This window comes from Bacillus sp. EKM202B, from assembly GCF_011066025.1.
GTDB classification, from domain to species: domain Bacteria; phylum Bacillota; class Bacilli; order Bacillales; family Bacillaceae_G; genus Bacillus_A; species Bacillus_A toyonensis.
In genome coordinates, this window is record NZ_JAAMNK010000019.1 from 57672 (window position 1) to 108867 (window position 51196).

Consider the following 51196-nt stretch of genomic DNA (forward strand, 5'->3'; position numbering starts at 1 on the left):
TAGTTGTGCGGATTTCGCTTAATAAGTCAGCTGCATTTGAATCTAACCAAGCATGGAATTCTTCTTCGAAACGAGTGATATCGACTACTGGGATATCATCTAGGAATCCACGTGTTAAAGCGTAAAGAATGATAACTTGTTTCTCTACACGTAACGGTTTGTGTAATCCTTGTTTTAATACCTCAACTGTACGAGCACCACGGTTTAGTTTCGCTTGTGTTGCTTTATCAAGGTCAGAACCGAACTGAGCGAACGCTTCTAACTCACGGTAAGATGCAAGGTCAAGACGAAGTGTACCTGATACTTTACTCATTGCTTTAATCTGAGCAGATCCACCTACACGTGATACAGAAGTACCCGCATCGATCGCTGGACGTACGCCAGAGAAGAATAGGTCAGATTGTAAGAAGATTTGTCCATCCGTAATCGAGATTACGTTTGTTGGGATGTAAGCTGATACGTCCCCTGCTTGTGTTTCGATGAAAGGTAGTGCAGTTAAAGAACCGCCGCCTCTTGCATCACTTAATTTTGCTGCACGCTCTAATAAGCGAGAATGTAAGTAGAATACATCCCCTGGATATGCTTCACGACCTGGAGGACGACGTAATAGTAATGAAAGCTCACGGTAAGCCGCTGCTTGTTTTGATAAGTCATCATATACTACTAATACGTGTTTACCATTGTACATGAACTCTTCACCCATTGTTACACCAGCGTAAGGAGCTAAGTATAATAATGGAGCTGGTTGAGAAGCTGATGCAGTTACAACGATTGTGTAATCTAATGCACCGTGCTTACGTAGTGTTTCTACTACGTTACGTACAGTTGATTCTTTTTGTCCGATAGCTACATAGATACAAATCATATCTTCATCTTTTTGATTAATGATTGTATCAAGTGCAACTGCTGTTTTACCTGTTTGACGGTCACCGATGATTAACTCACGTTGACCACGGCCAATTGGTACAAGAGCATCGATCGCTTTAATACCTGTTTGAAGTGGCTCATGAACAGATTTACGATCCATTACACCTGGTGCTGGACTTTCGATTGGACGAGTGTTTGTTGTATTGATTGGGCCTAAACCATCAACTGGTTGACCTAATGGGTTTACAACACGACCGATTAGTTCTTTCCCTACTGGTACTTGCATGATGCGACCAGTACGACGAACTTCGTCACCTTCACGGATTTCTGTGTAAGGTCCTAAAATAATGATACCTACATTGTTTTCTTCTAAGTTTTGTGCTAGCCCCATAACGCCGTTAGAGAACTCTACAAGTTCACCAGCCATAACGTTATCAAGACCATGAGCACGCGCGATACCGTCACCAACTTGGATAACTGTACCAACATCACTAACTTCGATTTCAGACTGATAGTTCTCGATTTGTTGCTTTATCAGTGCGCTAATTTCTTCAGCTCTGATGCTCATGTGCTTCACCCCTATCTATTCTTCATTAATTCACGTTGAATACGTGCTAATTTTCCTTGTAAACTTCCATCATAAATGCGATTTCCAATACGTACTTTAATGCCGCCTAGTAAATCTTCATCTACAACATTTTTTACGCGAATTGCATCTTTTCCCGTTCTCTTTGCAAATGCTTCTGCAACGTTAAGCTTCTCTTCTTCAGATAGAAGACGAGTAGAATACACAGTTGCATCTGCTACGTTACGTTCTTCATTAGCAAGAACAACATATTCATCTGCAATTTCAGGTAAGATTTCAATGCGCTTGTTATCAATTAAAATATATAACGTATTTAAAATAGATTCAGAAACAGATCCGAATACGTTTGCAAGAAACGTTTTCTTCTGCTCTTTTGAAATGTTCGGTTGCGTTAAAAAGCTATGTAGTTCTCCGTTCTTTACATAAACGTTTTGTACAAGGCGTAATTCCTCTTCAAACATTTCTAATACGTGTTTTTCTTTTGCAATTTTAAAAAGAGCGACAGCATAACGTTTTGCTACAATCCCATTGCTCATCGCGCTTCTCCTACTTCTTTAATATAATCGCGAATTAACTTCACTTGATCTTCTTCTTTTAACTCTTTTTCAATTACTTTAGAAGCAATTTGAACAGATAAAGAAGCGACTTGTTCTTGTAAAGCAGCAATCGCTTGCTCTTTTTCGCGTTGAATTTCTTGTACAGCAGATGCTTTAATTGATTCTGCTTCTTCTTTCGCAGCAGCAACAATCACATCTTTTTGATCTACAGCTTGTTTTTTCGCTCTTTCGATTAACTCTTGTGCTTCAACACGCGATTGTTTTAACATTTCACGTTGTTCTTCTACTAATTTCTTCGCTTCAGCGTTACTTCTTTCTGCAGCGTCGATTTCACTAGTAACATGCTCTTCACGTTCTTTCATAATTCCCATTAAAGGACCCCACGCAAATTTGCGTAGCATTACTAATAGAAGTAAGAAAATGAACAATGTATAAGCAATCGTTCCAAATGGAATGGCAGCCCCTAATAATAAAGTTGGCACAAGGATTCACTCCCTTCAAAATATCTAAATTGATCATATGAAAAAAAAAGACATACGTTTCGTTCATAAAGCAATGGCGAAGAAAGTTCAAAAAACACTCTTCGCCATCTATGTAAGGGGAGTCTCCCTTATTTGTTCATTACGATGAAAGCAATAACTACACCGATGATTGGAAGTGCCTCAACTAAAGCAACCCCGATGAACATAATTGTTTGAAGTGCGCCTTTTAATTCTGGTTGACGAGCAACACCTTCGATTGTACGTGATACGATAAGACCGTTACCAATACCTGCACCTAATGCTGATAAACCAATTGCAATTGCAGCTGCGATTACACCTAAACTCATTTAATTTGTCCTCCTTTGTATTATAAAAAAATAAATTTTTTCTTACTTAAATTATATTAATGGTCATGGCTTACTTTATGAGCCATATAAACCATCGTTAACATAACGAAAATAAATGACTGGATTGATCCAACGAATACACTGAATCCCATCCATGCTAACATCGGTACAAGCGCACCTAATGCTCCAAGAACTGATGCTCCGCCTAACTTAGCAAGTAATCCTAACAGGATTTCACCTGCATAAATGTTACCGAACAAACGAAGACCTAACGTTAATGTGTTAGCAAACTCCTCAATAACCTTTAATGGGAATAAGAATTTCATAGGTTGGAAATAACCTTTAACGTATTCTTTCGTACCCTTCATCTTAATTCCATAATAATGGGTGAGGGTAACTACCATCACGGCTAATGTTAATGTAACTGCTGGATCAGACGTTGGTGATCTCCACCATGCAATATGTTCGCCAGCCTCAACTGTTGAATACATGAATGGTAAACCAAGGAAGTTCGATACGATGATAAACATGATAAGCGTAACGCCAAGCGTTAAGAAACGTCCACCTGTTTTCCAGTCCATCGTACTATTGATAATCCCTTTCACGAAGTCAAACACCCATTCCATGAAATTTTGCATTCCTGTTGGGCGAAGAGCTAAGCTGCGAGTTCCTATAACTGCGATTAAGAAAACAATAACTGCTGCTACAGTAACCATCATAACTGATGACAAATCGAACGTTAAACCTAGAAATTCAACTAATTTACCGTGTTCCACTAGTAATTCACCTCTCTTCCCTGCTCTTATACTCTAAATAAAGAAAATCTATGATCATGACAAGATATCCTGTCAGCAATCCTACACCTAAGCCCCACATCGCAATTAACTCTTGATATTTGGCTGCAAATAAAATTAATAACCCAATTGTCGCGAATCTCGAATATGTACTTACCGCTGTTGCCTTAAACTTCACGTTTTCTCCATTCGTTACGCGATCTAACAGCTTGTCTGTTCTACGTGCAATGATGCGCAAACTAAGAAAACTGAAAATCGTTCCGATAATCAGCCCAAGAAATACATCCTTGTAAGAGGTGAATCCCCATCCTAGCACTAGAAGCGCAAGCAAGTAGTACATATATTTCTTTTGTCTTTGGACAAGTCCATGTACGTCTATCATCATTGCTCTCCCGAATAGTAATGTCGAATGAGTCGAATCATTGCGTATACCCCTGTTCCTAATCCTAGTAATAAACCTATAATAAGAAACAATGGAAACGTTCCAACCTTATTATCAATCCACTGCCCACCAAAGATTCCAATAAGAATAGAACCGACTAATTGAGCAAGAATTCCTGACATTAAAGCATAAGCTTTTATATGGCTGCGGTCGTTTTTTTGCAAGGATTCATCCCTCCAATATGTAACCCTCATTCACGATGTGTTAATAATAACTCATTTTTTTGCATAAATCCTATACAAAATAAAAAGTTTACATTTTCGTCACGGAATAGATGTATTTTTGTCACTGAAAGCCCTACCATCTATCCCCGTTGTTAGCATACAATAGGGTATTAACAGTGTCAACGAGAAATCGTAAAAAATCAAAAAATTTGAGTATTAGGCATTTCCTCCCAAAAATGAAAACGTTCCCCTTCTAAATACTGGTTAGAGATATGCAATTTCTAACAGTTTTCTCTTTATAATAGAAGGAAATGTTCACAAGTTTGTCACTATTATATTTTTAAGATATAACGCTTCCCTTCCATAATATAGTGCTCCTTAGACGTAAGACTTCTATATTATATGTGTTGTGTATGCAACTTATGTTGTATACACGTTGCATATTTATCCCCCTCCCCTGCCTGCATACCCGGGACAAAAAAAGACGAGTAGGGAATTCCCTCTCGTCAGTTGTCTTACTTCGTTCCGAATAAACGGTCACCAGCATCACCAAGACCTGGCACTACATAACCGTGGTCATTTAACTTTTCATCTAATGCTGCTACATAAATATCAACATCAGGATGCTCTTCTTGTACTACTTTTACTCCTTCTGGAGCAGCTACGATACACATTAATTTAATTTGTTTCGCACCGCGTTTTTTTAGAGAGTTAATTGCTTCAGCTGCAGAACCACCTGTTGCTAGCATCGGATCTAGTACGATAAAGTCACGCTCTTCTACATCCGTTGGAAGTTTCACATAGTATTCTACCGGTTGCAATGTTTCAGGGTCACGGTATAAACCAACGTGTCCTACTTTTGCTGCTGGAATTAATTTCAGAATTCCATCAACCATTCCTAAACCTGCACGTAAAATCGGAATTAAACCAAGTTTTTTACCAGCGATCACTTTTGTTGTCGCTTTACTTACAGGCGTTTCAATTTCAATGTCTTTAAGTGGAAGGTCGCGAGTAATTTCGAAAGCCATTAAGCTTGCTACTTCGTCCACTAATTCACGAAAATCTTTCGTACCTGTATTCTTATCGCGAATATATGTAATCTTATGTTGAATTAACGGGTGATCAAATACATACAGTTTTCCCATGTGAATCTCTCCTTTAGATGATATTCATGCGTTTGCACGCTTTTTTACACTATTTACGATTGTAAAGAAAACGCTACTAATATTCAAGGGCAAATTTGGCAAAATCATGATTTTACGATGAATCTATCTAGTATCTTTACCAATAATGGAAGCTGTATCCTTCATTATATCGCCAAAATTTATTCATCATTTGTATACATACTTTAAAAACAATATATGTCCTCAAAAAAGACTGCTAAAACAAGTACGTTTCAGCAGTCTTTTTCAATCTATTATAGATCTGTATACATTGGGAATTTGCTCGTTAACGCTTCTACACGCTTACGTGCTTCTTCTAATGCAGCTTCATTTTCATGATTTTTTAATGTATAAGCAATAAGTGCAGCAATTTCATCCATGTCTTCTAAACCGAAACCACGAGATGTTACAGCTGCCGTACCGATACGTACGCCACTTGTTACAAATGGGCTTGCTGTTTCAAATGGGATTGTATTTTTGTTCACTGTAATACCAACTTCATCTAATACGTGCTCTGCTACTTTACCTGTGATTTCTAAGTTACGAACATCAATCAAGATTAAGTGATTGTCTGTTCCACCAGAAACAAGTGTAAGTCCTTCTTTTTGAAGACCTTCAGCTAAGCGGTTCGCATTATTAATGATATTTTGTGCATATGTTTTAAAGTCATCTTGAAGCACCTCACCAAATGCAACAGCTTTTGCAGCGATTACATGCATAAGTGGGCCACCTTGAATACCAGGGAAAATTGATTTATCAATTTGTTTTGCAAATTGCTCTTCACATAAAATCATACCACCACGCGGGCCACGTAATGTTTTATGTGTTGTTGTTGTAACGAAATGTGCATGTGGTACTGGGTTTGGATGTAAACCAGCAGCTACTAAACCAGCGATATGTGCCATATCAACCATTAAGTATGCGCCCACTTCATCCGCAATCTCACGGAATCGTTTGAAATCGATAACACGAGGGTATGCACTTGCACCTGCTACGATTAATTTTGGTTTATGTTCTTTCGCTTTTGCTAATACATCATCGTAATTAATACGGTGAGAGTCAGCATCCACGCCATATTCTACGAAATTATATTGTACTCCACTGAAGTTAACAGGGCTTCCGTGTGTTAAGTGACCACCATGAGATAAATTCATACCAAGTACTGTATCGCCTTGCTCTAGAATTGTGAAATATACTGCCATGTTCGCTTGTGCACCAGAATGTGGTTGAACATTTACGTGCTCTGCACCGAAAATTTCTTTTACGCGATCACGTGCGATATCTTCTACTACGTCTACGTGTTCACAACCACCGTAGTAACGTTTTCCAGGATATCCTTCAGCATACTTATTCGTTAAAACAGAACCTTGCGCCTCCATTACTGCTTCACTTACGAAGTTCTCCGAAGCGATTAACTCAATCTTTGAACGCTGTCTTCCTAGTTCTGCCTCAATTGCAGCAAATACCTTTTCATCTTGACGTTTTAAATGATCCACCAAAATCCCCCTTTTCTGAACGAATTACATCAATTCCCAACAGTTTTTTCTTATTTATTCAGAAAAAACGAAAATTCAGGTTGTAATTCTTTCGAACCTTCATGTTTTCAACTACATTCTAACATGACTTTCTATATCATAAAAGAAAAAAAAGACCGAAAATCGGTCTTTTCTTTCTTCTATTATAAAGTCAGACAACATACCTTTTATCCTATGATAAAAAGCTGCTATATGACTTCCTCATTTTTCGCATTTAACGGCAAGTAATCGTTTCTTCCTCCGCTGCATAAACAGCACGTGCTCCACCTATTAGTTTTCCACGTGTTTTCGCCATCGTTACATGTGCATTTCCAATTTCCTTCACACTTGTACGAACTGGAACAGCTACATGCTTTAAATGCATACCAATAAATGTATCACCAATATCCATTCCAGCATCCGCTTTAATAAATTCAACTACTACCGGATCTTTCAAATTGTGATACGCATATGTCCCCAATGCACCACCTGCTGATCTAACAGGCGTAACTGTTACAATTTCAAATTGATATTTTATCGCTACTTCTCTCTCAACTACTAAAGCACGGTTTAAATGCTCGCAACATTGGAACGCTAACGCAATACCTGTTTGCTCTTGAAATTGTTTTAACTCAGAAAAAATCGCCTCTGCTACTTCCATCGTTCCTGATGTTCCAATTCTTTCTCCTAGCACTTCGCTCGTGCTACACCCCACTACAAAAATTTGACCACTTTGCAATGAAGCTTGTTCTTGGAAATCAGAAAGCGATATTTGTAGCTGTTCTCTTACCTTTACGATTTCTGTCATTACGCCTCTTCCTTTCACAGGTTGGTTCACCAAATTATATTTCACACTACTGATAGTTAGAATCTATTACTTTGTTTCGTATGTTTTAATTTTTCCTACGCGGTTTTCGTGACGGCCACCTTCATAGTCAGTTGTTAACCAAATTTTTGCGATATCACGCGCTAGACCAGCACCAATTACACGCTCGCCCATTGCTAGCATGTTAGTGTCATTATGCTCTCTCGTTGCTTTCGCACTGAAAGTATCATGAACTAACGCACAACGAATACCGTTTACTTTGTTTGCCGCGATTGACATACCGATGCCTGTCCCACAAACTAAAATACCACGATCAACTTCACCATTTGCTACCATTTCCGCTGCTGGAAATGCAAAATCAGGGTAATCAACTGAACCAGCTTCACATTCACAACCTAAATCAATATATTCAATATTTAATTCTTCTAATAAACTTACAAGTTCTTTACGGATATTCATACCGCCGTGATCAGATGCTATTACTACTTTCATTTTTACCCCTCCAAAGTTTCAATCAATTATCTTCATTTCACATTCGCTACCTCAATAGGACGAAGTGATCTCCAATATCGTATTATACACGAAACATCAACCCTCTGAATGTTTTTTCAGTAAAGTTTGTACAAGTTTTTCCATCTCATCTAACGTTTCTTTATAAATAGAAAGCGATCCTCCAAAAGGATCTGAAATGTCTTTACCTATACCTTCAGTTAGTCCATATAATGTATTCAACTTCTTTTCAACACTCGGATAGTGACCAAGTACAATTTGCTTATGATTTTCCGTCATCGTTACGACAATATCAGCCCAATCAAGCAAAGCTTCATTTACCTGCTGCGCGGCATGATCGATTGAAATTCCTTTTTCAGCTAAAGCTTCCTTCGCATATATCGATGCATCGCTTCCAGGATAGGCGAAAACACCAGCAGATTGCACTTCAAACTTATCTCCTCCATGATGACGAAGTAACGCCTCAGCCATCGGACTACGACATGTATTGCCAGTGCAAACAAATAACACTCGTTTCATCCAAACCCACCCCTTATATTGTATCTTTTCCCTTTAATAATAGCTTACATTAGGATGGAACAAAAGAAATGTGAATATACAAAAGGCGCATTTTTCTAAGAAAAATGCGCCTATCCACATATATGTGAAACCCTATTTCCAAGTGCCTAGAGTATTTTAACATACCTACTAAACATACAACAAAAAATAAGGAATCCATTTCATATGAAACGGATTCCTTTTATACAACAATTATTTCATTGTAACTTTCATTACTTCTGTTGAACCTTTTGTAGCTGTTACACCTACAGTTGTCTTAATAGACTCAGCTGCATCTGTGTTTGTAATAACGATTGGAGTAATCGTGCTTTTCGCTTTTTCACGGATTAATTCTAAGTCGAATGAGATTAATTTATCTCCAGCTTTTACAGCTTGTCCTTCAGAAACGTGAGCTTCGAAACCTTCACCTTCCATTTTTACAGTTTCTAATCCAACGTGGATTAAAATTTCTGTACCGTTTTTCGCTTTAATTCCGATAGCATGTTTCGTGTGGAATAATTGTACGATTTCACCATCAACTGGAGATACAACTACACCTTCAGTAGGATCGATTGCAACACCGTCACCCATCATACGACCAGCGAATACTGGATCTGGTACTTCTTCAATATTTTTCACTGCTCCAGTTAATGGAGCTACAATTGTTTCTTCATTTGTTTTTGAACCAAGACCGAATAATTTTTTAAACATAGGATAGTCCTCCTTATAATTTACCTAAAAGTTTATAGGGCAATCCCTAGTAAAGCTCGGGATACATGTAAGACTTCATACTTCGAATATTATACTGTAAAAACGCTTTCGAAATAAATTACGTCATTACTAATAGACTCTTATTGTAGCGCTTCACAAAATTCCAGTCAATTCTGATTGTCTGAATAACAATAAGAAGTTAACTTCTACTTATATTTTCTCTTTTTTCGCCCAACTTGTCTAGAGGTCTTTACTACATTTTATTTTTTGTCGTTAATTTGTAAAATTTAATTCAAACTTTTTTCGAAATTAACTTGACTAAAGTAAGTAACTATTTTATTATTACTTACATAAGGTAAGTTAATAAACTTTCAGGAGGTTTTCAAAAATGATGGATTTCGGTCTTCTTATTATTCGTCTTATTATAGGAATTACATTCATGGGTCATGGTGCTCAAAAATTATTCGGTTGGTTCGGTGGTTATGGCTTAAAAGGAACAGGCGGTTGGATGGAATCAATCGGTTTACGCCCTGGTGTATTTATGGCATTTATGGCTGGTGCAACTGAATTACTAGGTGGTTTCTTATTCGCATCAGGTATTTTCACTGTAATTGGTTCATTATTTATCGTTGGAACAATGTTAATGGCAATCTTCACTGTTCACGGAAAAAATGGTTACTGGGTAACACAAGACGGATTTGAATATAATTTAATGTTAATCGCTGTCGCTGTTGGTGTCGCTTTAATCGGGCCTGGCGCATACGTTTTACTTTAATATTTATCTCAATTTCAAGATGTTTACTTAAAAAGAGATTACTTCAGTATAATTGAGGTAATCTCTTTTTTACATCATTAAAAAAATATTATTTCCAGCAGGAGTTTCCCACTAACATCTTGTAAACAAACAATAAGTCGTCATATTCAGAAGGGAGATTTTAAACATGTTATCAATTAATCCAAATGAACAAACGGAAAAAGAGAATTACAAATTATTAACGGGCAGCATTATTCCACGTCCCGTCGCATTCGTTACTTCTATAACAAAAGACGGTGTATTAAATGGAGCGCCTTATAGTTATTTCAATATTGTTGCTGCTAATCCACCACTTATTTCAGTTTCTGTACAACGAAAAGCAGGAACACCGAAAGATACTTCCCGAAACGCAATGGAACAAGGAGAGTTTGTTGTACATATTTCTGACGAATCTTACATAGAAGCGATTAATGAAACAGCAGCTAACCTTCCGCCAAACAAGAGTGAAATCGAACTAGCAAAACTAACACCAATTAAAAGTGACGTCATCTCTGTTCCAGGTGTGAAAGAAGCGAACATTCGAATGGAATGCGTATTAGAACGCGCAATTCCTCTTGGCGGAACGGAAGACTCACCAGCTTGCGATCTACTAATCGGACGCATCGTTCGTTTCCACGTCGCAGAACACCTATACGAAAAAGGCCGCATTCACGCAGAAGGACTAAAACCAGTAAGCCGTCTAGCAGGACACAACTACGCAAAACTAGGAGAACAATTTGAATTAGTGAGGCCAGTTTAAAAGCAGAAGCGGCTCGCTCAGAATGGGAGGGGGATGGAGCTTCTGACGTAGAGGCGCTTTTTGCCTCGTAGGAAGACGCGAAGCCACCGACCATTCTAGCCGCTGGAGCTGGATATATTTTAAAGCGGAAGCGGCTCGTTCAGAATCGCAGAGCATTGGGGCTCTCGACCTTGAAGCGCTTTTTGCTTCATGCCGAGAGCGAAATGACCGGAGATTCTAGTCGCTGGAGCTGGATATATTTTAAAGCGAAGGTAACTTAATTACTTCCATCACTCAATGATAAAATCCCCCGCTAAGAAGCGGGGGATTTTATTTTTATAATTCTTCCTTCTTTTCCTCTAAAGTAGGCAATTTCTCTTTTTTCGGTTTCCCAAGCTTAATTACTAAGAAATATAGGGAAAGTAATGTAATAAGAAAAACAATTAAAAACGGGTATGGAGAATAAAAAGTACGCGCTGCCTCAGTCTTCCCCGCAACAAACTTCAATGACTCGATATCTAAAAACTCAGCAAACATTTGTACACCGAGCATACTAAACCAAAAAACAAAAAAACTAATAATAATACCAAAAACTTGCTTCAATCTCGTCATTCATCTCATCCTTTCTATATCTGTAATTTTTAGTGCAATAAATATAGTACAAACAAAATATGCACAGAAAGGAACCATCTCACCATTCACGAATTGACTTAATCCAACCTAACATCGAAATTTGCAAAATAATACCCCAAATTATAAGTCTTCTTAGCCATCGAGGAAAGAAGGTTAAAAACTTAACATACCATTCCAATAGCGTGTTCATAATTCCCTCCTACATAAAATTATATAGGAAAAAGGATATATAATCCAAATCCAACCAGAATGATACCACCTACTATCTCACCATATGTACCGAGTATACCTTTCGCATGTCTACCAATTAATAAACCAAACCACGCTAATAACATGCTAATAAATCCAAAAAGTAATATTGTAATGATCGTCTGTGCTCCGTAAATACCAAGACTAAGGCCTACCGAAAAACTATCTATACTGACGCCAAATGCAAATAAAAATAAACTAATTCCAATAGGAGCTGTTCTAGTCTCTTCATTTTCTAAAATAGACGAATATATGATATAAAACCCTAGCCCAATTAATAAAATAGCACCTGCAAAATGTGCAATATCCCCATACTTCTCTGATAAAAAACGACCTAATACCATTCCTATAAATGGCATGATAATATGAAAAATCCCTATCGTCATACCGATATACAGGATTTGTCTTAACTTTAAGGTCATCATCCCCATACCAAGACTCACCGAGAACGCATCCATCCCTAAGGCGAATGCCATAATTATTAAAGGTATTAGCTGTTCAAACGTCATTCATGTCCCTCCTCGGACGTGCTACTTCAAAATATGCTTATCCGAGGAGAAATATTCTGTTTGCTAATCGTACCTTATCATTCAGTAATAATATGATGTCCTGCTGCTTTTGTTAAGCGATTCATAATTGCATTCCCTATTCCGTCATTCGGGAACGACTCACTAAAAATAACATCCACTTCACTTGCATCAAACGTTCTAAGTACATCATATAATTTGGTCGCAACGCTAGCTAAATCACTTCGCATACCACAAGATAATACGACATCTGCACTATATACATGCTGATACTCTTCTGTCGTTAATACACCTACTTTAAATCCTTCTTCCTTCTTCTTATCCACAAGACGCTGAATAAACTCACGTGATCCTTCAACAATACTAAGTGGCGCTTTCGGTGCATAATGTGTATATTTCATTCCAGGTGATTTCGGTTTTTCCTTCTCATCCTTTAAAGCTGGATCTAAAGAAACAGTACCTATTACTGCTTCCAATTGTTCTTTCGTAATCCCGCCTGGACGTAAAATTGTTGGAATCTCACTTGTACAATCGATTACAGTTGATTCAACGCCTACTCCCGTTGCCCCACCATCAACAATACCTGCAATCTTTCCATTCAAATCTTCATATACGTGAGAAGCTAATGTCGGGCTTGGACGCCCTGAACGATTCGCACTCGGTGCTGCAACCGGTACATTCGCCTCCTCAATAAGAGCGAGCGCTACTGGATGATCCGGCATTCTTACTCCAACCGTATTAAGACCTGCCGTCACCTTCTCAGAAATACCTTCTTTTCTTGGCAAAATAATCGTTAATGGTCCTGGCCAAAAGTGTTCCATTAACTTCTCCGCAACCGGTGGAATTTCATTTACAATCCCATCTAACTGAGATTTTGTACCTATGTGAACAATAAGTGGATTATCACTTGGTCTCCCTTTTGCTTCAAAAATTTTCGCAATTGCTTCATCATTCATCGCGTTTGCACCTAGCCCATATACCGTTTCCGTAGGGAAGGCAACCGCTTCGTTTTCTCTTAATAGTCTTGCTGCTTCTTGTAACTGTGGATAATATTTTTTTCTTTCCACAACATTATCCACAACCCACATATTTGTGTGCATTTTTTTCCACGTCCTTTTCTACCCTGAAATACTTGTCTATTTTTAGTTTACTATGAGATTTATCCAAAAGACAAACAAGGTTTATCCACAAAATGTGGATAAACCTAATTAATCCGTGGATAACTTTGTGAATAGCTGACAATTTAGTATTATTGCATTCGGCTCTTTTATATTTTTACAAAAGTGTTCTAGCTGTCGAATTCCCTCTGGCACTTTCTCTCTCTCTATAGTGACAAAGTCAAAAAACTGAAAGATTGTTATAGATTGTGGATGATTTGTTAGTAAGTACAATTGTCGAATATTTTTTTCTTTCATATACTGCAAAAACATTTCAAAAAAATATAAGAAAGTCTGTTTATCCACATGAGGTGTGAATAAACAAGAACGAATAAGTGCATTTTCTTCACTTTGTTCATATCCAATTACAGCTCGTATTTCTTCCGCCTCTTCCAAAATCATAAATTGTGCGTATAACTCATTTATTTTATCATCTTTTTTATTAGCTTGTCCGAAAAAAGAATGTAATCTTTCTACATCCTCTTTCGTAGCAAAATACACTTTCTTCATAATAAATCCCTCCTCATCTTTATATATGAGAAGAGACTTGTTAATAGTACTATTTAGAAAATAAAGATGTAAAAGCTTCTACAATAAATAATTTAACTTCTGGCTTTTTTTCTTCCTCTTCTACATGTACATACTCATTTTGTTTTTCTTGCTTTTTCTCCACAGGATTCTCCACTTTTTCCACTGTTTTTGTTTCTTCTTTACTTACAGGCTGTTCTTCTACTTTTATTTCACTTTTTACTACTTTCTTTTCAGAAGCTGTTACCTTTTTTGCTACTTCCTGTTTTACAACTTTCTTTTCCTTCACCTTATCCTCTTCTATCTTTGGTGAATCAACTATATCCCCTTCAGCTTGTTCCACTTGATCTTCTTCAGGAGATTCAGCCTTCACAACATGCTCTTCTTTTCTTACAGCTGTACCACTTGAAAAATCTAAGAAACACATTGGAGGAAATAACACACACCACCAATTCGCCCCTTCACCTTTTCCAATTGTAATGAGTACCGCTTCATATTCTCCTGCTGGATAAATAAAATTCCCATATACCTTTGTAGGAAACTTTACATTCTTACCAAATTTCACTTGGAATGACTCTGTACTGCCTTCCTTTTTTAGCGTGTTTTTCACTGTTTTTTCGATTTCTGGAATATGACTTTGAATTACCTTTCGCGCCTCTTCAAATGACGTTAAATCTGCTACCCATCCATCAATTTGCGCTTTTACTTCATCGCGTACTTTACGCTTTAACGCCTGATCTTTATCTGAATCACTATTTGCTAAAATTCTTAATCGAACGGCCTCTTTCGGAATAACAGAAGGCCCTTTCGCATCAGCTTTCATATATCCAAACTGCACAAGTAACTGTGCACCGATTAATAATAGAAGAAGATAAGCAATAACTTGTTTTTTCATTTCCTCCACCGTCCCCTCTACAAACAGTGTGGACAGACTTTCATCTTTCTAAACTATTAAATTCAAAATCTATATGAATTTTCCCCACAAAAAATAGAGTAAGGCGTGAACCTTACTCCATCTCTGCAAATACCATACGATCTTTTCCGTTAATATCAAAAACAACTTCAACATGAGCATGCGGAAAGGCTTGTTGTAACAATTCCTTTACATCCTCACCTTGCCCTACTCCAATTTCAAATGCCACAATTGCTTTCTTCTGCAACACGTTCGGCAATTCTTCCATAAAACGGCGATAGAAATCTAATCCATCTTCACCGCCAACAAGTGCTCTCTTTGGTTCATGCTCTTTCACAACAGGAGAAAGACCACGCCAATCCTCTTCTGGTATATATGGAGGGTTTGAAACGACAACATCTAACTTTTGATCTATTTTATAAAATGGTGACAATAAATCACCGTGATAGAACGTTATTTCTGCACCCAAAGATTTTGCATTTTCTTTTGCAACTTCAATCGATTCTCTTGCAATATCTACCGTATACACATGAAGATTTTTATTTTCTAAAGCGAGCGTAATAGAAATTGCTCCACTACCTGTACCAATATCCGCTACATGAAGTTTCTCATTACCAAAGTGACGCTCAATTCGCTCTAGCACTCCTACTATAAGCTCTTCCGTTTCAGGCCTTGGTATTAATACCTCTTCATTCACAAAAAACGAGCGTCCATAAAACATTTCATAACCGAGCATATATTGGATCGGAATACCTTTCACATGCTTGTGGATAAATTCTGCAAAACTTTTCTCTTGTTCCGCGGTTATCTCTTCACGCATATTCATGAGCATTCCTGTTCTGTTCGTCTTTAATACATGACAAAGGACAAGTTCTCCCGCATTTTCATCTCGTCCATTTTCCTGTAAAAAAGAAGAAGCCCATTTCAGGGCTTCATAGACACGCATTACTCAGCTGCCTCCATCTTTTGCGCCTGATCTTCCATCACTAAGGCATTGATGAAATCATCTAACTTACCTTGTAGGATTTGATCTAGCTTTTGAATCGTTAAGCCGATTCGATGGTCAGTAACACGGTTTTGCGGGAAGTTATACGTACGAATACGCTCTGAACGGTCTCCCGTACCAACAGCTTGTTTACGGTTTTGATCGTACTCAGCTTGCGCTTCTTGTCTGAATTTATCATAAACACGTGCACGTAATACTTTCATTGCTTTTTCTTTATTCTTAATCTGTGATTTCTCATCCTGACAAGATACAACTACACCAGTCGGTAAATGCGTTAAACGTACCGCTGACATCGTTGTATTAACGCTCTGTCCACCAGGACCACTAGAAGCAAATGTATCAACACGAACATCTTTTTCATGAATAGTAATTTCTACTTCTTCTGCCTCTGGTAATACAGCTACAGTTGCTGTAGATGTATGAATACGTCCACCAGATTCCGTTTCAGGAACACGTTGTACACGGTGAGCACCATTCTCGAATTTCAGCTTCGCGAAAGCACCTTTACCGTTAATCATAAAGATAATCTCTTTATATCCACCTAACTCTGTATAGCTCGCCTCGATAATTTCAGTTTTCCAACCTTGCACCTCAGCATAACGGCTATACATACGATATAAATCACCAGCAAATAAAGCTGCCTCATCACCACCAGCAGCACCACGAACCTCCACAATAACGTTTTTATCATCATTAGGGTCTTTTGGAACAAGTAAAATTTTCAGACGTTCTGATAATGTTTTCTCTTGTCCTTCTAATTCAGAGACTTCTTCCTTAACCATTTCACGCATATCAGCGTCTAACTTATCTTCTAACATTGCTTTTGCATCTCGTAATTGCTCACGAACATCTTTATACTCACGGTACACCTCTACCGTTTCTTGCATATCAGATTGTTCTTTTGAATACTCACGAAGCTTATTTGTATCGCTAATAACCTCTGGGTCACTTAACAATTCATTTAACTTCTCATAACGATCTTCTACAGCTTGCAAACGATCTAACACATCATTCACCTCTACATCCTAGTATCTAATACAAATAGTATATGGTACTTACTCAAAAAAACGCAAATTATATTTAAAAGCGCAAGCGGCTCGCTCAGAATCGCAGGCCATTGGAGCTCTCGACCTTGAAGCGCTTTTTGCTTCGAGCGAGAGAGCGAAATGGCCGGAGATTCTAGCCGCTGGAGCTAGATAATATATTTAAAAGCGGAGCCGACTGCTTAGGTCCAGTGGCTAAGGTTCTCTCGCACAGAAGACGCTTTTTGTCTTCTCGTGTGGGAGGTTCTTAGACGTAAGGACCTAGGAGGCGGAGCTAGATAATATATTTAAAAGCGCAAGCGGCTTGCACCACTCATTCTCTCTATTTTGAAAAAAACCCGCCCTACAAAGCGAGTTTTACTTATTTTTGTTTGCAGGAACTGCATGACAATGACGACAACGTGGTTCGTACGATTCTGAAGCTCCAACTAAAATAATCGGATCATTAAATGCCGCCGGCTCTCCATCAATTAATCGTTGTGTACGACTTGCCGGAGATCCACATGTAGAACATACTGCTTGCAGTTTTGTTACGTGTTCAGCAATCGCCATCAGCTGAGGAACTTGTCCAAATGGTAGACCACGGAAATCTTGGTCTAAACCAGCTACAATGACACGATAGCCACGATTTGCCAATACTTGCACCACTTCCACAATGTCCCCATCAAAAAATTGCACCTCATCGATTGCAATAACATCCAACTCTTCTGTAATATGTTCAAATATATCCTTTGAAGCTGAAACAGGAACTGCTTTTACCTTTAATCCGTTATGTGATACAACATCTTCTTCACTATAACGATTATCAATACATGGTTTAAATACAATTGCATGTTGTTTCGCAAATTGCGTGCGGCGCACACGGCGGATTAGCTCTTCTGATTTACCAGAAAACATACTACCACAAATCACTTCAATCCAGCCATTTTGATTTATTAAGTACATGAAGCTCTCCTTTCATCTACTTTTTAGTTAAAAGTAGGGTAAAGGTATAATATTTTCGCAAAAAAAACAGACAAGCGAATACATACACTTGCCTGTTTTATGTTTTTATTACTTGATACCGTATTTCTTATTGAAGCGATCAACGCGTCCGTCTGCAGTAGCAAACTTCTGACGTCCAGTGTAGAATGGGTGAGAATCAGAACTGATCTCAACTTTTAGTAATGGATAAGTGTTACCATCTTCCCACTCAACAGTTTCGCTAGAGCCTTTAGTAGACCCGCTTAAGAATTTGAAGCCTGTGTTTGTGTCCATGAATACAACTTTCTTGTAATCTGGGTGAATTCCTGCTTTCATTCTTTTCATCTCCTTCCGCCCTGAATCATTTTCGAAACAGAGTTTTTCATCTTCAGCTGCATACACAACTATATTGATGAAACACATATGATGAAATTATAACAAGGCTAACTTCATTTTGCAACTACCTGTTTTTGTCTTTTTAAATTAAAAGTGGAGACGGCTCGTTCAGCTCTGACTGGCTAAGGTTCTCTCGCACAAAAGGTGCTCTTTACCTTTAGTGCGGGAGGTTCTTAGACACGAAGAGCTAGCCGTCGGAACTAGATACAATTTAAAAGCAGAAGCGGCTCGTTCAGAATCGAGGACACTTCAAACTCTCGACCTTGAAGCGCCTTTTGCTTCGAGCGAGAGAGTGAAATGACCGGAGATTCTAGCCGCTGGAGCTGGATATTATCTTAAAGTGGAGGTGGCTTGCTTAGCTCTGGTTAAGGTTCTTTCGCCCTAAAGGTGCTTTTTACCTTTCGGGCGGAAGGTTCTTAGATGCGAAGAGCTAGCCGCCAGAACTGGATACAATTTAAAAGCGCAAGCGGCTCGTTCAGCTCTGACTGGCTAAGGTTCTCCCACTTACTTCTCCCTTTAACATCACCTAAAAAACATAAAAAAACTCGCTTACTACGAAATAAGCGAGTCCCAATCTTTTCCCTTTACTTAGTTGTTACATACCTTTTTGAGTCTGCAACAATGTTTTGTAAAAATTCTTCATTTGTCTTTGTTTGACGAAGTTTACGTAAGAAACCTTCAACGAAGTCTGGTGTATCACGCATTGTTTTACGAATACCCCACAACTTGTCTAAATGCTCTTTCGGAATTAATAGATCTTCTTTACGCGTACCAGAACGACGAATATCAATCGCTGGGAAGATACGACGCTCAGCTAATGAGCGATCTAAGTGAAGTTCCATATTTCCAGTTCCTTTAAATTCCTCGTAAATTACATCGTCCATACGAGACCCTGTATCAACAAGCGCTGTTGCTAAAATCGTTAAGCTACCGCCCTCTTCAATATTACGCGCAGCCCCAAAGAAACGCTTCGGTCTATGGAAAGCCGCTGGGTCGATACCACCCGATAATGTTCTACCACTTGGGGGAATAACGAGGTTGTAAGCTCGCGCTAAACGGGTAATACTATCCATTAAAATGATAACGTCTTTTTTGTGCTCTACAAGACGCATTGCACGTTCTAACACAAGTTCAGCTACTTTAATATGATTTTCTGGTACTTCATCAAAAGTAGAACTTACAACATCGCCCTTAACAGAACGTTCAATGTCTGTTACTTCCTCTGGACGCTCATCAATTAGAAGCACAATTAATTCTGCTTCTGGATGATTTGTTGTAACACTGTGTGCAATTTCTTTTAATAGACTTGTTTTACCCGCCTTTGGAGGCGCAACAATTAAACCACGTTGTCCAAATCCAACTGGTGCGATTAAATCCATGATGCGTGTCGGTAACTTTTTCGGTTCCGTTTCCAATTTCATTTGGCGATCTGGGTATAATGGTGTTAATGCAGGGAAATGCACACGCTCTTTTGCTGACTCTGGATCATCTCCGTTTACAGCTTCAACTTGTAATAATCCAAAATAGCGTTCATTTTCTTTCGGAGGTCGTACTTTACCAGAAACCTTATCTCCATTACGTAAGTCGAAACGACGAATTTGCGAAGCTGAGATATAAATATCTTCTGAGCTTGGAGAATAGTTGATAGGACGTAGGAATCCAAATCCTTCTGATTGAATAATTTCTAATACGCCTTCCATGAAAAAGAAACCTTCTTTTTCTGCTCGAGCTTTTAAAATGGCGAAGATTAATTCTTTTTTCGTTAATTTGCTATAATACGAAATCTTAAATTCTTTCGCAAGCTCGTATAACTCTTTTAATTTCATGTTTTCTAATGCTGCAATTGACAAATTCATTCAGACACCACACTTTAACGTTATTCTCTTTTCACATGGGTAAAGGGAAAAAATACGGAAGGCAAATAATTAATAATGAAAGGCAATAAGTTCAAGTAGGGTAATATTCACTATTGTAACCCTTTTATCTAGTTTTAATCAATACGTTGGGACACAAATACAATAAGCGAAGACAAGAAAATTTGTCTTCGCTTATTATTTAATCTAGTTTTAACAACTAGAATGGTCGGTAGCTTTGCTTCTTCCATTCTGAACGAGCCGCTTGCACTTTTTATTTAATAACCAAGTTCGGTTTTTTATTTAAACTATGGCGTCCGTCTACGAAACGTACTGTACCTGATTTTGCACGCATAACAAGAGATTGTGTTGTTCCAACGCTACCTTTAAATTGAACGCCTCGTAGCAATTCTCCGTCTGTTACACCTGTTGCTGCAAAGATTGCATCGTCACCCTTTACTAAGTCTTCCATACGAAGGATACGATTTATATCTTCAATACCCATTTTTTTACAACGAGCTAATTCAGCTTCATTTTGAGGAAGAAGCTTTCCGTGGATTTCTCCACCTAAACATTTTAATGCGACAGCTGCTAATACTCCTTCAGGAGCCCCACCAGAACCGAATAAAATATCTACACCTGTACGGTCAAATGCTGTATTGATTGCTCCAGCTACATCTCCATCGTTAATCAATTTAATACGAGCACCAGCTTTACGAATTTCTTCGATAATTGCTTGATGACGTGGACGGTTTAAAACTGTTGCTACAACATCTTCAATATCCTTGTTTTTTGCTTTCGCAACTGCACGTAAGTTATCAATAATAGGTGCATCAATATCAACGGCTCCAACTGCTTCTGGACCAACCGCGATTTTATCCATGTACATGTCAGGAGCATGTAACAAATTACCATGATCTGCAATTGCAATAACGGCAAGTGCATTCCATCCGCCAGCTGCTACAATGTTTGTCCCTTCTAAAGGATCAACTGCAACGTCTACGCGCGGGCCATACCCTGTACCTAATTTCTCTCCGATATACAGCATTGGCGCTTCATCCATCTCACCTTCACCAATTACAACTGTACCTTTCATCGGAATTGTATCAAATACATCACGCATAGCAGACGTTGCTGCACCGTCTGCTTCATCCTTTTTCCCGCGTCCCATCCAACGCGCTGATGATAATGCTGCAGCCTCTGTTACACGTACTAACTCCATAGATAAACTTCTTTCCACGATAATCCCTCTCCTTTAAGCCTTTATACTTCTGCCGTATTTTGTGAACTTTATTTTTCTATAAAGTGTACTTCCGCAAATAGTGATACTTCGCTCCCCACTTGCGGAAGTATCACTTATGCGTTCTTCATCTCTTCAATTTCTTGCTCTGTCATTTGTTCTCGCCAAATGTTTGCACCAAGCCCTTTAAGCTTGTCTACTATATTTTCATAACCTCGATCAATATGCTCAAGTCCGGTTACTTCTGTAATTCCATCCGCCATTAATCCTGCAATAACAAGCGAAGCCCCAGCTCGTAAGTCACTCGCCTTTACTTTTGCACCTTGTAATAAAACAGGACCAGTTACAATTGCCGAACGACCTTCTACTTTAATTTGTGCATTCATACGACGTAATTCATCAATATGTTTGAAACGAGCACCGTAAATTGTATCCGTTACAACTCCCGTCCCGTGCGCCTTTGTTAAAAGCGTCGTAAACGGCTGTTGTAAATCTGTTGCGAAACCTGGATATACAAGCGTTTTTATATCAACTACTTTTAACCTTCTATTACCGTTCACTGTAATTTGATCATCGTTCGTTTCAACTTGAACACCAGCTTCTCTTAGCTTTGCAGTAACTGACTCTAAATGCTGAGGAATAACATTATCAACTGTTACTTCTCCTCCTGATGCCGCTCCTAAAATCATATACGTACCAGCCTCAATACGATCTGGAATGATAGTATGGTGACAACCATGCAGTGAGTCCACACCATCAATTCGGATTACATCTGTACCAGCACCTTTAATGCGTGCTCCCATGCTTGTTAACAATGTAGCTACATCAATAATCTCGGGTTCTTTCGCTGCATTTTCAATAATAGTTCTACCTTTCGCTCGGACAGCTGCTAGCATAATATTAATCGTAGCCCCTACACTAACAACGTCTAAATAAATACGTGCCCCGCGCAATTCATCTGCTCTTAAATAGATAGCACCTTGTTCATTCGTAACATGTGCACCTAACGCTTCAAACCCTTTAATATGCTGATCAATCGGCCTCGGTCCTAAATGACATCCACCTGGAAGCCCAATAACAGCTTTTTTAAAACGACCAAGCATCGCACCCATTAAATAATAAGAAGCACGCAACTTTTTCACTTTTCCATTTGGTAAAGGCATCGCAACCATGTTAGAAGGATCGACTACCATCTCTTCCTCCTGCCCATATGTTACTTTCCCTCCAATTTCCTCTAGTAAGTCTCCTAACATTTTCACGTCCGAAATATTAGGAACTCCACCAATGGTTACTGGAGTATCTGCTAAAATTGTCGCTGGAATTAGTGCAACAGCGCTGTTTTTCGCACCACTCACTCGAATTGTTCCATTTAAAGCTCTTCCGCCTTCAATTAGCAATTTTTCCATATTGAGCTCCCTTCTTGTGAATGTATTTACCTTCTAAATTCTTTATAAAAAGAATTAGAAGATTCCCCTTAAGAATCTCAATCACTCTTTCCATCCCAAAACTCAATAAATAGGAAACCATTATCTCCATTTCTCCTATATTCCGAATAGATAAAGATTAACTATTCATCGAGCAAAATTTATCAATTTAGATACGTTATCACATTTATTAATAGGACTATGCACATTATTTTCTATTTCAAAAACGAAATGATAAAAATCTTTAGACTTGTTCACGCTTTCATTATACAACGAAAGGAAACCGTCTAAAAGACTAGACGGTTTCCAAAACGGAATTTTATTCTTACGCTTTACCGTTAGAACCGAATTCGCGAATTTTACCAGCAACAGTTGCTTTGATAGCTTCGCGGCCAGGTCCAATATATTTACGAGGATCGTAAACTTCTTGATCTTTGTTTAATGCTTCACGAACAGCTTTTGTAAACTCAATTTGGTTCTCAGTGTTTACGTTAATTTTTGAAGTACCTAAAGAAATAGCTTTTACGATATCAGCAGTTGGGATACCAGTACCACCGTGTAATACTAAAGGTACGCCAGTGAAGTCGCGAACTTGCTCCATTTCTGCGAATCCTAAGTTAGGCTCACCTTTGTAAGGACCGTGTACAGAACCTAAAGCTGGAGCTAGGCAGTCGATGCCAGTTGCTTCAACAAGGTGCTTACACTCTGCAGGATCAGCGTAAATTACGCCTTCAGCGATGATATCATCTTCTTGTCCGCCAACTGTTCCAAGCTCAGCTTCAACAGATACGTTACGAGCGTGTGCGTATTCTACCACTTTTTTAGTAGTTTCAACGTTTTCTTCGAATGGGTGGTGAGAAGCGTCAATCATTACAGATGTGAAACCTGCATCGATTGCTTCTTTACATTTTTCGAAGCTTGAACCATGGTCAAGGTGAATCGCTACAGGAACAGTAATGTTCATTTCTTCGATTAAAGCTTTAACCATAGCTACAACTGTTTTGAAACCAGTCATATGACGAGCTGCACCCTCAGATACACCTAGGATTACAGGAGATTTTTCTTCTTCCGCAGCAGCTAAGATAGCTTGAGTCCACTCTAAGTTGTTCATGTTGAATTGACCAACTGCGTATTTTCCTTCTAGTGCTTTGTTTAGCATTTCTTTCATAGAAACTAAAGGCATGGTGAATCCTCCTAAAAAACGTTTTTTGTATCCGATAAATTCTTATCGCTGGTAGTATGACCAGAATAAGGTAAAATATGTATATTTACATACCGGACTTTTTTCTACACTCAATAGGATAACAACTTGTACTCAAAAACTCAACTGTATTCACCTGCTCAATAGTCCATGTAAACGCTTTTTTCCATATTTTTTATAAAAAATTCATTTTTTACGCCTCTACAGCAAGCTCATTTCTCACCGCTTGACGAATTTCATCAATATCAAATGGTTTAGCAAAGTGCATTAAAGCTCCTAAATCTTTTGCCTCTTGGATCATATCAAGCTCTCCATAAGCAGTCATTAAAATTACTTTAATACTCTCATCAATTTCTTTTACATGCTTTAAAATCTCTATACCATCCATACCTGGAATTTTCATATCTAACACAACTAAATCTGGATTATCTTTTTTCACGATATCTAAAGCTTGAAATCCATTCGCTGCTTGGAACGTCTGATAACCTTCTTTTTGGAACACTTCATGTAATAACACACGAATGCCATATTGATCATCAACGATTAAAATTTTCCCTTCCATAACTCCCAACCTTTCTGTATAAATACAAGATTTAAAGCTTCTTATATCTTAACGATTTATTTTCGCTATTCTTTGGCAAATTCCTTCCTATTCTTTCTTATTTTACCGTTTCCTTTTTTGTTATGCTACCCTACGATTTCACCTTTCTAAAAAAATACACTATAATGAAAGCCGGCGAACACGTACGAAGGGAGTAACATTATGTTAAAAATTTTTTCGACTCAATTAAGTGGTTATTTCTCCAGAGTTTCTCAAAAAGAGGAAATGAATATAGAAGATAGCGCTCGTCTACTTGCTCAAGCATTAGTTGGCGATGGCTTCATTTATTTACATGGTACAAATGAAATGGATGGCGTTGTTGCTGAAGCACTATTCGGTGCTGAACCAATGCAGCAAGCGAAACGTTTATTTGAAAATGATAAAGAAGCAGAAGTAACTTCTGCAGACCGTGTACTTCTTATTAGCCGTTTTTCAACAGATGAAGAAGCGGTAAGTATTGCAAAAAAACTTCAAGAAGAAGGTCACTCTATCGTTGGAATCTCTGCTATTGAAGAAGGTATTGAATCACTGGAACAATATACAGATGTACATATTGATACAAAACTGTTAAAAGGTCTTATTCCAGACGATGAAGGTAATCGCTACGGATTCCCAAGTTTAATGATAGCCTTATTTGCTTATCACGGATTGAAATTTACAATTGATGAAATGTTAAACGAATATTAAAAAAAGCGCCCTATTTCAGGCGCTTTTTTATTACTTGCTCTCTTTATTCGTAATAGAAGCACTTACGAAATCATGGAACAATGGTTGTGGACGGTTTGGACGAGATACAAGTTCTGGGTGGAACTGTGCTGCCACGAACCAAGGATGATCTTTTAATTCAATGATTTCAACTAGGCGACCGTCTGGGCTTGTACCAGAGAATACAAATCCTGCTTTTTCCATATCCGGACGGAATTGATTGTTGAACTCATAACGATGACGATGACGCTCATATACAACTGGCTCACTGTAAGCTCTATAAGCATTCGTTTCTTCAGAAAGCTTACATGGATATAGACCAAGACGAAGTGTACCACCTAAGTCTTCTACATCTTTTTGCTCTGGTAATAAGTCGATGATTGCATAAGGTGTGTCAGGATTAATTTCAGAAGAGTTAGCTCCTTCTAATCCTAATACGTTACGTGCAAATTCGATTGATGCAAGTTGCATACCTAAGCAAATTCCTAAGAATGGAACTTTGTTTTCACGAGCATATTGAATTGCAACGATTTTACCTTCTACACCACGATCTCCAAAACCACCTGGCACAAGAATACCATCTGTGTCACCAACTAATTCTTTTACGTTCTCTGCTGTTACGTGCTCAGCGTTTACCCATTTCACTTCTACATCTGTGTCGAATGAATAACCTGCATGACGAAGTGCTTCTACAACAGAAATATATGCATCTTGAAGCTCTACGTATTTACCAACAAGAGCGATTTTTGTTTTCTTAGAAAGGTTACGTACTTTATCAACTAGCGCAGTCCACTCTGTCATATCTGCAGCTGGATTGTCTAATTTTAAGTGATCGCAAACGATTTGGTCCATGTTTTGCTCTTGAAGAGATAATGGAACCGCGTATAAAGTATCTGCATCGCGTGCTTCGATAACTGCTTTTGTATCGATGTCACAGAATAATGCAAGCTTGTCTTTCATATCTTGAGAAACAGGCAGTTCTGTACGAACAACGATAATATTTGGTTGAATACCTAAGCTACGAAGCTCTTTAACGCTATGTTGCGTTGGTTTTGTTTTCATTTCACCCGCTGCTTTTAAGTACGGGATTAACGTACAGTGAATGTACATTACATTGTCACGACCGATGTCGCTCTTAATTTGACGGATTGCTTCTAAGAATGGTAGAGACTCGATATCACCAACAGTTCCACCGATTTCTGTAATAACAACGTCCGCATTTGTTTCGCGACCAGAACGATATACACGTTCTTTAATTTCGTTAGTAATGTGAGGAATAACTTGAACTGTTCCTCCTAGATATTCACCACGACGCTCTTTTTGAAGAACTGAAGAGTAAATTTTACCTGTTGTTACGTTGCTGTATTTGTTTAAGTTGATGTCGATAAAACGTTCATAGTGACCAAGGTCTAAGTCCGTTTCTGCACCATCATCTGTTACGAATACCTCACCGTGTTGGTATGGGCTCATAGTCCCTGGGTCTACGTTAATGTACGGATCAAACTTTTGAATCGTTACGTTTAAACCACGATTTTTTAAAAGTCTTCCAAGAGATGCTGCTGTAATACCTTTCCCTAAAGACGATACTACACCGCCTGTTACAAAAATATACTTAGTCATGAAAAAGCTCCCTTCTACCTTGTTGTTATATAATCACCGTTGCAAAGCGCAACGTATGTAGATAACACTGTATCTATCTTATTGTTAGACTCTTTTTGTATTCTAAACAAAAAACAAAAAAGAAAATTGCTCCCCTCATCACAAAAAGTAACAAGTAGGGAGCAATTTTCTTTTATATTTACACTTTAAAAGTATTATCGTCCTTTTTTAAAGAGCCCAAAAATGATTCTACATGGACGATAATGAAAAGTCAAGAACTACAGTTCTTCCTCTTCTTCTTCAGTTTCATCATACTCAAGTTCTTCTTCAGCGAAGTCATCTTCATCATCTTCATCTAAATCATCAAGATCATCGTCATCTCCGTCTTCTTCTTCAAGAACCTTGTCCAAATCTTCTACTTCTTCTTCTTCCTCTACATTTCCGTCTGCATCGTCGAAGTCATCTTCGTCTTCCATGTAGTCGTCAAAACCGTCCTCTTCAACTTTACGTTTCTTCTTCGGTTTTGGCTGAGGCAGAATTTCTTCATCGATTTGCTCATATGGGTACCAGCTACGTAGTCCCCAACGATTTTCTCCTAAATTAATGAAGCGTCCATCGATGTTTAAATCTGTATAAAATTGTGCGAGTTTCGCATTAACTTGCTCTTGAGATAGTCCCAGCACTTGAGCGATTTCTTTAACCAACTCGTTGAATGTCGTTGCTTGTCTTTTATCCCCTAAAACGCTATGTACAACTTCAATCATTGAACATTCTTTTAGCTCTTCTGGTGAATATTGCTTAAAATTCACTTATGCGGCACTTCCTTTCATCAAATATAACCTTATATATAACGGTCTGCTTAAAAAAATCCATACTATTCATTATAAACAAAAGTCGCACAAATATGCTACAAAAAAAACGGGAAACTTTTATCCCGCTATTTGCGAGCAGTAAAACTCCCGCCTCAACATTCGGCTGGAGCAAAGAAGTTAGGCGGAAGCCCCGCTACCTGTAAACGCCTGATTTGTGAAGGCTACTAATCGGCTTTGGATGAACATCCTCACTTTATATGGTAATAAAATTATAATTTGTCCATTCCTTACTTCGGAAGCATATGCGCCCCTTGCAACACATACCTAATTTGCATTTCTGTATATTCTTCGAGCGTATACAGTTTTTGCAGCGCCCAACGTCTAAATCCCCACATCTGTCCTTGTATGAAAATGTTATGTGCAAGAAGCTGTATTTCTTTTTTATTTAATATAAATGTTCCATTTTCTGTACATTGTTCTAAAATATTCTCAAACATTCCTACCATTTGAAACTCTTTCTCTAGTACGTATGGGAGTGATTCTTTTGGTAAAAACCGTACTTCTTGATACATGATTAATACTTCTTCTTGCAATTCGTCCATCACTTTAAAGTAATTTGTTATCGCTATCTTTAAACTGTCTATACTTCCCTTCTCCGTGCATACTACTTCCTCTAATCGTTCTTTTACATGTTCATAAATACTATCACAAACTAAATATAATACGTCATCTTTCGTACGAATGTATTCATATAGTGTTCCGATACTAAATCCGGCCGCTTTTGCAATCTCTCTCGTTGTTGTACGCGGGAATCCTTTTTGCTTAAACAGTTGCACCGCACCTTTAATCATTTGTTCACGCCTTAACGCAACTAATTTTTCATCTTTTACTGACGCATGCACATTATGTTTAACCATCCCCTTCACCTCTCTCTATTATTTTTTGGAAGGAAAAAGCGTAGGAAAATACCTACGCCTTTTCCCCTACTTCGTTAACATACGAGAAATTACGAGCCTTTGAATTTCTTGTGTTCCTTCATAAATCTGTGTAATCTTTGCATCTCGCATATAACGCTCTACTGGATAATCTTTCGTATAACCGTAACCACCAAATACTTGCACAGCTTCAGTCGTCACCTTCATCGCTGTATCACCTGCAAATACTTTTGACATCGCTGATTCCTTCCCATACGGAAGCCCTTCCGATTCAAGCCACGCAGCTTGATATGTTAAAAGGCGCGCAGCCTCTACATCCGTTGCCATATCCGCAAGTTTAAAGCCAATCCCTTGCTGCGCCGCAATCGGCTTTCCAAATTGATGGCGCTCTCTTGCATATTCTACAGAAGCATCTAAAGCCCCTTGTGCAATACCAACTGCTTGTGCAGCAATACCGTTACGACCGCCATCTAACGTTTGCATTGCAATCTTAAATCCTTGCCCTTCTTCTCCTAGTAGATTTTCTACAGGAATACGGCAATCTTCAAACATAATTTCAGTCGTTGGCGAAGAGCGAATCCCTAGTTTACTTTCCTTCTTCCCAACCGAAAATCCTAGCGTGTCGCTTTCCACAATAAATGCGCTCGTGCCGCGCTGCTTCGATTCAGGATCTGTTAACGCAAAAACAACATAAATGTCAGCAATACCGCCATTTGTAATGAAAATTTTCGATCCATTTAATATGTAATGGTCTCCATCTCTTTTAGCGATTGTCTTCATTCCACCAGCATCTGATCCAGAACTCGGTTCTGTTAAACCGTATGCACCAATTTTCTTCCCTTCAGCCATCGGTCGCAAAAATTTTTGCTTTTGCTCCTCCGTTCCGAATTTAAAAATCGGCCACCCAGCAAGTGAAGTATGCGCGGACAGCGTTACACCTGTAGAAGCACAAACGCGTGATAATTCTTCGATCGCAATTACGTACGCTAAGTAATCGCTTCCAATTCCACCATACTCTTCAGGCCATGGAATACCTGTCAAACCAAGCTCAGCCATATGATCAAATAGCTCGCGGTCAAATCTCTCTTCCTCATCACGCTCAGCTGCCGTTGGCGCTACTTCGTTCTTAGCAAAATCCCGAACCATTTTTCTTATCATTTCATGTTCTTCTGATAATTTAAAATGCATTTCCGTCTCCCCCTCTTCCCTTTATAAAGCACGGCTAATAACAAGTTTTTGTATCTCACTCGTTCCTTCATAAATTTGCGTAATCTTCGCATCACGGAAAAATCTCTCTACCGGATAATCTTTCGTATAACCGTAACCGCCAAATACTTGTACCGCTTCAATTGCAACTTCAACTGCTGTCTTAGAAGCAAATAACTTCGCAATAGACGCTTCTTTACCGCATGGTAATCCTTGTGCTCTAAGCGATGCAGCCCTATATACAAGTAATCGCGCCGCCTCCACACTTGTCGCCATATCTGCAAGTTTGAAGCCAATCCCTTGCTGCGCCGCAATCGGCTTCCCGAATTGCTCTCGTTCCTTTGCATAATCTATCGCACATGCGAGCGCCGCTTCCGCGATCCCTAACGCCTGCGCCCCGATTCCAATTCGTCCAACATCTAAATTCGCCATCGCTACCTTGAATCCTTGTCCCTCTTCACCGAGTAAATTCTCAGCCGGCACTATCATATCTTCGAACGTAAGTTGAACTGTACGAGAACCGAGAAGTCCCATCTTATGTTCATCTTTTCCGATAATTAAGCCTGGCGTATCTTTCTCTACAATAAATGCAGAAATACCACTTTTTCCTGCATCTGGATTTGTAGAAGCGAAAACGATGTATGTACGTGCTTCGCCGCCATTTGTAATAAATACTTTCGATCCATTAATGATGTAATTATCACCTTTCTTGACAGCTCGTGATTTCAAACTCCCTGCATCTGATCCAGCATTTGGCTCAGTTAAGGCGAATGCACCTAAATATTCACCAGTCGCAAGCTTAGAAACATATTTCTGCTTCTGCTCTTCTGTTCCAAAGTATAAAATCGGGTTCATTCCAACTGACGTATGTACAGCTAAAATTACACCAACCGTTGCGCTTACTTTTGAGATTTCCTCAATTGCTAAAATGTAAGAAATAAAATCCATTTCTGCGCCGCCGTATTTTGCAGGCGCTGGAATACCCATTAATCCAAGCTCACCCATCTTTTGCAAAATCTCTGTCGGGAACACCCCTTGTTCCATGCTAGGAACAAAGGGTGCTATTTCCTTCTGTGCAAAATCCCGAACCATTTTCCTCATCATCTGTTGCTCTTCATTAAAACGAAAGTTCATATACTCCGCCTCCATTTGCTATATATCTTTTAACAATTTGGTAAGACCACTACTCTATACAAGGAGGGATTTACTCATAAACGTAGAAACCACGGCCCGTTTTACGCCCTAACCATCCTGCATTTACGTACTTACGTAGTAATGGACATGGGCGATATTTACTATCTCCTAATCCTTCATGCAACACTTCCATAATGTATAAACACGTATCTAAACCGATAAAATCAGCTAGTGTCAGAGGCCCCATTGGATGATTCATACCAAGTTTCATTACTTCATCAATCGCTTCTTTCGTCGCTACACCTTCATATAACGTATAAATTGCTTCGTTAATCATCGGTAATAAAATACGATTCGATACAAATCCCGGGAAATCATTTACTTCAACTGGCACTTTTCCGATTTTTTTCGTAATATCTTCAATCGTTTCATAAACTGTATCATCTGTAGCTAAACCACGAATAATTTCAACGAGCTTCATAACGGGAACTGGATTCATAAAGTGCATACCGATTACTTTTTCTGGGCGTTTCGTTACCGCTGCAATTTCAGTAATTGGAAGAGATGACGTATTCGTTGCTAAAATTGTATGATCTGGAGCAATTTCATCTAAATTCGCAAATATTTTCTTTTTAATATCCATTTTCTCAACAGCTGCTTCAATAACAAGATCAGCTTCTTTCACACAATCTAAATCAAGAGTTACTGTAAGACGATTTAACGTTTCCTCTTTCTCTTCTTCCTTCATGCGTCCTTTTTCTACTTGACGCACTAAGTTTTTCGTAATGATAGCTAACCCTCTATCTAATTGCTCTTGTTTTAAATCTTGAATCTTCACATCATATCCTGCCATTGCACACACTTGCGCAATTCCCGATCCCATTTGTCCCGCACCAATTACAACTATTTTTTGTACACCCATTCTTTCTTCCCCCTTAATATAAGTCTGTAATAAATGAATCGTTTTCTCGCCGTAAATTAATGAACCTCAATCATAACTGCATCACCTTGACCGCCACCGCTACAAATCGAAGCAATTCCAATTCCGCCGCCGCGCTGCTTCAGTGCATGGATAAGTGTAACGATAATACGCGCTCCGCTTGCTCCAATTGGGTGTCCCATTGCTACCGCGCCGCCATTTACATTCAATTTTTCTGGGTCAATACCTGCAATCTCTGTACTCGCAATTGCTACTGCCGCAAACGCTTCATTAATCTCGAATAAATCGATGTCTTCAATTGTCTTGCCGGTCTTTTTCAATAATTCGTTAATTGCATAACCTGGCGTTCTTGGGAAATCTTTTGATTCTACCGCGATTGCCGTATGTGCTAAAATCGTCGCCAAAGGCTTTCTTCCTTCTTGCTTCGCTCTGTCCTCGCTCATTAATACAAGTGCAGCACCGCCATCATTCAGTCCTGGAGCGTTACCAGCTGTTACTGACGATGTCTTATCAAATACAGGTTTTAATTTCGCTAACTTTTCAATTGTTGTATCTTCACGCGGCGCCTCATCTTTAGCAACAACAATAGGATCGCCTTTTCTTTGCGGAATTGTTACTGGTACAATTTCCTCTTCAAAGCGCCCTTCTTTATGCGCTGAAACCGCACGCTGATGACTACGATATGCCCATTCATCTTGGGCTTCGCGAGAGATTCCGTCTTCCTTCGCAACTTCGCCGCCATAAACGCCCATGTGTATGCCTGAAAATGCGCATGTTAAACCATCTGCAACATTTAAATCGATAACTTCGTTGTTACCCATTCTGTATCCCCATCTTGCACCTCGTAAAATGTAAGGACTGTTACTCATCGATTCCATTCCACCAGCTACAATAAGTGATTGATCACCAGTACGAATAATTTGATCTGCTAACGTAACCGCACGAAGTCCCGATGCACAAACTTTATTTACTGTTTCCGTCTGCACTTCCCAAGGGATTCCAGCAGCTCTCGCAGCTTGACGAGATGGAATTTGCCCCTGTCCACCTTGAATAACCGTTCCAAATATAACTTCTTCAACATCACTAGCAGAAACATCTGCTCTTTCAAGCGCTGCTTTAATTGCAATTCCTCCAAGTTCTGTTGCCTTCACATCTTTTAAAGATCCTCCAAATTTTCCAACCGGTGTTCTTGCAGCACTTAAAATAACTGTTTTATTCATGTTTCTTTCCCCCGTTTCTTTTTTAGTACCGAGCGCTCGCTCGGTATCCTTGCGTTGAGAAGAGGTGCAATAATTGCACCTCTTTCTAAAGTTGTATACATGCTTACAAACTACATTGCTTCTTTCTTCTGTCCGATAACAGATCGTTCTAAAATCTCTGTTACATCAAGTGTTTGAACTTTCTCTTCTACTTCCTTCGCTTTCGTCCCATCACTAATCATCGTTAAGCAATACGGACAACCTGTACCGATAATGGATGGTTGCACAGCTAGTGCTTGTTCTGTACGAGCAACGTTAATACGAGAACCCGTTGTCTCCTCCATCCACATTAAGCCACCACCTGCGCCACAGCACATTCCTGTTTCACGGTTACGTGCCATTTCTACAAGATTCACACCAGGAATTGCTTTCAAAATATCGCGCGGTGCTTCGTACACTTCGTTGTATCGTCCTAAATAACAGGAATCATGGTACGTAACTGTCTCCTCAATAGCGTGAACAGGTTTTAAGAGTCCTTCTTTCACCCACTGAGCTAACAATTCTGTATGATGATAGACTTCTGCTTGTAAGCCAAAGTCTGGATACTCATTTTTGAATGTATTATAAGCGTGAGGATCAATCGTAACGATTTTCTTCACTCCTGCTTTTTCAAATTCTTCGATATTCTTTGTTGCCATCTCTTGGAATACGAACTCATTTCCAAGGCGACGCGGTGTATCTCCAGAGTTCTTTTCTTTATTACCAAGAATCGCGAATGAGACGCCTGCCTCGTTCATTAACTTCGCAAACGATATCGCAATCTTCTGACTACGATTGTCGTATGATCCCATCGAACCAACCCAGAATAAATATTCGAACTCCTCGCCAGCTTTTGATTTTTCTTTTACAGTCGGAACTGTTACTTCATCATCACCTTGGCGCCATGTTTCACGCTCTTTACGGTTCAGACCCCATGGATTCCCTTGACGCTCGATATTCGTCATCGCACGCTGCGCTTCCGCATCCATCTTTCCTTCTGTTAAAACAAGATAGCGGCGTAAATCAATAATTTTGTCAACATGCTCATTCATAACCGGACACTGATCTTCACAGTTACGGCACGTTGTACAAGCCCAAATCTCTTCTTCTGTAATAACATCTCCGATTAGACTCGGATCGTAAGCTAGCGCTGTAGCTGCTGATTCTTGCTGCCCTTCTCCAGCTGCCATCATCGCTAATTGATTTCCTTGTGTATTATTAAAAGCAACTACTGGAACCCAAGGTGCTTTCGATGTTACCGCCGCTCCTTTATCAGTTAAATGATCCCGAAGTTTTAAAATTAAATCCATCGGTGATAACATTTTTCCTGTTCCTGTTGCCGGACACATATTTGTACAGCGCCCACACTCTACGCAAGCGTATAAATCAATAAGCTGATTTTGTCTAAAGTCTTCAATTTTACCAACACCAAATGTTTCTTGCGTTTCATCTTCAAAGTCAATCTTTTCAAGCTTCCCTGGATTTGAGAGACGACCGAAGAAAACGTTAGCTGGTCCAGCAATTAAATGTGCATGTTTTGATTGTGGAACATAGACTAAAAATGTTAACAAAATTAGTAGATGCACCCACCAAGAAAAATAGAACACTGAAATGGCTACGGTTTCATTTATTCCCGAGAAAACGTAAGCGATTGCAGAAGCGATCGGTTCACTCCATGAAAGTTCCTCGCCGTGCCATATAATTCCCATCCCATTACCAAGTAGTACAGAAATCATTAAACCACCGATAAAGATAAGAACAAGACCTGATTTAAAATTACGTTTCAAACGAACTAGCTTCTCAACATAACGTCTATGAAAAGCCCAAAAGACTGCGATTAATATAACGAGTGTGACAATTTCCTGGAAGAATGTAAATGCAGGGTATAGTGGTCCAAGTGGAAGATGCGATCCTGGTGCGAGTCCTTTCCAAACGAAGTCAATTGCTCCAAATTGGACAAGAATAAATCCGTAAAAAAACATAACGTGAATAATGCCGCTCTTTTTATCTTTCAGCAGCTTTTTCTGACCGAAAACATTGACCTTAAGAAGATCCCAACGTTCTTTGAAGCGACGGTCAAATTCAATCTTTTTTCCTAATTGTATGTAGGCCATTCTCGTTCGTATAAGATATACAAACAAATATCCCGCATAAGCAATAACAGCAATGGCAGCCAGCCAATTCATGATCAGTAAGCTATTCATTTTTATGCTACCCCTCTCTTTGTAAGCCTTCTTTCTTTTTTAGAATCTTCAAAAACATATAATTTTCTGAATTTTATCCCCTACCTTCATTATATAATGAGTGAGCATTCAGTCAACAGTTTTTTGTTATACAACAACATATTTTTTAATAAACCTGTTTATTTGGGTGAAACTATAAAGTGAAACTTTAGTCAGTGGGGACTGTCCATCCCCCACTAATTATTAGTTAAATCAATCGGGCTTTTACGGGCAGTTGATTTCAACCTAGCTTCCTCGTATTCAGCGGATTTTAAGGCGATTGTCTTACTGCCGGCTGAAGCGGGATAAAGTGAAACTTTAATGAACAAACCGTGCTATCTTCTAGTTAAATTTTTGGTAGCATTCTTACTCCCCATATCATTTGTAACATACTGAAGGTGAAAAGAATGCAAAGGAGGGACTTCACTCATGTTCTATTTCTCTCTCTTATTCATATGCGTTACTCTTTGGATCACAATTGACCTTTCATATGGGAGACTTCTTCATTTAAAACGTGTGCGTTCCCGTACTTTCCCTTTACGTCAAAGTGATTTTCACCTTTATACATATGGGAAAGATTTATACAATGCTTTATTTACTGATATAAAACAAGCGCAGCACCACATTCACGTTTTATTCTTCATTGTAAAAAATGATAAGATCAGTCGTGAATTTTTAAAGTTACTTATTGATAAGGCAAAAGAAGGCATTGAAGTAAGACTGTTACTTGATCGATTTGGTAGCCATTATTTATCAAATGAAGCAATTCGTTCCCTACAAAAACATGGTGTCTCTTTTTCTTTTTGTCATAAAGTCAGATTCCCTTTCCCTTTCTTTTCTGCCAATCAACGCAATCATAGAAAAATTACAGTGATTGACGGGAAAATTAGTTATATTGGGGGATTTAATATCGGCGAGGAATATTTGGGACATAATGAGCAATTAGGATTATGGCGAGACTATCATTTACGTCTTACAGGAGAAGGCGTTCAAGATTTACAAAAACAATTTTTACATGACTGGTTGGATGATACGAACCAAAATTTATTGGATGCTCCTCTTTATTTTCCGAAACAGGAACCTGGTACCATCCTACATCAATTCATTCCAACCGATGGTGCCTATTTACAACATACCTTTTTACATTTAATTAAAAGTGCGAAAAAGGAACTTTTTATCGGTACACCATATTTCATTCCTGGCAAAAAAATTATGAACGCTCTATTAAAAGCACGAGAAAGAGGGGTCCAAATAACAATTCTCGTTCCAGAAAAGGCTGATCATGCCCTCGTTCGAGAAGCGAAATTCCCGTACTGCCGAAAGTTAATACGGGCTGGTTGCAATATTTACGCATTTCAACAAGGGTTTTTTCACGCTAAAGTTATTATAGTGGACGATGATATTTGCGATGTTGGAACTGCAAACTTTGATATGAGAAGTTTATATAGTAACCATGAAATCAACTGCCTCTTATATGATAGGCACTTCATACAGGTGGTAAAAAATAAATTCCATGAAGATTTAAAAAATGCGTCATTACTTTCCTATGACGATGTTAGCCCGCTTTCCCTTATAGATAGAGGAAAGGAATGGATAGGAACGATACTTGCTTTCTTCTTATAAGAAAGGTGATGAATAAAAGAGGTGTATTCCTTATGATTATGCGGTTTGGATACGTCTCACATGCAATGGCATTGTGGGACTGTTCTCCTGCTAAAACGATGACATTTACAACTTTTAAAAAACTCAATAAACAAGAGCGAGAGGATAAACTGTACGATGTTACAAGGCAAAATTTAGAACATACGATACGTATCCTTCATTACAATATCGCACATGAAATCCCATTATATCGTCTTTCTTCTTCCATTATTCCACTTGCAACACACCCTGAAGTTGAATTTGATTATATTGGAGCATTCATGCCGCTTTGGCGTAAAATAGGTTCGTTAATTCAAGAGCACAATTTACGAGTAAGTTTTCACCCAAATCAATTTACATTATTCACAAGCGATAAGCCGCATATTACAACTAATGCAGTTACGGATATGACCTATCATTATAAAGTATTACATGCGATAGGAATTGCAGATTCTTCTTACATTAACATTCATGTAGGTGGTGCCTACGGAAATAAAGAAGCAGCAGTTGGACGCTTCCATGAAAACATAAAAAAACTTCCTGCACATATAAAAAAACAAATGACTCTAGAAAATGATGATAAAACATATACAACTGCTGAAACTTTATCAATTTGCCAAAAAGAAAAGATCCCTTTCGTATTTGATTATCATCATCACATGGCTAATCTTTGCGAAGAATCACTAGAAGAATTACTTCCTGCAATTTTTGAAACTTGGTCACATACAAATATCCCACCTAAAGTTCATATTTCCTCTCCTAAATCAGAAAAAGAATTTAGGGCTCATGCAGATTATATTAATTTAGAATTTATTAAGCCCTTTTTACACATTGCAAAAAAAATTAATTATAATTTTGATATTATGATTGAAAGTAAACAGAAAGATTTAGCAATGTTACAATTAATAAGTGAGCTTTCTTCTATAAAAGGAATCAAAAGAATAAATGGCGCAACATTACAATGGTAAATTGTCATGTTGCGTTGTTTTTTTCAAAAAGTAATTCTTATAGTAAAAAAGTTCCTATTTTATATGATATTATTTAAATTAGCATTTTCATCCTGCGATTCAACTTTATTGAAACGGAGTCATCATATGATTAATCAAAAAAAATATGTACAATTTGTCATGATGTATATAATTGTATTTTCTCTTTGGATATTCCTTATTCCAAATGAGTGGAACATAAAAGAAATTGGAATCCTTTTCTTATTTTGTTTTGCCGCAATCTTTTCTTGTTATTGTTCCTATAAAGCAATTAAAAAAATGAAGCGTGGTGATAAATTATTTTGGGTGTTATTATTATGTACTTGCCTATGTGGATTGGCTATGGAGATAACTTTATTCCTTCATTCACTTTCTATATGCGATCAAGTCCTATTCTCTTATGAGGCACTACCTTTTTTCATCATACAATATATTTTACTCTTTTCTGGATTTGCTATAAAGTTCATAAAACATTACTCTATTAGAGGCCTTGCTCAATTTTCATTCGATAGTATCTTTATCGTTATTATGAATATTTATTTTACCTTAACCTTTATTTTAGATCTTTCAAGCTTTCATACGTTAACAAAGGATACGTGGGTTTTAATTGGATATTTTATTGCACAATCATTAGTCATTTACGCCGTTATTAGCCTATATAGAAGAGAACAATATTCTTCTAGTAGAATTTCATTAATTATTGGCTTTACTATCATTCTTGTATACGGATATATACAGCTATTCCAGTTAAACACAGGAATAAAAACTTCTGCTGAATTCTCTTATTTAATACATACTGCTTCGATTTTATTAATTGGTTTATCGTCCATACTATACATTTTAGATAAGCCAATGCAACATGAAACAAAAACGAAATATTATCGATTTGATTATGTACGCTTTATATTGCCTTATTTTAGTATAATCATTACTTTTTCCTTTATTATCATTCAGCCTTGGGATGATAAATTCATGTTAATTGGTCTTGTATTATCACTTATTTTATTATTCTTGCGACAACTTTACATGTGGAAAGATAATAAAGTCTTAATTGATACATATGAACAGCTGACTACACAACTAGAAGATGAAGTTGAAGAAGGTGCTTCTGCGTTATCAAAAAGTGAACAACGTTATAAATCTTTATTTGAAGATCATCCTGATGCCGTTTTCTCTTTAAATATGCATGGTGTTTTTCAGCAATCTAACACAGCTTGTGAAAGCTTATTTACTGCTTACTATTGTGAAGTAGCAAGCTATTCCCTTCTGCACTTTATTGATCCAAAAGATCATGACTTACTAAAAAGAGCATTACAAATAACAAAAGAAGGTAGACCACAAACTTTAGAGGTTCGTACGAAAGAACAAGAAGGCTATTACTATTACCTTCACATTACACTCATACCTACTTTTATAAATAAAGAAGTTGTTGGGATGTTTGGGATAGCGCGTGATATTACAACTTTATATGAAAAACAAAAACAAGTAGAACATTTGGCATTTCATGATGCACTTACTGGATTACCAAATCGCCGCAAATTCGAAAAAGATTTAAAAACTATTTTAAATACAGCTCAAACTAGCGCAAATGATGTTGCCGTCATGTTTCTTGATTTAGATCGATTTAAAAAAATTAACGATCGACTCGGTCATGATGTCGGAGACTTATTACTAATTGAAGTAGCAAAAAGGTTACGCGGATGTTTGCGTTCAAAAGATATCGTTGCCCGCCAAGGCGGAGATGAGTTTACAATTCTATTACCAGATATGTACTCAGAAAAAAGTGCGGCTTTTATAGCTGAACAGATTTTAACTATTTTAAACAAACCATTCTTCATTAAAGATGAAGAACTATCTGTTACACCGAGTATCGGCATTGCAATGTATCCTGATTACGGAACCGATGTAACTGAATTAATGAAAAATGCCGATTTAGCTATGTATCGTGCGAAAGCAAATGGAAAAAACAGATTTGTTTTCTTCTCGAAAGAAATGAGTATTGCACAAAATGAGATTGAGTTCTTAGAAGGTGAACTTTCAAAAGCATTACAACAAAATGAATTTTTCCTTGAATACCAACCACAAGTAAGCACAAAAACAAAACAAATTATCGGTTTTGAAGCGTTAATTCGTTGGAAACATCCAAAACTCGGTATCGTATCTCCTGCCCAATTTATTCCTCTAGCAGAGGAAACAGGATTTATTATTGAACTTGGAAATTGGATTTTACGTACTGCCTGCTCAGAAGCAAAAAGATGGCATAATCAAGGTTTTTCTCACTTAAAAGTTGGTGTGAATTTATCTGTTGTTCAATTTAACCATACAGATTTAATCCCAACTATTTCAAAGGTGTTGAAAGAAACAGAACTAAAACCGGAAGCACTAGATATTGAAATTACAGAAAGTATCGCTATTAACCAAAATCAATCTGTAGTTGCAAAGCTAGAGCAGCTTCAAAATCTCGGTATTCAAATTTCAATAGATGACTTTGGAACTGGTTATAGTTCTTTAGCTTATTTAACAAAATATCCAATCAACACATTAAAAATTGCTCGAGAATTTATTTGTGGAATTACAACAAGTCCTTTAGAGGAAGCAATTATCTCTTCCATTATTACACTATCAAAAGAATTAAATTTAGAAGTTATTGCAGAAGGTGTAGAAACAGAAGAACAATGGAAATTTCTTTATGAACAAAACTGTGACCACATTCAAGGATTCTTTATTAGCAAACCTGTTTCTAGTAAAGACGTTTGGATGTTACTCCATAAAAAAACAACCGCCTAAGTAAGACGGTTGTTTTTTAGTACTCATAAGGTACCTCTTGAGCTAATTGTACCTCTTGATCATTATGAGAAATTATTTGGCTTTTCTCTAATGCTATATCTCCTAATGAAATACCCCATGCCATCGCTAACGTTAATAGACTACCAATAAGCAGTTTCTTCATATTCCATCACCTGCATTTTTTCTTTAAATATACCATGAAAATTTATCCACATTTTATGCAATTATGCATATTTGTTTTTTAGGTCTTTTTTATTTTTTCATTTTTTTCATAAGTGATTCTTTTAATGCGTGGTTTCCTAACATATCAAAAAAGAAGCATGCTTTTTCGTAAGCATCTTCAATTTCTGCTCTATCAGACCCTAGCTTTGCTAAGCATTCACCTTTTCGAAAGTATAGCTGTCCAATCAATGTCATACTATTAATTTGACACGATAGTTCAATAGCTTTATTTGCGTGGCAAAGCGCTTCTTCGTATTGATTATCTGAGTATAATGCTTTTGCATGATTATGTCTCACCTTTACATCAAATTCTTTATTATCATGCAATGTCTCTAACTGTTTTAATATATTTTCAAATAACTCAATAGCCTTCTTCAAATAGCCATTTTCAGCATAAATGTTTGCAATTGCGTTTTCAATATAAAGATTCTGATATACATCTATTCCTGCCAATTGTTGATTGAGCAATTTCTTTAATTCTAAAATACAATATTCGTAATCAATTTTTTTCAATACGTAAGCTGCTACATGATATTGCCATTGAAGAAATTGTTGAAGCTCGGGATGATATTCTTCCTTTTTCAGTTCATTCCATACCCTATTATAAATTTCTTTATATTTTTTTTGCTTACAAAGCATAATAATTCGATCTTTTAACTGCTTATTCCTCTCAATATCAGAATAAATGAGTACCTCATAAAAATGAATAATGGGAACTTGTAATTTTGCTGCTATACCTTGCAATATATCCATACTTGGGTATACCGCACCCGATTCAATTCTACTCACTTCTGATTGATGACATATGTTCTCGGATAACTGTTTTTGTGTTAATCCTCTCATCACCCTAATTTTCTTAATTTCAATTCCTAATTTTTCTGCGTGCATACTTACTCACCATCCCATTATAACAATCTAATTTTTTGAGTTGTCATACCACTACAATAATGTGAATTCGACAATTTTTGATATGAAATAATGCATAATATATATAAAATCTGGCAAATGTTTCATACAATTCATCTCACATACAATAGATTAGGAGTGTTATAGATGAATTATAGAAAACTTGCTAGTGCATTCGTTACATTCGGTCTCCTTTGTCCTTTATCCACAGAAGCTATTCATGCCCAAGAATTAAACAAAAATGAAGTGAAAGTTGAAATTGCTCAGCCTGGTTTAACAATCGGAAAATTAACAGAACCTCAAAATGATACGAAAGAGAATATTGCTAAAAAATATTTAAAAGGTGAGGTAAACGGGGCTAAAGCTCAACAAGAGCAAGTTACAACTGAAAAAAATGTTGATTTTCAACCTACAAATAAAGAAACAAAAGAAAATCAAACCGAAGTTCGCCTTGCACAAACTTACAAAAACTATAAAGTATATGGTCAAGATCTTATTGTAAACGTAGATAAAAATGGAGTAATTACAACTGTTAGTGGTAAAGTTGTCCAAAATTTAGACCAACAACCTAATCTTACTATAACAAATTTTTTGTCGAAAAATGAAGTAAAATCTAAATTACGCGATATACTTCAAATTCCAAGCGATGCGACTGAGACAGAATTCACCAACGAAACCGTTGTTTATAAGAAAAAAGATGGATATTACACATTTGCAACTGTTATTACCTTTACTTACGAAAACAATGAACAAATTATAAACGGTAATGCAATCCTTGATTTAAAAACTGGCGAGGTACTTTTCCAAGAAAAATTCATTAAAAATAAAGAGAATAAAACTATAAATCAAGTAACATCACCTAGACTATCCCTCGCAAGTGAGCAAGGAACTGGGAAAAATGCACTTCAAGAAAACATCTCTTTCAATATCGCCAAAGGGACTGATGGAAAATTTTATTTAGCTGATTTATCACGCGGAACTGGCATATATATTTATAATGCAAACTATGCGGACTCTCTCGGCGGATATAGTCAAGCTGGTTATCCAGGGACACTAGTTTCAAGTAGCACTCCTAACTTTGCAGATAAAGAAGCAGCGGGTGCTATGAAGAATATGAGTGATATTTATGACTACTTCAAAAAAGAACATAATCTAAAAAGTTACGATAATAAAGATTCAAAAGTTGTTGCTAGTGTACACGGTTTTGATTCTACTGAAGTTAGTGATGGTGTAAAAGAAGATTATGTAAATGCATTTTGGCACCCTGCTTGGAATCAAATGGTATTTGGTGATGGTTTAAACGGAAAGCTCACTTCAGCCCTTGATGTAACAGCCCATGAATTTGGACATGCTGTATTCAGCGGTACGACAAAGAATAAAATTGTGAGATATCCAAGCGCTGAAACATCTGCGTTAAACGAGGGACTAGCAGATTTCTGGGGCACACAAATCGAATATTATGTAAAGAAAGATAAGGGAAACTGGATTATGGGCGATACACTAGGTGGCCTAACAATCCGTGACATCCCGGGAGAAATTGGTGACGGTGGTCATAAATTATATACAAACTTACAAGATTTTTATAACGATGGAAATAATCAAGAGTCTCACGTAAATTCTGGTATCATCAGCCACGTATTATATCAATTAGCTGAAGGTAAAACATATAACAATGTTGCTGTTCAAAAACAAGGCAACGAAAAAGTAAGTAAAGTTGTTATGCGCACATTGCAAAATTACGCAACTTCAGCTGAAGATTTTGAATCACTCCAATCCCACATCGTACAAGCTGCAAAAGATTTATACGGAAATGCCGTATCAAATGAATTTGCAAAAGCATTTGAAGCACATGGTTATAAACCATTACAAAAAATAAATAGAGTAATAGAAGTATAATAATAAAAAAGAAGTTTACCGTTCGTAGGTAAACTTCTTTTCATATCCATCCCTTTTCTTCCGCAATTGTAATTGCCTCAATTCTATTTTTCGCGTCGAGCTTCGTTAACACTTCAGAAATATAATTACGTACTGTGCCCGGTGAAAGATAAAGTGTTTTCGCAATTTCATTTGCAGTCTTTCCTTCTTTAGCAAGTAACAATACTTCTTTTTCACGATCTGACAACGGATTTTGCTCCTGCCATAAACCAAACATTAAATCTTGAGAAACCTCTCGTTTTCCCTTCATTACATTACGAATCGCTGCGGCTAAATCTTCACTTGGGCTATCTTTTAACAAATATCCGTGCACACCAGCTTTCATTGCTCGTTCAAAATAACCAGGTCTTGCAAATGTTGTTAAAATCATTACTTTGCATGATGATTTTTCTTTCTTTAAAGTCTCAGCGACATCCAATCCACTTTGAATCGGCATTTCAATATCCATAATACTTACATCTGGCTTTAACGATTCAATTAATTTTAACGCCTCTTCTCCGTTCGCAGCTTGCCCAATCACTTCCATATCATCTTCTAAATCAAGTAGGGCTCCTAATGCACCACGAAGCATCCGTTGATCTTCCGCAATAATAATTCGAATCATACCCTCACCTCATCTTTTCCTGTTCTAATGACCACTGGTACTTTTACTGTTAATAGCGTCCCTGAATGTATCGTATTTAGTTCAACAAATCCATCAATAAGAGCAATTCGTTCTTTCATGCCGCGAATACCATTTCCATCATTGTTTTGATCCTCTAAACCAATTCCGTTATCTTCTACTTTCAAAATCAGTTCACCTTGTGATTCTAATACAGAAACTGTACACTGCGTCGCCTTACTATGTTTTACAACATTCGTCACAGCCTCACGTAAACACATGCCTAAAATATTTTGTTCAATCGGTGATAACGAACTTGCACTCGCTTCTTGTTCTATTTCTAACTCAATGTTAGCAGCTTGTAAGATCGCTTTTATTTGCTCAAGCTCTTCTTCTACTGTAATCATGCGCATATCAGAAATTAATTCCCTCAGCTGTTTTAAAGCGGTACGAGATGTTTGTGTAATTTCCTTTGCTTCCACACTTGCACGCTCTGGATTTTTTACGATTAACTTCTCAACAAGCTGGCTTTTTAACGTAATAAGAGATAACGTATGACCTAACGTGTCATGAAGATCCCGTGCAATTCGCTGCCGTTCTTCACGTTTTACTAAATCTTTAATTTGCTCATTCGCTTCGTTTAATTGGTTCTTTAACATCTTTTTCTGATTAAAATTACGCATACCAAATGGCGTAAGAAGCATTAAAATAAACATCGGAACGATATTTACTAAATTTGCCGGTGTTAGTTGATTCATATTTACAAATACAAATGCTCCGAGCATTACAACTAACAGACATAGTAGCACTCGAAATACTTTCTTACTTGGCGCAAAGCCCATCGCACTTGCCGTGAAAAAGCCAAAGAATATCATGAAAGGATTATAAAATATGGCAAATAAAAAGGTTAATATCATTTGAATAAACGCCCACAAAACGAACGTCTTCTGAACAAAATAAAGTTGACGGTATGTGATAATGAAGACTATCAACATACCGATCCCCATTACAAGTTTCCATCCTGATACTTGTGTTAAATTATAAATTGGAAATAACAAATATACGAGCCACATATACGGAAAAAAACCCATATGTTTCGGAAAAATTTCCATCCTCTTCTTCTCTATCATTTATACCGCTTCCTGTCTTTTTCTTATATATATTGATACTACAACAAATATAAGGAAATAACCTCCTAATACCGCGATATTTTCCCATCCAATTGATTTTCCAGCTACAATATCCCACGCACCGCTTCCAAAATGATATGTCGGTGTCCATTCACCAATCGTTCTTAATATTTTCGGGAATACTTCAATCGGCATCCATAACCCGCCAATTACAGCTAAACTCATATTTAAAATATTTGCTAGGCCAGCAGCTGCATCCGCCTTCTTAATGGAACCTATTACTGTTCCGAGTGCTAAAAATGGTGTCACACCTAACAATAACCATAATCCAGCACCAATCCATTGTCCTACCGTTAACTCAACATGATTAATTAATATCCCTGCCATAAAAATAACTAAGATTGAAAAAGCATTTACTACTGTTTGAGCGATAATTTTTGCTGTTAAATACGCCCCTTCAGGAAGCGGTGTAATTTTTAGAAGATGTGTCCAACCTTGCCCTCTTTCCTGAGAAAGTCTCACACCAAAACTAAAAAGTGCAGTCCCTACAATACTAAAAGTCGCCATAGAAATTAAATAATGTGCTTTCCACGCATCTCCGTTTTGTGGCACTTGCACAACATTTGTGAAAATGTAGTAAAACATAACTGGCATTAATAATGAGAAAAAGATAAATAATTTATTACGGAACGTACGTAAAATTTCTATTTTGCATTGCATCCATAAAGCTTTCATGCAATTTCCCCCTTTTGATTTGCGACAAACTGTTCAAATGCTTCATCGAGACTTCCACGTTCAACTGAAACATTTGTTACAGGTAGATTCTTCTGATAAATTGCTTGTAGAGTGGCATCTGTATCTTCCGTCGTTAAAGTGAAGCGCCCTTCATTTGACTGTACTTCTGTTACATGCGGTAATTCCTTTAGTAAACTCTTAGGGATTTTTTCTTTAGAATAAAACGAGATCGTTTTTCGAGAAATCGTCGCTTTCATTTCATCTGGTGTGCCATCTGCGATAATTTTTCCGTTCGCAAACAATAAAATACGATTCGCCAACGCATCTGCTTCCTCTAAATAATGTGTTGTTAAAATAATCGTTTTCCCTTCACTTGCTAACTTTTTAATCGTTTCCCAAAACGTTCTTCGAGACGTAATATCCATTCCAACTGTCGGCTCATCTAAAAATAACAAATCTGGATTTCCCGAAAGTGCGAGTGCAAAATTTAATCTTCTTTTTTGCCCACCTGATAACTTTTCACATCTTTGCTTTCGCTCTGATTCCAAATTTGATAACTGTAGTAATGTTTCTTTCGCTACCGGGTTTGTATAATAACTGCGGAATAGCTCAATTGCCTCTTCCACTGTAATGCTATCAATCACACTTACTTCTTGTAACATTGCCCCAAGGCTATTACGAACGCCTCTATGCTTTGGACTCTTTCCAAATATAGAAACTGTCCCTTCTGTAGGATCTTTTAATCCAAGCATCATCGAAATCATCGTCGTCTTCCCCGCACCATTTGGTCCAAGTAATGCTACTATTTCCCCTTTATCCACGTGAAATGAAACGTTACTTACTGCGTTTTTATGTTTAAATGTTTTAGAAACACCATTTATCTCAATAACCTTTTCCATCTCTCCACCCCCGCTGTTTCTTATATTTACATTGTATTCCTTGGAAAAGTTAGGAAACAGTATGATGCGTCATGACATCCATATGACAATTGTCATGTATTCTTTGTGTGAGGAATCAACCCGCATACCGCAAGCGAGTAGCAGGACGAAAATAAACATGATACAATCGGGTAAGATATATATTCGAGGAAGGACAGTGGTTTTCATGATTATTCGTAATGAACAGGATTTAGAAAGCTTACGAAAAATCGGCCGCATCGTTGCGCTTGCACGTGAAGAAATGAAAAAAGAAGCGAAGCCAGGTATGACAACGAAAGAGCTTGATTTGATCGGTAAAAAAGTATTAGATGAGCATGGTGCTATTTCTGCACCTGAAAAAGAATATGATTTCCCTGGTGTAACTTGCATTAGTGTAAATGAAGAAGTTGCTCACGGCATTCCAGGAGATCGTGTATTAAAAGAAGGCGACTTAGTAAACGTCGACGTATCTGCCGCACTTGATGGTTATTATGCAGATACGGGTATCTCATTTGTACTTGGGAAAGACGAAGAAAAAGAAAAACTTTGCCAAGCAGCTGTTGACGCATTTTGGGCAGCAATGAAAAAAGTTAAAGCTGGTTCAAAACAAAATCAAATTGGTCGTGCGGTTTCAAACTTCGCACATAAAAGTGGATACAATGTTATTCAAAACTTAACTGGTCATGGTATCGGTCTTAGTTTACATGAAGCACCAAACCACATTTTAAGCTATTATGATCCAATGGATAGCGCACTTCTAAAAGACGGTCTTGTTATCGCTGTAGAGCCATTTATCTCTATGAAAGCTGATCATATTATCGAGCGCGGTGATGACGGTTGGACATTCGTTACTCCTGACAAAAGCCTTGTTGCACAATGTGAGCATACAGTTGTCGTAACACGTGGTGAGCCGATAATTTTAACAGAAATATAAAAAATAGCCGTTTGGTAGCAGAAACCTACCAAACGGCTATTTTTTATTACTTTTAGGTATGCAAAAATTTATATAAATAAAAGGTGATGCATCAAAGCATCACCTTTTTAACGGGGTGAGGCTGCCCAAAAGTACGGAAAACCTTTGAACAGCCTCGTATTTTCATATGGATGCCTTACATATATCACTGATGATAATTATGAAATGCGGAAACATATTTATCATCACATGATTCAAACATGAGAAAAGAAACCCTACAGTGGATTCTTTTCTCTACATAATCTAAAGTTTGGGTACACTAGATTCATGCAATGTAGGAGCTTTCCAAGCAGAAAGCGAACCTTCATTTAAAATGATAGCATACATATCTCCATCAAAAATATGCAAATATGCATATAGTATTTTTTATTTATCAATGTCAGAATATTGAAAAATAAAAAATATAAAGGTAAAATAAAGTCGTTATCCGTCTTCTTTTGTCAGTCAGAGAGAATAGAAGAATAGGAGAGGAAAAAATGAAAAAATCTTTAAAACAAAAAATAGTAAGCTCTTTACTTGCTGTATCACTCGCTGTTAGCTTGGCTCCAATTGGACAAGTCAAAGCTGATTCCACGTCAGAAATCACACAGACTTCACCTATCACAAAACAAGTTGATGCAAGTCGCGCCATCGAACACATCCGTTTCTTATCCGAAACAATTGGTCCTCGCCCTGGTGGAACAAAATCAGAAGAATGGGGTTCTCGCTACGTTGGTATGCAACTTAAATCAATGGGTTATGAAGTAGAATATCAGCCATTTCAAGTGCCGGATCAATACGTTGGCTTTATTGAATCCCCATTATCCACAAAGCGTAATTGGCAAGCTGGCGCTGCTCCTAACGCACTAATTTCTACAGAAACTGTTACAGCTCCTCTTATCTTTGTTCAAGGTGGGACAAAATTAGAGGATATTCCAAATGAAGTAAATGGAAAGATTGTTCTATTTGAAAGAGGAACAACAGTTGCAGACTACAATAAACAAGTTGAAAACGCTGTTAGTAAAGGAGCAAAAGGTGTTCTTTTATACAGTTTAATTGGCGGTCGTGGAAACTACGGACAAACTTTCAATCCTCGCCTAACGAAAAAGCAGTCTGTCCCTGTCTTCGGTCTTGCTTATGCGCAAGGAAATGCATTTAAAGAAGAAATCGCTAAAAAAGGGTCAACAATTCTTTCCCTAAAAGCGAGACATGAATCTAATTTAAAATCCTTAAACGTCATCGCTAAAAAGAAACCAAAAAACAGTACAGGTAATGAAAAAGCTGTCGTTGTAAGTTCGCACTATGATAGTGTCATTGGAGCACCTGGAGCAAACGATAATGCTTCTGGTACAGGATTAGTATTAGAGTTAGCTCGTGCTTTTCAAAATGTAGAAACTGATAAAGAAATTCGTTTTATTGCTTTTGGTTCTGAAGAGACTGGCTTACTCGGCTCCGATTATTACGTTAATAGTCTATCCCAAAAAGAACGTGATCGAATTTTAGGTGTCTTTAACGCAGACATGGTTGCAACAAATTACGATAAGGCAAAAAATTTATATGCTATGACGCCTAACGGTTCTCCAAACCTTGTAACAGACGCAGCCTTGCAAGCAGGTAAACAGTTAAATAATGATCTCGTACAACAAGGGAAATTTGGCTCTAGTGATCATGTACCGTTTGCTGAAGTCGGTATTCCTTCTGCACTATTTATTTGGATGGGCGTCGATAGTTGGAATCCATTAATCTATCATATTGAAAAGGTATATCACACACCCCAAGATAACGTATTAGAAAATATTTCGCTAGAACGTATGAAAATGGCATTAGAGGTCATTAGTACAGGCGTCTATAATAGCCTTCAATCTACCTTGAAAACAGAACAAAAAGCCGCTTAATACTATTTCAAGCCACCGATTAATCGGTGGCTATTTATTGAAAAAGAAAAAAAAACAAATATGCATAAAAGCATATTTATTACATGGTATTATCGTGTATAATTAAAATCGTAATATATAAATAAAAACACATTTATTGTATAGTATTGACCTTACATTACATGCGATACCACGCTCTAAGCTTATGGCCCAATGGATAATAGGCTTTTTAAAGACGGTTTTGTTATTACTTTAGGGCCGCTGATTGAGTCCACCTTGAAATTGCTCTCTTTTTTCTATAAAAAAACCCTTCAGGCTGTATTCTTCCCTTCACTTTATCGTGAAGTGTTTTTGAATACTTACCCAAAGGGAGCAATATCAATAGTAATTTTTTAATTTGTCAGCTACTCAGATTACAGTGTAATCAATAATCTAAAGCTTTTTTATTATTTTATTCGCTGACGAGCGAGTAGGATTCCACCTAAAAGGAACAATACCATACCTCCAAGAATTGAACTCATTTCTGCTGATGTTCCTCCTGTGTTGGGAAGTAATGTTGGCTTATCATTTTCTGTAGTAGGTGGAACTTTTGAATCGCTATTTTCGTCTGCATTTGTGTTTGGATCTTTCGGATCTGTGTTTGAATCTTTTGGATTTGTGCTTGGATCTTTCGCATCTGTGCTTGGATCTTTTGGATTTGTGCTTGGATCTTTCGGATCTGTGCTTGGATCTTTTGGATCTACATTTGGTTCGTCCTTGATTTTTGTATTTGTGATGTCATAACCATGTACGTCAGATTGGTATCCGGCTACTGGCTGTTCTTTCACTTCATACTTGTACGCTACTCCGTTTGCATCGTATGCTGCTAAATCTTTAAATTCGTATTTCCAGCCTGTTGCTTCGCTTACTTCTTGCGTCGCAATCACTGTACCATTTTGTAGAAGGTCTACTTT

The 51196-nt window shown here is 37.6% G+C and carries 52 protein-coding genes and 1 pseudogene (1 of these 53 running past the window's edge); 9 read left to right on the plus strand and 44 right to left on the minus strand.

Annotation, left to right across the window (positions count from 1 at the left end; all coding sequences use genetic code 11):
• From atpA to G9F74_RS20570, 14 genes are all read right to left on the minus strand, one after another.
• Window positions 1–1435 carry the 5' portion of a F0F1 ATP synthase subunit alpha gene (gene atpA / locus G9F74_RS20505; RefSeq protein ID WP_000027515.1) on the minus strand. The gene continues 74 nt to the left of window position 1, outside the view, so 1435 of the gene's 1509 nt are visible here — the first part of the coding sequence; it begins with the start codon at window positions 1433–1435; its stop codon lies beyond the left edge, outside the window.
• 11 nt (window positions 1436–1446) lie between these two features.
• On the minus strand, window positions 1447–1989 hold the full coding sequence (gene atpH, locus G9F74_RS20510; protein WP_000064687.1) for a F0F1 ATP synthase subunit delta: 543 nt from the start codon (window positions 1987–1989) through the stop codon (window positions 1447–1449).
• On the minus strand, window positions 1986–2492 hold the full coding sequence (atpF, locus tag G9F74_RS20515; protein WP_001142619.1) for a F0F1 ATP synthase subunit B: 507 nt from the start codon (window positions 2490–2492) through the stop codon (window positions 1986–1988). The genes atpH and atpF overlap by 4 nt, the downstream gene beginning before the upstream one ends.
• A gap of 128 nt (window positions 2493–2620) precedes the next feature.
• Window positions 2621–2839, minus strand: a complete 219-nt coding sequence (atpE, locus tag G9F74_RS20520; protein WP_000052064.1) for a F0F1 ATP synthase subunit C — start codon at window positions 2837–2839, stop codon at window positions 2621–2623.
• 56 nt (window positions 2840–2895) lie between these two features.
• Window positions 2896–3615, minus strand: a complete 720-nt coding sequence (gene atpB, locus G9F74_RS20525) for a F0F1 ATP synthase subunit A (protein WP_000399876.1) — start codon at window positions 3613–3615, stop codon at window positions 2896–2898.
• A 7-nt stretch (window positions 3616–3622) separates the two neighbouring features.
• Entirely contained in the window at window positions 3623–4015 is a 393-nt protein-coding gene (locus G9F74_RS20530) for an ATP synthase subunit I (RefSeq protein ID WP_000567600.1), read from the minus strand.
• The gene (locus G9F74_RS20535; protein ID WP_001171219.1) at window positions 4015–4239 is read right to left on the minus strand and encodes an AtpZ/AtpI family protein; all 225 of its coding nucleotides are present in this window, start codon (window positions 4237–4239) and stop codon (window positions 4015–4017) included. Before G9F74_RS20535 ends, G9F74_RS20530 begins: the two co-directional genes overlap by 1 nt.
• Window positions 4240–4265: 26 nt before the next feature.
• On the minus strand, window positions 4266–4379 hold the full coding sequence (locus G9F74_RS20540) for a DUF4024 domain-containing protein (RefSeq protein WP_000232961.1): 114 nt from the start codon (window positions 4377–4379) through the stop codon (window positions 4266–4268).
• Between the two features lie 375 nt (window positions 4380–4754).
• Window positions 4755–5384 (minus strand): uracil phosphoribosyltransferase, encoded by a 630-nt coding sequence (gene upp / locus G9F74_RS20545; protein WP_000517536.1) that lies wholly within the window; start codon window positions 5382–5384, stop codon window positions 4755–4757.
• A gap of 272 nt (window positions 5385–5656) precedes the next feature.
• A complete protein-coding gene (gene glyA / locus G9F74_RS20550; protein ID WP_000349812.1) occupies window positions 5657–6898 on the minus strand; it encodes a serine hydroxymethyltransferase in 1242 nt (413 codons plus the stop codon).
• A 253-nt stretch (window positions 6899–7151) separates the two neighbouring features.
• Window positions 7152–7724, minus strand: a complete 573-nt coding sequence (locus G9F74_RS20555) for a TIGR01440 family protein (RefSeq protein WP_000136360.1) — start codon at window positions 7722–7724, stop codon at window positions 7152–7154.
• Window positions 7725–7790: 66 nt separating this feature from the next.
• Window positions 7791–8234 (minus strand): ribose 5-phosphate isomerase B, encoded by a 444-nt coding sequence (gene rpiB, locus G9F74_RS20560; RefSeq protein WP_000869542.1) that lies wholly within the window; start codon window positions 8232–8234, stop codon window positions 7791–7793.
• Between the two features lie 96 nt (window positions 8235–8330).
• Entirely contained in the window at window positions 8331–8771 is a 441-nt protein-coding gene (locus G9F74_RS20565) for a low molecular weight protein arginine phosphatase (protein ID WP_000832365.1), read from the minus strand.
• A gap of 231 nt (window positions 8772–9002) precedes the next feature.
• Window positions 9003–9500, minus strand: a complete 498-nt coding sequence (locus G9F74_RS20570) for a PTS sugar transporter subunit IIA (protein WP_000473666.1) — start codon at window positions 9498–9500, stop codon at window positions 9003–9005.
• 388 nt (window positions 9501–9888) lie between these two features.
• Here G9F74_RS20570 and G9F74_RS20575 point away from each other — a divergent pair, with 388 nt between their 5' ends.
• Both G9F74_RS20575 and G9F74_RS20580 read left to right on the plus strand, forming a co-directional pair.
• Entirely contained in the window at window positions 9889–10275 is a 387-nt protein-coding gene (locus G9F74_RS20575; RefSeq protein WP_000968621.1) for a DoxX family protein, read from the plus strand.
• 166 nt (window positions 10276–10441) lie between these two features.
• The gene (locus G9F74_RS20580) at window positions 10442–11053 is read left to right on the plus strand and encodes a flavin reductase family protein (protein ID WP_000949061.1); all 612 of its coding nucleotides are present in this window, start codon (window positions 10442–10444) and stop codon (window positions 11051–11053) included.
• A gap of 315 nt (window positions 11054–11368) precedes the next feature.
• On the opposite strand, the gene G9F74_RS20585 is transcribed toward G9F74_RS20580, so the two are convergent.
• The 15 genes from G9F74_RS20585 to spo0F all read right to left on the minus strand — a co-directional run bounded on the left by G9F74_RS20585 (window position 11369) and on the right by spo0F (window position 24727).
• Entirely contained in the window at window positions 11369–11644 is a 276-nt protein-coding gene (locus G9F74_RS20585) for a DUF3935 domain-containing protein (RefSeq protein ID WP_000197483.1), read from the minus strand.
• Between the two features lie 79 nt (window positions 11645–11723).
• Complete coding sequence (locus G9F74_RS30165; RefSeq protein WP_016107301.1) at window positions 11724–11855, minus strand: hypothetical protein; 132 nt, start codon at window positions 11853–11855, stop codon at window positions 11724–11726.
• Between the two features lie 19 nt (window positions 11856–11874).
• Window positions 11875–12423: a manganese efflux pump MntP gene (locus G9F74_RS20590; protein WP_016107302.1), complete on the minus strand. Its 549-nt coding sequence runs from the start codon at window positions 12421–12423 to the stop codon at window positions 11875–11877.
• Between the two features lie 77 nt (window positions 12424–12500).
• Window positions 12501–13541, minus strand: a complete 1041-nt coding sequence (locus G9F74_RS20595; protein WP_016107303.1) for an L-threonylcarbamoyladenylate synthase — start codon at window positions 13539–13541, stop codon at window positions 12501–12503.
• 108 nt (window positions 13542–13649) lie between these two features.
• Window positions 13650–14108: a GNAT family N-acetyltransferase gene (locus G9F74_RS20600; RefSeq protein WP_000758449.1), complete on the minus strand. Its 459-nt coding sequence runs from the start codon at window positions 14106–14108 to the stop codon at window positions 13650–13652.
• A gap of 49 nt (window positions 14109–14157) precedes the next feature.
• Window positions 14158–15021 (minus strand): stage II sporulation protein R, encoded by an 864-nt coding sequence (spoIIR, locus tag G9F74_RS20605; protein WP_000745082.1) that lies wholly within the window; start codon window positions 15019–15021, stop codon window positions 14158–14160.
• A gap of 112 nt (window positions 15022–15133) precedes the next feature.
• A complete protein-coding gene (gene prmC / locus G9F74_RS20610) occupies window positions 15134–15985 on the minus strand; it encodes a peptide chain release factor N(5)-glutamine methyltransferase (protein ID WP_016107304.1) in 852 nt (283 codons plus the stop codon).
• The gene (gene prfA / locus G9F74_RS20615) at window positions 15985–17052 is read right to left on the minus strand and encodes a peptide chain release factor 1 (RefSeq protein WP_000887062.1); all 1068 of its coding nucleotides are present in this window, start codon (window positions 17050–17052) and stop codon (window positions 15985–15987) included. Before prfA ends, prmC begins: the two co-directional genes overlap by 1 nt.
• Window positions 17053–17445: 393 nt before the next feature.
• Window positions 17446–18033 carry a thymidine kinase gene (locus G9F74_RS20620; protein ID WP_000280856.1) on the minus strand — a complete coding sequence of 196 codons (588 nt, stop codon included), beginning with the start codon at window positions 18031–18033 and terminating at the stop codon, window positions 17446–17448.
• A 108-nt stretch (window positions 18034–18141) separates the two neighbouring features.
• The gene (locus G9F74_RS20625) at window positions 18142–18387 is read right to left on the minus strand and encodes a type B 50S ribosomal protein L31 (RefSeq protein ID WP_000643435.1); all 246 of its coding nucleotides are present in this window, start codon (window positions 18385–18387) and stop codon (window positions 18142–18144) included.
• A gap of 644 nt (window positions 18388–19031) precedes the next feature.
• The gene (rho, locus tag G9F74_RS20630; RefSeq protein ID WP_001053898.1) at window positions 19032–20303 is read right to left on the minus strand and encodes a transcription termination factor Rho; all 1272 of its coding nucleotides are present in this window, start codon (window positions 20301–20303) and stop codon (window positions 19032–19034) included.
• A gap of 271 nt (window positions 20304–20574) precedes the next feature.
• A complete protein-coding gene (gene glpX / locus G9F74_RS20635; protein WP_000442336.1) occupies window positions 20575–21540 on the minus strand; it encodes a class II fructose-bisphosphatase in 966 nt (321 codons plus the stop codon).
• A gap of 116 nt (window positions 21541–21656) precedes the next feature.
• The gene (gene murA / locus G9F74_RS20640) at window positions 21657–22946 is read right to left on the minus strand and encodes a UDP-N-acetylglucosamine 1-carboxyvinyltransferase (protein WP_016107305.1); all 1290 of its coding nucleotides are present in this window, start codon (window positions 22944–22946) and stop codon (window positions 21657–21659) included.
• A gap of 343 nt (window positions 22947–23289) precedes the next feature.
• Window positions 23290–24147 (minus strand): class II fructose-bisphosphate aldolase, encoded by an 858-nt coding sequence (locus G9F74_RS20645; RefSeq protein ID WP_001131849.1) that lies wholly within the window; start codon window positions 24145–24147, stop codon window positions 23290–23292.
• A 211-nt stretch (window positions 24148–24358) separates the two neighbouring features.
• On the minus strand, window positions 24359–24727 hold the full coding sequence (gene spo0F, locus G9F74_RS20650) for a sporulation initiation phosphotransferase Spo0F (RefSeq protein ID WP_000398594.1): 369 nt from the start codon (window positions 24725–24727) through the stop codon (window positions 24359–24361).
• Between the two features lie 201 nt (window positions 24728–24928).
• On the opposite strand from spo0F, the gene G9F74_RS20655 reads away from it, so the two are divergent.
• Window positions 24929–25453: a DUF2529 domain-containing protein gene (locus tag G9F74_RS20655; protein ID WP_016107306.1), complete on the plus strand. Its 525-nt coding sequence runs from the start codon at window positions 24929–24931 to the stop codon at window positions 25451–25453.
• Between the two features lie 30 nt (window positions 25454–25483).
• On the opposite strand, the gene pyrG is transcribed toward G9F74_RS20655, so the two are convergent.
• The 8 genes and pseudogenes from pyrG to G9F74_RS20695 form a co-directional block, all read right to left on the minus strand.
• Window positions 25484–27091, minus strand: a complete 1608-nt coding sequence (gene pyrG / locus G9F74_RS20660) for a CTP synthase (protein WP_000170441.1) — start codon at window positions 27089–27091, stop codon at window positions 25484–25486.
• 257 nt (window positions 27092–27348) lie between these two features.
• Window positions 27349–27879, minus strand: coding sequence for a DNA-directed RNA polymerase subunit delta (gene rpoE, locus G9F74_RS20665; RefSeq protein ID WP_001009769.1), 531 nt, complete (start codon window positions 27877–27879; stop codon window positions 27349–27351).
• Between the two features lie 290 nt (window positions 27880–28169).
• On the minus strand, window positions 28170–28799 hold the full coding sequence (locus G9F74_RS20670) for a TetR/AcrR family transcriptional regulator (protein WP_000238592.1): 630 nt from the start codon (window positions 28797–28799) through the stop codon (window positions 28170–28172).
• Window positions 28800–28865: 66 nt separating this feature from the next.
• The gene (gene acdA / locus G9F74_RS20675; RefSeq protein WP_000545536.1) at window positions 28866–30005 is read right to left on the minus strand and encodes an acyl-CoA dehydrogenase AcdA; all 1140 of its coding nucleotides are present in this window, start codon (window positions 30003–30005) and stop codon (window positions 28866–28868) included.
• A gap of 21 nt (window positions 30006–30026) precedes the next feature.
• The gene (locus tag G9F74_RS20680) at window positions 30027–31157 is read right to left on the minus strand and encodes an acyl-CoA dehydrogenase (protein WP_016107307.1); all 1131 of its coding nucleotides are present in this window, start codon (window positions 31155–31157) and stop codon (window positions 30027–30029) included.
• Between the two features lie 70 nt (window positions 31158–31227).
• Window positions 31228–32079 carry a 3-hydroxybutyryl-CoA dehydrogenase gene (locus G9F74_RS20685; protein ID WP_000538855.1) on the minus strand — a complete coding sequence of 284 codons (852 nt, stop codon included), beginning with the start codon at window positions 32077–32079 and terminating at the stop codon, window positions 31228–31230.
• 56 nt (window positions 32080–32135) lie between these two features.
• Window positions 32136–33418 (minus strand): annotated as a pseudogene (locus tag G9F74_RS20690) (acetyl-CoA C-acetyltransferase).
• Between the two features lie 9 nt (window positions 33419–33427).
• A complete protein-coding gene (locus tag G9F74_RS20695; protein WP_016107308.1) occupies window positions 33428–35539 on the minus strand; it encodes a (Fe-S)-binding protein in 2112 nt (703 codons plus the stop codon).
• 447 nt (window positions 35540–35986) lie between these two features.
• Here G9F74_RS20695 and cls point away from each other — a divergent pair, with 447 nt between their 5' ends.
• The 3 genes from cls to G9F74_RS20710 all read left to right on the plus strand — a co-directional run bounded on the left by cls (window position 35987) and on the right by G9F74_RS20710 (window position 40971).
• Entirely contained in the window at window positions 35987–37180 is a 1194-nt protein-coding gene (gene cls / locus G9F74_RS20700; protein ID WP_016107309.1) for a cardiolipin synthase, read from the plus strand.
• A gap of 32 nt (window positions 37181–37212) precedes the next feature.
• Complete coding sequence (gene uvsE, locus G9F74_RS20705; RefSeq protein WP_000605894.1) at window positions 37213–38166, plus strand: UV DNA damage repair endonuclease UvsE; 954 nt, start codon at window positions 37213–37215, stop codon at window positions 38164–38166.
• 126 nt (window positions 38167–38292) lie between these two features.
• A complete protein-coding gene (locus G9F74_RS20710) occupies window positions 38293–40971 on the plus strand; it encodes a DUF4084 domain-containing protein (protein ID WP_000609944.1) in 2679 nt (892 codons plus the stop codon).
• 16 nt (window positions 40972–40987) lie between these two features.
• On the opposite strand, the gene papR is transcribed toward G9F74_RS20710, so the two are convergent.
• Both papR and G9F74_RS20720 read right to left on the minus strand, forming a co-directional pair.
• Window positions 40988–41134, minus strand: a complete 147-nt coding sequence (gene papR / locus G9F74_RS20715; protein ID WP_000734723.1) for a quorum-sensing peptide PapR — start codon at window positions 41132–41134, stop codon at window positions 40988–40990.
• An 89-nt stretch (window positions 41135–41223) separates the two neighbouring features.
• Window positions 41224–42081 carry a helix-turn-helix domain-containing protein gene (locus G9F74_RS20720; protein WP_000542898.1) on the minus strand — a complete coding sequence of 286 codons (858 nt, stop codon included), beginning with the start codon at window positions 42079–42081 and terminating at the stop codon, window positions 41224–41226.
• 165 nt (window positions 42082–42246) lie between these two features.
• On the opposite strand from G9F74_RS20720, the gene G9F74_RS20725 reads away from it, so the two are divergent.
• Window positions 42247–43995, plus strand: a complete 1749-nt coding sequence (locus G9F74_RS20725; RefSeq protein ID WP_001109521.1) for a M4 family metallopeptidase — start codon at window positions 42247–42249, stop codon at window positions 43993–43995.
• A gap of 40 nt (window positions 43996–44035) precedes the next feature.
• On the opposite strand, the gene G9F74_RS20730 is transcribed toward G9F74_RS20725, so the two are convergent.
• The 4 genes from G9F74_RS20730 to G9F74_RS20745 are packed head-to-tail and all read right to left on the minus strand — an operon-like array spanning window position 44036 to window position 47399.
• Window positions 44036–44638: a response regulator transcription factor gene (locus G9F74_RS20730; RefSeq protein WP_000619274.1), complete on the minus strand. Its 603-nt coding sequence runs from the start codon at window positions 44636–44638 to the stop codon at window positions 44036–44038.
• Window positions 44635–45765: a sensor histidine kinase gene (locus tag G9F74_RS20735; RefSeq protein ID WP_000570637.1), complete on the minus strand. Its 1131-nt coding sequence runs from the start codon at window positions 45763–45765 to the stop codon at window positions 44635–44637. The genes G9F74_RS20730 and G9F74_RS20735 overlap by 4 nt, the downstream gene beginning before the upstream one ends.
• The gene (locus G9F74_RS20740) at window positions 45766–46500 is read right to left on the minus strand and encodes an ABC transporter permease (protein WP_000646291.1); all 735 of its coding nucleotides are present in this window, start codon (window positions 46498–46500) and stop codon (window positions 45766–45768) included. It abuts the gene before it with no gap.
• Window positions 46497–47399, minus strand: a complete 903-nt coding sequence (locus tag G9F74_RS20745; RefSeq protein ID WP_000416592.1) for an ABC transporter ATP-binding protein — start codon at window positions 47397–47399, stop codon at window positions 46497–46499. Before G9F74_RS20745 ends, G9F74_RS20740 begins: the two co-directional genes overlap by 4 nt.
• Window positions 47400–47556: 157 nt before the next feature.
• Here G9F74_RS20745 and map point away from each other — a divergent pair, with 157 nt between their 5' ends.
• Window positions 47557–48351, plus strand: a complete 795-nt coding sequence (map, locus tag G9F74_RS20750) for a type I methionyl aminopeptidase (protein ID WP_002106654.1) — start codon at window positions 47557–47559, stop codon at window positions 48349–48351.
• 515 nt (window positions 48352–48866) lie between these two features.
• Window positions 48867–50264 (plus strand): M28 family metallopeptidase, encoded by a 1398-nt coding sequence (locus tag G9F74_RS20755; protein ID WP_016107310.1) that lies wholly within the window; start codon window positions 48867–48869, stop codon window positions 50262–50264.
• A 425-nt stretch (window positions 50265–50689) separates the two neighbouring features.
• Here the strand turns inward: G9F74_RS20755 and G9F74_RS20760 are convergent.
• Window positions 50690–51196 (minus strand): Cna B-type domain-containing protein (locus tag G9F74_RS20760; RefSeq protein WP_260407930.1); only part of this gene is annotated, 507 nt, incomplete at its 5' end.

What these genes read in the sequence shown, in the direction of transcription:
- G9F74_RS20720 (WP_000542898.1), bottom strand. Translation starts at nt 42,081, where the DNA reads ATGCACGCAGAAAAATTAGGAATTGAAATTAAGAAAATTAGGGTGATG.
- G9F74_RS20555 (WP_000136360.1), bottom strand. Translation starts at nt 7,724, where the DNA reads ATGACAGAAATCGTAAAGGTAAGAGAACAGCTACAAATATCGCTTTCT.
- G9F74_RS20625 (WP_000643435.1), bottom strand. Translation starts at nt 18,387, where the DNA reads ATGAAAGCAGGAATTCACCCAGATTACAAGAAAGTTGTATTCATGGAC.
- G9F74_RS20725 (WP_001109521.1), top strand. Translation starts at nt 42,247, where the DNA reads ATGAATTATAGAAAACTTGCTAGTGCATTCGTTACATTCGGTCTCCTT.
- spoIIR (WP_000745082.1), bottom strand. Translation starts at nt 15,021, where the DNA reads ATGAAAAAACAAGTTATTGCTTATCTTCTTCTATTATTAATCGGTGCA.
- G9F74_RS20735 (WP_000570637.1), bottom strand. Translation starts at nt 45,765, where the DNA reads ATGATAGAGAAGAAGAGGATGGAAATTTTTCCGAAACATATGGGTTTT.
- atpE (WP_000052064.1), bottom strand. Translation starts at nt 2,839, where the DNA reads ATGAGTTTAGGTGTAATCGCAGCTGCAATTGCAATTGGTTTATCAGCA.
- G9F74_RS20530 (WP_000567600.1), bottom strand. Translation starts at nt 4,015, where the DNA reads ATGATAGACGTACATGGACTTGTCCAAAGACAAAAGAAATATATGTAC.
- G9F74_RS20585 (WP_000197483.1), bottom strand. Translation starts at nt 11,644, where the DNA reads ATGACGAGATTGAAGCAAGTTTTTGGTATTATTATTAGTTTTTTTGTT.
- murA (WP_016107305.1), bottom strand. Translation starts at nt 22,946, where the DNA reads ATGGAAAAATTGCTAATTGAAGGCGGAAGAGCTTTAAATGGAACAATT.
- G9F74_RS20600 (WP_000758449.1), bottom strand. Translation starts at nt 14,108, where the DNA reads ATGAAGAAAGTGTATTTTGCTACGAAAGAGGATGTAGAAAGATTACAT.
- upp (WP_000517536.1), bottom strand. Translation starts at nt 5,384, where the DNA reads ATGGGAAAACTGTATGTATTTGATCACCCGTTAATTCAACATAAGATT.
- G9F74_RS20740 (WP_000646291.1), bottom strand. Translation starts at nt 46,500, where the DNA reads ATGAAAGCTTTATGGATGCAATGCAAAATAGAAATTTTACGTACGTTC.
- G9F74_RS20710 (WP_000609944.1), top strand. Translation starts at nt 38,293, where the DNA reads ATGATTAATCAAAAAAAATATGTACAATTTGTCATGATGTATATAATT.
- G9F74_RS20595 (WP_016107303.1), bottom strand. Translation starts at nt 13,541, where the DNA reads ATGCACACAAATATGTGGGTTGTGGATAATGTTGTGGAAAGAAAAAAA.
- G9F74_RS20570 (WP_000473666.1), bottom strand. Translation starts at nt 9,500, where the DNA reads ATGTTTAAAAAATTATTCGGTCTTGGTTCAAAAACAAATGAAGAAACA.
- map (WP_002106654.1), top strand. Translation starts at nt 47,557, where the DNA reads ATGATACAATCGGGTAAGATATATATTCGAGGAAGGACAGTGGTTTTC.
- G9F74_RS20695 (WP_016107308.1), bottom strand. Translation starts at nt 35,539, where the DNA reads ATGAATAGCTTACTGATCATGAATTGGCTGGCTGCCATTGCTGTTATT.
- pyrG (WP_000170441.1), bottom strand. Translation starts at nt 27,091, where the DNA reads ATGACTAAGTATATTTTTGTAACAGGCGGTGTAGTATCGTCTTTAGGG.
- uvsE (WP_000605894.1), top strand. Translation starts at nt 37,213, where the DNA reads ATGATTATGCGGTTTGGATACGTCTCACATGCAATGGCATTGTGGGAC.
- G9F74_RS30165 (WP_016107301.1), bottom strand. Translation starts at nt 11,855, where the DNA reads ATGAACACGCTATTGGAATGGTATGTTAAGTTTTTAACCTTCTTTCCT.
- G9F74_RS20645 (WP_001131849.1), bottom strand. Translation starts at nt 24,147, where the DNA reads ATGCCTTTAGTTTCTATGAAAGAAATGCTAAACAAAGCACTAGAAGGA.
- G9F74_RS20565 (WP_000832365.1), bottom strand. Translation starts at nt 8,771, where the DNA reads ATGAAACGAGTGTTATTTGTTTGCACTGGCAATACATGTCGTAGTCCG.
- G9F74_RS20655 (WP_016107306.1), top strand. Translation starts at nt 24,929, where the DNA reads ATGTTAAAAATTTTTTCGACTCAATTAAGTGGTTATTTCTCCAGAGTT.
- papR (WP_000734723.1), bottom strand. Translation starts at nt 41,134, where the DNA reads ATGAAGAAACTGCTTATTGGTAGTCTATTAACGTTAGCGATGGCATGG.
- G9F74_RS20680 (WP_016107307.1), bottom strand. Translation starts at nt 31,157, where the DNA reads ATGAACTTTCGTTTTAATGAAGAGCAACAGATGATGAGGAAAATGGTT.
- cls (WP_016107309.1), top strand. Translation starts at nt 35,987, where the DNA reads ATGTTCTATTTCTCTCTCTTATTCATATGCGTTACTCTTTGGATCACA.
- G9F74_RS20670 (WP_000238592.1), bottom strand. Translation starts at nt 28,799, where the DNA reads ATGGTTAAACATAATGTGCATGCGTCAGTAAAAGATGAAAAATTAGTT.
- G9F74_RS20745 (WP_000416592.1), bottom strand. Translation starts at nt 47,399, where the DNA reads ATGGAAAAGGTTATTGAGATAAATGGTGTTTCTAAAACATTTAAACAT.
- prmC (WP_016107304.1), bottom strand. Translation starts at nt 15,985, where the DNA reads ATGCGTGTCTATGAAGCCCTGAAATGGGCTTCTTCTTTTTTACAGGAA.
- rho (WP_001053898.1), bottom strand. Translation starts at nt 20,303, where the DNA reads ATGAATTTGTCAATTGCAGCATTAGAAAACATGAAATTAAAAGAGTTA.
- G9F74_RS20755 (WP_016107310.1), top strand. Translation starts at nt 48,867, where the DNA reads ATGAAAAAATCTTTAAAACAAAAAATAGTAAGCTCTTTACTTGCTGTA.
- acdA (WP_000545536.1), bottom strand. Translation starts at nt 30,005, where the DNA reads ATGCATTTTAAATTATCAGAAGAACATGAAATGATAAGAAAAATGGTT.
- G9F74_RS20685 (WP_000538855.1), bottom strand. Translation starts at nt 32,079, where the DNA reads ATGGGTGTACAAAAAATAGTTGTAATTGGTGCGGGACAAATGGGATCG.
- spo0F (WP_000398594.1), bottom strand. Translation starts at nt 24,727, where the DNA reads ATGGAAGGGAAAATTTTAATCGTTGATGATCAATATGGCATTCGTGTG.
- G9F74_RS20575 (WP_000968621.1), top strand. Translation starts at nt 9,889, where the DNA reads ATGATGGATTTCGGTCTTCTTATTATTCGTCTTATTATAGGAATTACA.
- atpH (WP_000064687.1), bottom strand. Translation starts at nt 1,989, where the DNA reads ATGAGCAATGGGATTGTAGCAAAACGTTATGCTGTCGCTCTTTTTAAA.
- G9F74_RS20590 (WP_016107302.1), bottom strand. Translation starts at nt 12,423, where the DNA reads ATGACGTTTGAACAGCTAATACCTTTAATAATTATGGCATTCGCCTTA.
- rpiB (WP_000869542.1), bottom strand. Translation starts at nt 8,234, where the DNA reads ATGAAAGTAGTAATAGCATCTGATCACGGCGGTATGAATATCCGTAAA.
- G9F74_RS20580 (WP_000949061.1), top strand. Translation starts at nt 10,442, where the DNA reads ATGTTATCAATTAATCCAAATGAACAAACGGAAAAAGAGAATTACAAA.
- G9F74_RS20620 (WP_000280856.1), bottom strand. Translation starts at nt 18,033, where the DNA reads ATGTACTTAATAAATCAAAATGGCTGGATTGAAGTGATTTGTGGTAGT.
- G9F74_RS20730 (WP_000619274.1), bottom strand. Translation starts at nt 44,638, where the DNA reads ATGATTCGAATTATTATTGCGGAAGATCAACGGATGCTTCGTGGTGCA.
- G9F74_RS20540 (WP_000232961.1), bottom strand. Translation starts at nt 4,379, where the DNA reads ATGGTAGGGCTTTCAGTGACAAAAATACATCTATTCCGTGACGAAAAT.